At 61.2% G+C, this 56260-nt stretch carries 53 protein-coding genes, 3 pseudogenes and 1 riboswitch (2 of these 57 cut by a window edge); of the genes and pseudogenes, 43 read left to right on the plus strand and 13 right to left on the minus strand.

The window, feature by feature from the left end; genetic code table 11:
* From PSEEN_RS11880 to PSEEN_RS11900, 5 genes are all read left to right on the plus strand, one after another.
* Positions 1–331, plus strand: the 3' portion of a protein-coding gene (locus PSEEN_RS11880; protein WP_231845307.1) for a c-type cytochrome. It extends 290 nt beyond the left edge of the window; 331 of the gene's 621 nt are visible here — the last part of the coding sequence; its start codon lies off the left edge, out of view; the stop codon is at positions 329–331.
* Positions 332–481: 150 nt separating this feature from the next.
* The gene (locus PSEEN_RS11885) at positions 482–997 is read left to right on the plus strand and encodes a hypothetical protein (protein ID WP_011533757.1); all 516 of its coding nucleotides are present in this window, start codon (positions 482–484) and stop codon (positions 995–997) included.
* Positions 994–1698, plus strand: a complete 705-nt coding sequence (locus PSEEN_RS11890) for an NAD(P)H-dependent oxidoreductase (protein WP_011533758.1) — start codon at positions 994–996, stop codon at positions 1696–1698. Before PSEEN_RS11885 ends, PSEEN_RS11890 begins: the two co-directional genes overlap by 4 nt.
* A 144-nt stretch (positions 1699–1842) precedes the next feature.
* The gene (locus PSEEN_RS11895) at positions 1843–2625 is read left to right on the plus strand and encodes an enoyl-CoA hydratase/isomerase family protein (RefSeq protein ID WP_011533759.1); all 783 of its coding nucleotides are present in this window, start codon (positions 1843–1845) and stop codon (positions 2623–2625) included.
* Between the two features lie 192 nt (positions 2626–2817).
* Entirely contained in the window at positions 2818–3639 is an 822-nt protein-coding gene (locus PSEEN_RS11900) for a MipA/OmpV family protein (RefSeq protein WP_011533760.1), read from the plus strand.
* A gap of 3 nt (positions 3640–3642) precedes the next feature.
* On the opposite strand, the gene PSEEN_RS11905 is transcribed toward PSEEN_RS11900, so the two are convergent.
* Positions 3643–4104 (minus strand): VOC family protein, encoded by a 462-nt coding sequence (locus tag PSEEN_RS11905; RefSeq protein ID WP_011533761.1) that lies wholly within the window; start codon positions 4102–4104, stop codon positions 3643–3645.
* Between the two features lie 27 nt (positions 4105–4131).
* Positions 4132–4305, minus strand: coding sequence for a DUF2986 domain-containing protein (locus tag PSEEN_RS26125; protein ID WP_011533762.1), 174 nt, complete (start codon positions 4303–4305; stop codon positions 4132–4134).
* A 199-nt stretch (positions 4306–4504) separates the two neighbouring features.
* On the opposite strand from PSEEN_RS26125, the gene PSEEN_RS11910 reads away from it, so the two are divergent.
* Positions 4505–5275 (plus strand): ribonuclease T2 family protein, encoded by a 771-nt coding sequence (locus PSEEN_RS11910; RefSeq protein WP_011533763.1) that lies wholly within the window; start codon positions 4505–4507, stop codon positions 5273–5275.
* Positions 5276–5279: 4 nt separating this feature from the next.
* Here the strand turns inward: PSEEN_RS11910 and PSEEN_RS11915 are convergent, their stop codons facing one another.
* A complete protein-coding gene (locus PSEEN_RS11915; RefSeq protein ID WP_011533764.1) occupies positions 5280–6638 on the minus strand; it encodes a glutamine synthetase family protein in 1359 nt (452 codons plus the stop codon).
* A gap of 471 nt (positions 6639–7109) precedes the next feature.
* On the opposite strand from PSEEN_RS11915, the gene PSEEN_RS11920 reads away from it, so the two are divergent.
* The 3 genes and pseudogenes from PSEEN_RS11920 to PSEEN_RS11930 all read left to right on the plus strand — a co-directional run bounded on the left by PSEEN_RS11920 (position 7110) and on the right by PSEEN_RS11930 (position 10503).
* Positions 7110–7745: a lytic polysaccharide monooxygenase auxiliary activity family 9 protein gene (locus PSEEN_RS11920; RefSeq protein WP_011533765.1), complete on the plus strand. Its 636-nt coding sequence runs from the start codon at positions 7110–7112 to the stop codon at positions 7743–7745.
* 37 nt (positions 7746–7782) lie between these two features.
* Positions 7783–8775 (plus strand): annotated as a pseudogene (locus PSEEN_RS11925) (chitinase); the annotation flags it as partial.
* Positions 8776–9027: 252 nt separating this feature from the next.
* Positions 9028–10503 (plus strand): AlkA N-terminal domain-containing protein, encoded by a 1476-nt coding sequence (locus PSEEN_RS11930; protein WP_044488050.1) that lies wholly within the window; start codon positions 9028–9030, stop codon positions 10501–10503.
* A 48-nt stretch (positions 10504–10551) separates the two neighbouring features.
* Here PSEEN_RS11930 and PSEEN_RS11935 read toward each other — a convergent pair whose 3' ends face one another.
* Positions 10552–10947, minus strand: coding sequence for an ACT domain-containing protein (locus PSEEN_RS11935; RefSeq protein WP_011533768.1), 396 nt, complete (start codon positions 10945–10947; stop codon positions 10552–10554).
* A gap of 235 nt (positions 10948–11182) precedes the next feature.
* Here PSEEN_RS11935 and PSEEN_RS11940 point away from each other — a divergent pair, with 235 nt between their 5' ends.
* Complete coding sequence (locus PSEEN_RS11940; RefSeq protein ID WP_011533769.1) at positions 11183–11605, plus strand: VOC family protein; 423 nt, start codon at positions 11183–11185, stop codon at positions 11603–11605.
* Positions 11606–11923: 318 nt separating this feature from the next.
* Complete coding sequence (locus tag PSEEN_RS11945) at positions 11924–13321, plus strand: SGNH/GDSL hydrolase family protein (RefSeq protein ID WP_011533770.1); 1398 nt, start codon at positions 11924–11926, stop codon at positions 13319–13321.
* Between the two features lie 31 nt (positions 13322–13352).
* Here PSEEN_RS11945 and PSEEN_RS11950 read toward each other — a convergent pair whose 3' ends face one another.
* Positions 13353–14258 (minus strand): LysR family transcriptional regulator, encoded by a 906-nt coding sequence (locus tag PSEEN_RS11950; RefSeq protein WP_044488763.1) that lies wholly within the window; start codon positions 14256–14258, stop codon positions 13353–13355.
* A gap of 147 nt (positions 14259–14405) precedes the next feature.
* Between PSEEN_RS11950 and PSEEN_RS11955 the strand changes: the two genes are divergently transcribed.
* The 6 genes and pseudogenes from PSEEN_RS11955 to PSEEN_RS11980 form a co-directional block, all read left to right on the plus strand.
* The gene (locus tag PSEEN_RS11955; RefSeq protein ID WP_011533772.1) at positions 14406–14780 is read left to right on the plus strand and encodes a c-type cytochrome; all 375 of its coding nucleotides are present in this window, start codon (positions 14406–14408) and stop codon (positions 14778–14780) included.
* Between the two features lie 348 nt (positions 14781–15128).
* Entirely contained in the window at positions 15129–15386 is a 258-nt protein-coding gene (locus tag PSEEN_RS11960) for a hypothetical protein (RefSeq protein WP_044488052.1), read from the plus strand.
* Between the two features lie 144 nt (positions 15387–15530).
* Positions 15531–15818, plus strand: a complete 288-nt coding sequence (locus PSEEN_RS11965; RefSeq protein ID WP_011533774.1) for a DUF3077 domain-containing protein — start codon at positions 15531–15533, stop codon at positions 15816–15818.
* Between the two features lie 191 nt (positions 15819–16009).
* Positions 16010–16214: riboswitch (cobalamin riboswitch) on the plus strand.
* Between the two features lie 93 nt (positions 16215–16307).
* Complete coding sequence (locus tag PSEEN_RS27020; RefSeq protein WP_011533775.1) at positions 16308–17045, plus strand: (2Fe-2S) ferredoxin domain-containing protein; 738 nt, start codon at positions 16308–16310, stop codon at positions 17043–17045.
* Positions 17046–17342: 297 nt separating this feature from the next.
* Positions 17343–17621 (plus strand): annotated as a pseudogene (locus tag PSEEN_RS27025) (metalloregulator ArsR/SmtB family transcription factor).
* Positions 17622–17650: 29 nt separating this feature from the next.
* Positions 17651–18321: pseudogene (locus PSEEN_RS11980) on the plus strand (ArsB/NhaD family transporter); the annotation flags it as partial.
* A 77-nt stretch (positions 18322–18398) separates the two neighbouring features.
* Here PSEEN_RS11980 and PSEEN_RS11985 read toward each other — a convergent pair.
* Together PSEEN_RS11985 and PSEEN_RS11990 are read right to left on the minus strand one after the other, a co-directional pair.
* Positions 18399–19346, minus strand: a complete 948-nt coding sequence (locus tag PSEEN_RS11985) for an MBL fold metallo-hydrolase (RefSeq protein ID WP_011533777.1) — start codon at positions 19344–19346, stop codon at positions 18399–18401.
* The gene (locus PSEEN_RS11990) at positions 19343–21037 is read right to left on the minus strand and encodes a GMC family oxidoreductase (RefSeq protein WP_011533778.1); all 1695 of its coding nucleotides are present in this window, start codon (positions 21035–21037) and stop codon (positions 19343–19345) included. The genes PSEEN_RS11985 and PSEEN_RS11990 overlap by 4 nt, the downstream gene beginning before the upstream one ends.
* Before the next feature lie 186 nt (positions 21038–21223).
* Here PSEEN_RS11990 and PSEEN_RS11995 point away from each other — a divergent pair, with 186 nt between their 5' ends.
* The 8 genes from PSEEN_RS11995 (at position 21224) to PSEEN_RS12030 (ending at position 29612) form a co-directional block, all read left to right on the plus strand.
* Positions 21224–22150 carry a LysR family transcriptional regulator gene (locus tag PSEEN_RS11995; RefSeq protein ID WP_011533779.1) on the plus strand — a complete coding sequence of 309 codons (927 nt, stop codon included), beginning with the start codon at positions 21224–21226 and terminating at the stop codon, positions 22148–22150.
* A gap of 146 nt (positions 22151–22296) precedes the next feature.
* Positions 22297–23091, plus strand: a complete 795-nt coding sequence (locus PSEEN_RS12000) for a class II aldolase/adducin family protein (RefSeq protein ID WP_158020248.1) — start codon at positions 22297–22299, stop codon at positions 23089–23091.
* A gap of 21 nt (positions 23092–23112) precedes the next feature.
* A complete protein-coding gene (locus tag PSEEN_RS12005; RefSeq protein WP_011533781.1) occupies positions 23113–24564 on the plus strand; it encodes an aldehyde dehydrogenase family protein in 1452 nt (483 codons plus the stop codon).
* A 149-nt stretch (positions 24565–24713) separates the two neighbouring features.
* Complete coding sequence (locus PSEEN_RS12010; RefSeq protein WP_011533782.1) at positions 24714–25451, plus strand: SDR family oxidoreductase; 738 nt, start codon at positions 24714–24716, stop codon at positions 25449–25451.
* Between the two features lie 29 nt (positions 25452–25480).
* Positions 25481–26380, plus strand: a complete 900-nt coding sequence (locus PSEEN_RS12015) for an SDR family oxidoreductase (protein ID WP_011533783.1) — start codon at positions 25481–25483, stop codon at positions 26378–26380.
* Positions 26381–26430: 50 nt separating this feature from the next.
* The gene (locus PSEEN_RS12020; protein ID WP_011533784.1) at positions 26431–27204 is read left to right on the plus strand and encodes an SDR family oxidoreductase; all 774 of its coding nucleotides are present in this window, start codon (positions 26431–26433) and stop codon (positions 27202–27204) included.
* A 93-nt stretch (positions 27205–27297) separates the two neighbouring features.
* On the plus strand, positions 27298–29073 hold the full coding sequence (locus PSEEN_RS12025; protein WP_011533785.1) for a monovalent cation:proton antiporter-2 (CPA2) family protein: 1776 nt from the start codon (positions 27298–27300) through the stop codon (positions 29071–29073).
* Positions 29070–29612, plus strand: coding sequence for a DUF924 family protein (locus PSEEN_RS12030; RefSeq protein WP_011533786.1), 543 nt, complete (start codon positions 29070–29072; stop codon positions 29610–29612). Before PSEEN_RS12025 ends, PSEEN_RS12030 begins: the two co-directional genes overlap by 4 nt.
* A 424-nt stretch (positions 29613–30036) precedes the next feature.
* On the opposite strand, the gene PSEEN_RS26135 is transcribed toward PSEEN_RS12030, so the two are convergent.
* Positions 30037–30999, minus strand: coding sequence for a LysR substrate-binding domain-containing protein (locus tag PSEEN_RS26135; protein WP_011533787.1), 963 nt, complete (start codon positions 30997–30999; stop codon positions 30037–30039).
* Positions 31000–31141: 142 nt separating this feature from the next.
* Between PSEEN_RS26135 and gtdA the strand changes: the two genes are divergently transcribed.
* The 4 genes from gtdA (at position 31142) to PSEEN_RS12060 (ending at position 35173) form a co-directional block, all read left to right on the plus strand.
* Positions 31142–32197, plus strand: a complete 1056-nt coding sequence (gene gtdA, locus PSEEN_RS12045; protein WP_011533788.1) for a gentisate 1,2-dioxygenase — start codon at positions 31142–31144, stop codon at positions 32195–32197.
* Positions 32198–32214: 17 nt separating this feature from the next.
* Positions 32215–32913 carry a fumarylacetoacetate hydrolase family protein gene (locus PSEEN_RS12050; protein WP_011533789.1) on the plus strand — a complete coding sequence of 233 codons (699 nt, stop codon included), beginning with the start codon at positions 32215–32217 and terminating at the stop codon, positions 32911–32913.
* 367 nt (positions 32914–33280) lie between these two features.
* Positions 33281–33922 carry a maleylacetoacetate isomerase gene (maiA, locus tag PSEEN_RS12055; RefSeq protein WP_011533790.1) on the plus strand — a complete coding sequence of 214 codons (642 nt, stop codon included), beginning with the start codon at positions 33281–33283 and terminating at the stop codon, positions 33920–33922.
* Between the two features lie 36 nt (positions 33923–33958).
* On the plus strand, positions 33959–35173 hold the full coding sequence (locus PSEEN_RS12060; RefSeq protein ID WP_011533791.1) for a 3-hydroxybenzoate 6-monooxygenase: 1215 nt from the start codon (positions 33959–33961) through the stop codon (positions 35171–35173).
* A 253-nt stretch (positions 35174–35426) separates the two neighbouring features.
* Here the strand turns inward: PSEEN_RS12060 and PSEEN_RS12065 are convergent, their stop codons facing one another.
* Together PSEEN_RS12065 and PSEEN_RS12070 are read right to left on the minus strand one after the other, a co-directional pair.
* Positions 35427–35843 (minus strand): hypothetical protein, encoded by a 417-nt coding sequence (locus PSEEN_RS12065; protein WP_011533792.1) that lies wholly within the window; start codon positions 35841–35843, stop codon positions 35427–35429.
* Positions 35844–36293: 450 nt separating this feature from the next.
* Positions 36294–37208: a LysR family transcriptional regulator gene (locus PSEEN_RS12070; RefSeq protein WP_011533794.1), complete on the minus strand. Its 915-nt coding sequence runs from the start codon at positions 37206–37208 to the stop codon at positions 36294–36296.
* A gap of 102 nt (positions 37209–37310) precedes the next feature.
* Between PSEEN_RS12070 and PSEEN_RS12075 the strand changes: the two genes are divergently transcribed.
* The 6 genes from PSEEN_RS12075 to PSEEN_RS12100 all read left to right on the plus strand — a co-directional run bounded on the left by PSEEN_RS12075 (position 37311) and on the right by PSEEN_RS12100 (position 43113).
* The gene (locus PSEEN_RS12075; RefSeq protein ID WP_011533795.1) at positions 37311–38279 is read left to right on the plus strand and encodes an ABC transporter substrate-binding protein; all 969 of its coding nucleotides are present in this window, start codon (positions 37311–37313) and stop codon (positions 38277–38279) included.
* Between the two features lie 74 nt (positions 38280–38353).
* Positions 38354–39205 carry an ABC transporter permease gene (locus PSEEN_RS12080; protein ID WP_011533796.1) on the plus strand — a complete coding sequence of 284 codons (852 nt, stop codon included), beginning with the start codon at positions 38354–38356 and terminating at the stop codon, positions 39203–39205.
* On the plus strand, positions 39202–40035 hold the full coding sequence (locus tag PSEEN_RS12085) for a quaternary amine ABC transporter ATP-binding protein (RefSeq protein WP_011533797.1): 834 nt from the start codon (positions 39202–39204) through the stop codon (positions 40033–40035). Before PSEEN_RS12080 ends, PSEEN_RS12085 begins: the two co-directional genes overlap by 4 nt.
* A gap of 12 nt (positions 40036–40047) precedes the next feature.
* Complete coding sequence (gene hutH, locus PSEEN_RS12090; protein WP_011533798.1) at positions 40048–41571, plus strand: histidine ammonia-lyase; 1524 nt, start codon at positions 40048–40050, stop codon at positions 41569–41571.
* Between the two features lie 51 nt (positions 41572–41622).
* A complete protein-coding gene (locus PSEEN_RS12095; RefSeq protein ID WP_231845308.1) occupies positions 41623–42039 on the plus strand; it encodes a hypothetical protein in 417 nt (138 codons plus the stop codon).
* A gap of 135 nt (positions 42040–42174) precedes the next feature.
* On the plus strand, positions 42175–43113 hold the full coding sequence (locus tag PSEEN_RS12100; protein ID WP_011533800.1) for an arginase family protein: 939 nt from the start codon (positions 42175–42177) through the stop codon (positions 43111–43113).
* A 79-nt stretch (positions 43114–43192) separates the two neighbouring features.
* Here PSEEN_RS12100 and PSEEN_RS12105 read toward each other — a convergent pair whose 3' ends face one another.
* Complete coding sequence (locus PSEEN_RS12105; RefSeq protein WP_011533801.1) at positions 43193–44770, minus strand: alpha/beta hydrolase; 1578 nt, start codon at positions 44768–44770, stop codon at positions 43193–43195.
* Between the two features lie 333 nt (positions 44771–45103).
* Here PSEEN_RS12105 and PSEEN_RS12110 point away from each other — a divergent pair, with 333 nt between their 5' ends.
* On the plus strand, positions 45104–46825 hold the full coding sequence (locus PSEEN_RS12110; RefSeq protein WP_011533803.1) for a hypothetical protein: 1722 nt from the start codon (positions 45104–45106) through the stop codon (positions 46823–46825).
* Between the two features lie 60 nt (positions 46826–46885).
* On the opposite strand, the gene PSEEN_RS12115 is transcribed toward PSEEN_RS12110, so the two are convergent.
* Positions 46886–48094, minus strand: coding sequence for an MFS transporter (locus PSEEN_RS12115; RefSeq protein WP_044488059.1), 1209 nt, complete (start codon positions 48092–48094; stop codon positions 46886–46888).
* Between the two features lie 174 nt (positions 48095–48268).
* Positions 48269–48649 (minus strand): helix-turn-helix domain-containing protein, encoded by a 381-nt coding sequence (locus PSEEN_RS12120; protein ID WP_011533805.1) that lies wholly within the window; start codon positions 48647–48649, stop codon positions 48269–48271.
* Between the two features lie 651 nt (positions 48650–49300).
* On the opposite strand from PSEEN_RS12120, the gene PSEEN_RS12125 reads away from it, so the two are divergent.
* The 7 genes from PSEEN_RS12125 to PSEEN_RS12155 form a co-directional block, all read left to right on the plus strand.
* The gene (locus PSEEN_RS12125; RefSeq protein ID WP_011533807.1) at positions 49301–50410 is read left to right on the plus strand and encodes an S-(hydroxymethyl)glutathione dehydrogenase/class III alcohol dehydrogenase; all 1110 of its coding nucleotides are present in this window, start codon (positions 49301–49303) and stop codon (positions 50408–50410) included.
* 33 nt (positions 50411–50443) lie between these two features.
* Positions 50444–50842: a VOC family protein gene (locus PSEEN_RS12130; protein WP_011533808.1), complete on the plus strand. Its 399-nt coding sequence runs from the start codon at positions 50444–50446 to the stop codon at positions 50840–50842.
* A 297-nt stretch (positions 50843–51139) separates the two neighbouring features.
* Complete coding sequence (gene fghA, locus PSEEN_RS12135) at positions 51140–51973, plus strand: S-formylglutathione hydrolase (RefSeq protein ID WP_011533809.1); 834 nt, start codon at positions 51140–51142, stop codon at positions 51971–51973.
* A gap of 16 nt (positions 51974–51989) precedes the next feature.
* Positions 51990–53282, plus strand: a complete 1293-nt coding sequence (locus PSEEN_RS12140) for an NAD(P)/FAD-dependent oxidoreductase (protein ID WP_011533810.1) — start codon at positions 51990–51992, stop codon at positions 53280–53282.
* A 194-nt stretch (positions 53283–53476) separates the two neighbouring features.
* On the plus strand, positions 53477–53752 hold the full coding sequence (gene frmR, locus PSEEN_RS12145) for a formaldehyde-responsive transcriptional repressor FrmR (protein ID WP_011533811.1): 276 nt from the start codon (positions 53477–53479) through the stop codon (positions 53750–53752).
* Positions 53753–54122: 370 nt separating this feature from the next.
* Positions 54123–55451 (plus strand): DUF3422 family protein, encoded by a 1329-nt coding sequence (locus PSEEN_RS12150; RefSeq protein WP_044488061.1) that lies wholly within the window; start codon positions 54123–54125, stop codon positions 55449–55451.
* Positions 55452–55507: 56 nt separating this feature from the next.
* A protein-coding gene (locus PSEEN_RS12155; RefSeq protein WP_011533813.1) for an excinuclease ABC subunit UvrA crosses the window boundary here: on the plus strand, positions 55508–56260 show its 5' portion. 1899 nt of this gene lie beyond the right edge of the window; only the first 753 of its 2652 coding nucleotides appear in the window; the start codon lies at positions 55508–55510; its stop codon lies beyond the right edge, outside the window.

Below are 56260 nucleotides of genomic sequence, written 5' to 3' on the forward strand. Positions count from 1 at the left end.
GGAGCAGGAGCTGCTGGCGCGCTACTTCGCTGAACTTGACGGTGGCGCCGTTGCGCCGCCAGTGCCCGGCGCGCCGGGCCAGGCGCTCTACCAGGGCACCTGTGCCGCCTGCCACGGGCCGCAGGGGCAGGGGTTCGCGCATTTGAAGACACCGAATCTGCGGATGCTCGACCGGGCCTATCTCGACCGCCAGTTGGTGGCCTTCCGTGAAGGAACCCGGGGCAGCGAGCAGCACGGCAGCGAGCTGGCGATCTGGATGCGCGGCATTGCCCTGCAACTGCATGACGATGAACAGCGGCGGGTATTGCTCGACTATATCGCCACCCCATGACCTGCGAACCAACAACCTTTGTAGGAGCGGCTTCAGCCGCGATCACCCGCAAAGCGGGTGCCCGGCACCGCGGTGCCCGCATCGCGGCTGAAGCCGCTCCTACAAGAATGGATTTCCAATGCTTTGAATTTGAGGAGAAGTGACCCCTCCATGCCATCCCCCAAGTTTCTCAAGGGCTTTCGCCACGAACTGGCCAACCGCGCCTTCGCCCTGGCCGCCGTCCGGCGCATGGCCTCGCGCCTGCAAGGCGAGCAGGCGCACCTGTTCTGGAAAACCTACGCCGACCTCGAAACCTTCAACCAGCCGCGCTACCAGGCCGCAGCCGACCTCTGGGGGCTGGACACCACGCCTGGCGTGCTGACACGCCTCAAGTCCTGGCTGGTGGCCTCGGTGCCCCGGCCCCTGCAAGGCCTGCTGCTGCGCGTCGTCTATCGCGAGACCGTCAAGTACATGGCCTGGCTGCAGGGCCTGCGCAAGATCGGCCCCGGTGATGCGCAGCGCTTCCTGGACTACATGATCGACCAGGAGCAGCTGCAGCTGGACATGATGCGCCTGGCCCTCACGGGACGTTACCGCGATGTGGCGCGCCAGGCCGATGCGTTCTTGCTCAAGTACAACGGCGTCAAGCTGCTGGCATTTTCCCCTGAAACGATGGAGTCGAAATGAACGTCCTGATCGTCCACGCGCACAACGAACCGCAATCCTTCAACAGTGCCATGGCCCGGCTGGCGGTGGAGGTGCTGGAGGGCCAGCGCCATACCGTACAGGTTTCGGACCTGCACGCCATGGGCTTCAACCCGGTCGCCAGCGCCGAAGACTTCCAGCAGCGTGCCAACGACGATTACCTGGTCTATGCCCTGGAGCAGCGCCACGCCTTCAACAACGGCTCCCTGGCTGCCGACATCGTCGCCGAGCTGGACAAGATTCGCTGGGCCGACCTGATCATCCTCAACTTCCCGATCTACTGGTTCAGCATGCCAGCCATCCTCAAGGGCTGGATCGACCGGGTGTTCGTTTCGGGCTACTGCTATGGCGGTACGCGCATCTACGACCGTGGCGGGCTCAAGGGCAAGCGGGCGATGCTGAGTTTCTCCCTGGGCGGGCAGGCGCATATGTTCGGGCCGGATGCGGTGCATGGCGAACTCGACACGTTGCTGCGGCCAATCCAGCGCGGTGTGCTGGGTTATGTCGGGCTGGCGGTGCTGCCGCCGTTCGTGGCGTTTCATGTGCCCTATATCAGCGAAGAGGCGCGCCTGCAGTACCTGGCGCAATACCGCCGGCACCTGCTGACGCTCGATGAGCGGGCGCCGCTGGTGTTTCCGTCGCTGGATGATTTTGATGCCAATCTGCGGCCCAAGGGGGGCTGAGAGGGTTTCTCGCAAGGCTTTGTTCTGACGGCACCGTCCCATTCGCCGGCAAAGCCGGCTCCTACAGGTTAAGTGCCGATCCGCAGGCTGGCGCAGAGATCTTTGCTGAATTCACCGAATCGGCTTTTTTAAGGATGGTTGACCATGGCTGTTCATATCGAGCGTTGCGCAGGTATCGCTTACCTCACGCTGGATCACCCCGCACGCCGCAACAGTTTCGACCTGCCCATGGCCGCGGCCCTGCGTGACTGTGTCCGCAGCCTGGTGGCGGAGCCACCCAAGGTGGTGGTGTTGCGCAGCAGCGGCGAGCACTTCTCGGTGGGTGGAGACGTTCAGTATTTCCGCCAGTTGCGCGAAGGGCCGCAGGACGCCCGCACGGAAGACGTCGCGCACCTGGTCGGCGCAGTGAACGAGGCGGTACTGGGCCTTACCGCGCTGCCTTGCCCTGTGCTGGGCCTGCTCAACGGCGCCGTTGCCGGTTTCGGGCTATCCCTGGCGCTGAGCTGCGACCTGCTGATTGCCGCCGAGGACGCCAGCCTCGTATACGCCTATGGCGCCATCGGCATTACCCCGGATGGTGGCGGCAGTTGGCACCTGCCCCGCCACCTCGGGTTGCACCGGGCATTGGCCCTGGCGTTGCTCAACCGGCCACTGCCCGCTCGTGAGGCCCAGGCGCTGGGGTTGGTGGTCGACGTGGTGCCCCGCGAAGCCTTGCAGGCTTCGGGCATGGCGATGGCCAAGCGCCTGGCGGGCGGTGCCGCTGCCGCGCATGGCGGGGCCAAGCGCTTGTTGCGCGGTAGCCTGGATTGCGACCTGGCCACCGCGCTGGACAGGGAGCGTGCGTTGTTTGTGCACTTGAGCGGCAGCGACGACTTCGCTGAAGGGGTGGATGCCTTTTGTCAACGCCGCTCGGCGTCTTTTAGCTGAATGACGACCTGACCTCCTGTAGGAGCCAGCTTTGCTGGCGAACCAGGCGCGTACGGTGCCGTGCCATTCGCCAGCAAGGCTGGCTCCTACAGGAGGATTTCTTCCGTCTTGACAGGAACTTGATAAACCCTGAAAGGAACGTTGAATGTCCCTCGCTAGCATGTTCCCCATACACACTAACGAGTCATGGACATGTTCGAATCGAAATCCATCAGGAAAGTTCTCGGCGCTTCGTTCGCCTTCAATGCGATCCTGGCATCGACCCAGGCCAGCGCAAATGAAAAAAGTGCGCTGGACAGCATCTGGGGTGATGAAACCAAGGTGACCGCAGGCTTCGCCCTGCACACCGCGCCGCGCTATTTCGGCGCCAAGGGCAGCCAGGGCCATTTGCTGCCGTCGGTCACCGTGCAGCGCGGCATCTTCTTCGCCGACAGCCTGTCGGGGGTGGGCGTGCAGTACCAGTCCGACAATGGCTTCAGCGCCAGCGCCGCACTCGGCTACGACTTCGGTCGCGCCGACGGCGACAGCAAGTACCGCAATGGCTCGGACAGGCTCGAGGGCATGGGCGCGGTGGGCGGCGCGACGGTGGTCGACATCAACCTGTCGCAGCAGATCCTGCCGTGGCTGGCGGTCACCGCCGAGGCCGAATTGCGTACCGGTGGCTACAAGCGTGGCGACCGCTACCAGTTCGGCTTGCTGAGCACGCTGCACCAGAGCGACCGCGACACCGTCACCTTGAGCCTGAACGGCCATGCGGGGCAGGCGAAGTACAACCAGACCTACTTCGGCGTCACCGCCGAGCAAAGCGAGAAGACCGTGTTCGAGCGCTTCAAGGCGGACCAGGGCATCTACGCCTACTCCAGCGAACTGGCGTGGATGCACCAGTTCGACCAGCACTGGTCGACCATCGCCAGCGTGAATGTCATGCACTACACCGACCAGGTGCGCAAGAGCCCGGTCATTCGCCAGGACACGCCGGTGACCTCCACCTTCGGGGTGCAGTACGCGTTCTGATACCTACGGTGCGCGGAACGCTTCTTCAATGAAGGCCTCGAGTGCCTGGGCCTCGAGGATTTCGATCGAGAAGTGCCCGAAGCGTTTCGGTAGCCAGATGATCCGCGCACCGGCAGGAGACTGCAGGTGCTCGCGGGCCAGCGGGTTGCCGTTCTCGTCTTCGGGCTGCACGCCGTTGGTCACCAGTTGGTCATAGGCCTGCTCGATGTCCGGCGTGCTATAGCAGTGGCGGTAGATCATGCCTTCGCCATGCGTGTCCAGCAGGTCCTTCAGGTTGCCTGCCAATGGCTGGACCAGCATGAAGCGTTCCTCGCCGAGCAGGGCGATCGCGTAGCGTACGTGCAGGCCGCCGCGCTCCCACACCAATGTCCTGGAGATTCGAGCGCCCAGCACCTGGGCGTAGTAGGCGCAGGCGGCCTCAAGGTCGGTGACCAGCACATCGACATGGCTGAACTTCAGGTCCATCGCATTGCTCTCCAGTGGCGGCTGCGCTCAGGGCTGTGGCGGTGTATCGGGGGGCGGCTCGGCCTGTTGGCTGGCCTCGGCAGCCAGCTTCGCCCGGTCGGCCTTGGAAATGTAAGTGTTGCGGTTTTTCGGCGCGAGCTTGGCGCTGGCCTTCTTGGCGTGGGCTTTCAACAGCTGGTTGATTTTTTTGCGACGGTTCATGTTCTGTGATCGAAAAGAGGCGGGTGAGGACTGTACCCGAGGGCAGTGCCGCGCGCGATTATACTTCGCCTTGGCCGCTGGCTGGCCAGCTCGGGCCGACCAGCCACTGACGAATCGTCACATTCGAAGCACACCATCGCCTGGCTGGTACCCAGCACACCCGCGCATGGAGCGCATCGAACCAGACAAGGAGTTAATCATGGGAAGCCAATCATTGCGTTCGGCCTGGATGAAAGCACTGCTTTGGGGAGCACTGACAGCGTTCGCCAGCCAGGCCACCGCCGAGGAAGTCTGCGCATTGCCCGATACCGTGGAGCCCGCGCCGCCACGCCCGGTGGACTACGTCAACAAGGACCTGCCCACAGACTACCTGGCTCTGGTGCTGTCCTGGTCGCCGGAGCACTGCGAGGCCCAGCGCAACAAACCCAAGGCGCAACGTGAGAAACATGCCTTCCAGTGTTTCTCCGGCAACCGTTTCGAATGGGTGGTGCATGGCCTGTGGCCGCAGAACGGCTACGCCCGGTCCGACCGCGACCATCCACGTAACTGCCAGAGCGTCGGCTCGTTGCCGGCCGCGCTGGTCAAGCAGCACCTGTGCATGATGCCGGGCGCGGACCTGATGCAGAACGAATGGCAGGCCCACGGCACCTGCGGCTGGTCGTCCCCCGATCGCTATTTCGCCGATATCCAGCGGGTGTACGACACGCTGCGCCGCCCCACCACGCAAGAGATGCTGGGCACCGACCCTGGTCCGAACCAGCTGGTGGAGACCAAGGTGAGCACGATCAAGCAGGCCTTCCTGACGCGCAACCCGGCACTGCCCGCGCAGAGCCTGCGGGTTTCAGTGGGCTCGGGCAACCGCCTGAAGGAGCTCTGGGTCTGCCTGGACAAGCAGCTCGCGCCCATGCCGTGCCCGGCGGGCGGTACTCCCGACAACCAGCAGATCAAGGTCCGGTCGCCGTACCAGTGAGCGTTCAGACACTGAGTTGAAGAAACTCGCGCTCCCAGGCGCTGATCACTTGCCGGTAATGCCTGTGCTCGGTGCGTTTCACCGCGACGTAACCTTGCACGAAGCGCTCTCCGAGGTATTCCCGGAGTGCCTCGCAATGCTCCATTCGGGCCAGTGCCTCCTCGAGCGTTTGCGGTAGGCGCAGGCCGTTGTGGTCGTAGGCGCGGCCATGCACGGGAGCGCTTGGACTGACCTGTTCGAGCATGCCGAGATAGCCGCACAGCAGGCTGGCAGCCAACGCCAGGTAAGGGTTGGCGTCGGCGCCGGGCAGGCGGTTTTCCACGCGCATCGCCGTAGGTGCGGACGCAGGTACGCGCAGGCCGACGGTACGGTTCTCGGTACCCCATTCGACGTTCACCGGGGCGCAGCTGTCCGGCAGGAAACGGCGGAAGGAATTCACATTGGGCGCGAACAGCGGCAGCACGTTCGGCAGGTAACGCTGCAAGCCGCCGATGTAGTGCAGGATGCGTTCGCTCATGGCGCCGTCCGCCCCGGCGAACAGGTTGCCGCCGGTGGCCATGTCCAGCACGCTCTGGTGGATATGCATCGCGCTGCCGGGCTCATGGGCGATTGGCTTGGCCATGAAGGTCGCGCCGACACCGTGCCGGATCGCGGCCTCATGCAGGGAGCGCTTGAACACGATGAGCTGGTCAGCCAGGCGCAGTGGGTCACCGTGGCGGAAATTGATCTCCATCTGCGCGGGGCCCCCTTCGTGGATCAGGGTGTCCAGGTCCAGCCCTTGGGCTTCGCACCAGAGGTACAGATCCTCGAACAGGGGGGCGAATTCGTTGGCCGCATCGATGGAGTAACTCTGGCGACCGCGCTCGGCCCGGCCCGAGCGGCCGTCGGGGGCTTCCAGGGGCAGGTCGGGGTCGTGGCTGCGTCGGGTCAGGTAGAACTCGAGCTCCGGCGCGACCACCGGTTTCCAGCCCTTGTCGGCGTAGAGGCCGAGCACACGCTTGAGCACATTGCGCGGCGACAGTTCGATGGGCTTGCCGAAGCGGTCGAAGGTGTCGTGGATGACCATGGCGGTCGGCTCCGTCAGCCAGGGCAGAACGTAGATAGCCTGTGCGGCCGGGCGGCAGCACATGTCGACGCCGGCCTCATCCAGCAGTGCATAGAAGATCGGGTCGTCGACGAAGTCGCCGGTCACCGTCTGCAGCAATACGCTTTCGGGCAGCCGCATGCCGCCTTCCTCGAGGAACCTGGCGATGGAAGCGATCTTGCCGCGGGCGATGCCGGTGAAGTCGCTGATCATGCATTCGACTTCGGTGATGCCCTGTTGCTTGAGCTGACGTTCAAGGGGGTTGGCGGAAGTGTTCATACAAGTCTCGGCGGTTTCATGGTTCATCCGTGTGGCGCACAAGGTGATGGACGTCTTTCTGTAGGAGCCGGCTTTGCCGGCGAACACCGGCTGTGCCGGTGCCAGCCACCGCGTTGTCTGGTTCGCCGGCAAGCCGGCTCCTACAGGGGCGTCAACAGGGTATGGATTCGCGTATCAAGTTGCCGTCGAGTTTCCACCGAGCTCCGTAAATTCTTGATAAAGCGCTCTGGATAGGCACTCTCCGGGTATGGAACCAACGGATAAGCGCCGCCTGTGCCTGTAGGACTTCGGCTTCAGGTCGAGTAAGAGAATTATGGGTGTACTGGATATCCATCCAGTATTTGCGGGGTTTTCCTGTTCCCGCGTGCCCCAAAACGAAAAATGGCCCCGTGGACAGAAAATCCAGCTCGGTTAGTTTGAAGGCCTCTCCGCTGGAAACGGAGAGTTCTCAAACTAAATGGAGCTACAACGATGAACCAACCACAATCGCAATCCCCACTTCGCCACGGCCGCGTCATGTCCCCGGCCTCCCGCGGCGCCGTTGCCATCGACCTCGGCCTGCTCGGTGGCTGGCAGGTCAACGAGATGGAAGGCGGCAAGAACTTCCCGGCCCTGGTCGCCGGCCCGTTCCCCGCGCCGTTCGAGTCCGATAACCCCAGCGTCGCGCCACCCGCTGATGGCTACATCCTCAGCGGTGGCAAGGCCGATGCCCGTGACTGTGTCAACTTCACCGACGAGGAAATGAGCAAGAAGCTCAACCGCGCGTTCACCTGGCCGCTGCTGAACGTCGACCCAGGCCAGCTGTTCAAGGTGAACTGGGTGTACACCGCGCCTCACACCACCCGTGGCTACCGTTGGTTGATCACCAAGGACGGCTGGGACCCGAAACAGCGCATCACCCGTGCGCAGCTGGAAGCCAAGCCGTTCGCCGAGGACTTCTACCCGCAGGTGCCGTACTACAGCCACGCCGGTGAACTGAAGGCCAAGATCGATCACGAAGTGAAGCTGCCTTCGAACAAGAAGGGTCGTCACGTGATCGTGCTGATGTGGATCGTGGCCAACACCGGCAACGCCTTCTATCAGGCCTTCGACGTCGACTTCCAGTAAGCCGGCGGATATTCCACACGTTCTGAAGGATTAGAACATGTCTACGTTTGACTTCACCCAACTGAAAACGGCGGAGGATGCCGCCTCGAAGATGCCGAGCCTGGCCGGCAAGAAGATCCTCATGGGCTACTGGCACAACTGGCCGGCTGGCCCCGCCGATGGCTACCAGCGCGGGCAGTTCGCCAACATGAGCCTGGAGGATGTGCCACGGGACTACAACGTGGTGGCCGTGGCCTTCATGAAGGGCAGCGGTATTCCGACCTTCAAGCCCTACAACCTGTCCGACGCCGAGTTCCGTCGCCAGGTGGGCGTGTTGAACAGCCAGGGCAGGGTGGTGCTGATGTCCCTGGGCGGCGCCGATGCGCATATCGCGCTGAACCCGGGCCACGAACAGCCGCTGGCCAATGAAATCATCCGCCTCGTGGAAACCTACGGCTTCGATGGGCTGGACATCGACCTTGAACAGAGCGCGATTGACTTCGCTGCCAACAAGACCGTCCTGCCCGCCGCGCTGAAACTGGTCAAGGACCACTACGCCGCCGAAGGCAAGCACTTCATCATCAGCATGGCGCCGGAGTTCCCCTACCTGACCGCCGCTGGCCGCTACGTGCCCTACCTCAAGGCGCTGGAAGGCTACTACGACTTCATCGCGCCGCAGTTCTACAACCAGGGCGGCGATGGGCTCTGGGTCGAGGAGGCCAACAACGGTCGGGGCGCGTGGATCGCCCAGAACAACGACGCGATGAAAGAGGACTTCCTCTACTACATGACCGAAAGCCTGGTCAGTGGTACCCGCGGTTTCACCAAGATCCCGGCCGACAAGTTCGCCATCGGCCTGCCGGCCAACGTCGATGCCGCGGCCACCGGCTACGTGATCAACCCGACGGCGGTGTCCAACGCGTTCAAGCGGCTTTACGCCAAGGGCATTTCGATCAAGGGCCTGATGACCTGGTCGGTCAACTGGGACAGCGGGGTGAACAAGAACCACGTGCCCTACAACCAGGAGTTCAGCCGCCGCTACGGGCCGTTGACCAGCGGCAGCAATCCGGCTGGCGCCACGCAGGATGAGCTGCAAGCGCAGACGGCTGAGTAACACGCGATCAAGGCGACATCCGGCAGACGTGCCGGATGTGCCACGGATTTGATTGTCGAGGCCAATCAATCGCAATCCGATGCCGCAAGGCATCGGATTTTTGCCGTGATTGGCCAAACTCTCGAAGCGGCAGACCAGATGTCCGAAAATGGCGAGCCTCAGCCATGCTCAGGGCATAGGATGTCTCCCATGCCAAACACTATCGATATCCCTGAAAGCGACGCCTGCTACCTGGCCGTGAAGGCGCACGATGCCCGTTTCGACGGCGCCTTTTTCACGGCCGTGACCAGCACGGGCATCTATTGCCGGCCAGTGTGCCGGGTGAAGACGCCGCGGCGCGAGAATATCCGTTTCTACCGTCACGCCGCCCAGGCCGAGGCAGCGGGCTTCAGGCCCTGCTTGCGTTGTCGGCCGGAGCTGGCGCCGCGCGCGGTCGCCTGGAGCACCGAAGATGCTTCGCGCATCCTGGCGTTGCAGGCGGCGCGGTTGATGGACGAGCCGGAGGCCTTGAATGGCGTGGCAAGCTCGATGGTCACCCTCGCACGCCACCTGGGCGTGAGCGACCGCCACCTGCGGCGCATCTTCGAGACACACTTCGGTGTTTCGCCCCTCCAGTACCTCCAGACGCGACGGCTGCTGGCGGCCAAGCAGTTGATTGCCGACACACAACTGCCAATGACGCAGGTGGCGTTGTCCAGCGGGTTTGGCAGCGTGCGACGGTTCAACGATGCGTTCTCCCGTCACTACGGCCTGAACCCGAGCGTGTTGCGCCGCGCCAAGGGCTCGCCGGACGGGCAGGGCGTCAGCGTGCGCCTGGGCTGGCGCCCACCTTATGATGTGCAGGCCATGCTGGGCTTCCTGCGCCTGCGCGCCATACCGGGCGTGGAGTGCGTGGAGGGGCTGCAGTATTCGCGCACGTTGCGCATCGCCAGGGGGCCGCACGAGCACTGCGGTTGGCTGCGGGTGCGCTTCGACGAGGCGCATGCCCAGGTGCTGGTCACGATCAGCGAGTCGCTGGTGATCGTGCTACCGACGTTGATCAGCCGCGTGCGCGCCGCCTTCGACTTGGATGCCGATCCGCATGCCATTCACAGCGCGTTGCATGCTACCTTCCCGTCGAACGAAGGCGTGCGCGTTCCTGGGACGCTGGACGGTTTCGAGCTGGCGGTGCGCGCCGTGCTCGGGCAACAGATCACCGTGGTCGCCGCGCGCACGCTGGGCACACGCCTCAGCACCGCGTTCGGCGCACCCATCGAGGCCCCGGTGCCAGGCCTGGACCGCCTGTTCCCCACGCCGGCCGCCCTGGCGGCGGCCAGCGGCGATGTGCTCGGCCAACTGGGTATCACCCGCCAACGCCAGGCCGCGCTCAAGGCCTTGGCCGAGGCCATGGAGGAAGGGCGCCTGGTCTTGAGCCCCGGCGTGGATGTCACCGCGACCTGTGCCCAACTGCGGGCATTACCCGGGATCGGCGACTGGACGGCCCAGTACATCGCCCTGCGCGCACTGCGCTGGCCCGACGCCTTTCCGGCCGGCGACGTGGCGTTGCAAAAAGCACTGGGCGTGAGCAGTGCCAATGCCGCCACGCAAGCGGCCCAGGGTTGGCGACCCTGGCGTGGCTATGCGGTGTTGCGTGCCTGGTTGGGGTTGGCAGACACAGCACGATGACAGGCAAGGCGACCCACAAACGCGTGCGTCATGCGCAGGGTCGATCGCTTATTGGCGTGAGAGCGCGTTCAACACCGCCATGGCGTTCTGGGCGTCGTTGACGCCGACGAAGATATGGTCATGGTAATAGGCGGCCATCACATTGCAGCTGATACCGGCCTTGCCCAGCGCAGTGGCAAACGCCGCGGTCAGTCCCACGGCCTCCAGCGAGGAGTGGACGGTCAGGGTGATCCAGGCACACACGTAGCTGTAGGGCAGCTTCAGCGCATCGGCGCTGCTGCGCTGCAGAATCACGGTCCATCCTTCGCGTTCCTTGAAACTACCGACAACCTCCACGTCTGGCAGCGACATTGGGTCAATGCCGGTGACGAACACATATTCGCCGTCGTTGAGTTCGGGCTTCATGGACTGGAGCAGTTTTTCAAGCGAGGTTTCGCCGTTCATCGCGGGGATCCTGTGAGGGTGAGCGGGCAGTCTAGGGTGTTCACCAGGTGAGATTGAAATTAGCTTTGCAAGCCGGGTATTAGGGCGATTCATGAAGCATTGGCCAGCCCAGGACGCAATGTCATTCGGTTGGCGAATATCCCATGTACGGATTGTCGATTTTCATTCGAAACCTGGATGGACCAAGCTGGCCATCCACATCGGAATACATCACCGAAGCTCAGGAGGTGACAAGGTGACGGTTTTCACTATCCAGCAAATCGACCACATTGTGCTGCGCGTGCAGGACATGCAGCGCAGCGTGGAGTTCTATACCCAGGTACTGGGTTGCTCGATCAGCAAGCACAACGAAGAGCTGGCCATGATCCACCTGGCGGCTGGCGGTTCCATGATCGACCTGGTGGATATCGAAGGCCCGTTGGGCGCCAAGGGCGGTGGGGCACCCGGGAAGGAGCGACGCAACGTCGATCACTTCTGCCTGCGCGTGGAGCCGTTCGACGAGCAGGCGATTATTGCCCATCTGCAAGGGCACGGCATCTCGGTGGAAAAGGCCGCCAGCCGATACGGGGCAGAGGGGGTGGGGCTGTCGCTCTACTGCTTCGATCCTGATGGCAATCAAGTCGAGCTCAAGGGGCCGGCGGAAATCGCCAGTGCGTAACCAAACCGTCAGGATTATCCGGGGTTGATCCTCTGTAGGAGCGGCTTTAGCCGCGAAATGGGCACTGCGGTACCCGGCACCAGCGGCTCCAGCGAATGCCCTTCTTCGGTTTCATGCCTGTCGCCAACTTCTCAATCGAGGCGCGCGGCTACACTGACTTTGCAACGCTGGTAGGGAGGATCGCCTCAGTTCGACTGCCGATGGCAACAGCGTCGCCGACAACAGCCTTGATCGAAAGACTGGATTAAACAAAGGGAAGTCCGCGCAGTGTCCCTTATGAAGCACTACCTGCTTTAGCCACTGTGAGGACAGCGCGTCATGAACATCGCCAGACTCAACCCAAAGCTGATGGTCGTGGGTGACTCACTGCCCCAGGGCTGCAGAAGCCTGACCGTCAGGGCCTCGCTCTGTGCCCAGTCCTGGCCGGCGCGGCTTGCCGCTGCGCAAGGCTGGGACTTTGTTCCCCCTGATCACCCATGGGAAGTCTTGTTCGATCTCGAACAGGAAATCAGGCGACTGAACCCGATCCTCGTTGCACCGTCCGCGCTTTCCCTGGTCGGCTTGCCGGAACGCATCCTGGACAACCTGAACCTCTGGGTGGCGGCCACCCCCAAGTCCCTGCATCAATCCTTCGACAACCTCGCCATTGCCGGGAGCGAGGTTCACCATATGTACAGCGGTTCGTGGAACACGTTCTTCAGGCAAGTACAGGCGCACTTGAGGACAGATCTCGCGGCACAGCTCGACCATTTCTCCGATCTGCATATCGCGATCAACGGGCAGTATGTATTGAACCCACAGAAGGTCGCCGACTTCGATGACTTCGCTCCGCTGGACTGGGTCGAGCGGCGGCAACCGGAAATGTTGGTGGTGCACTCCGGGCACAATCATGGGCTTTTCAAGTTTGGCTTCCTGGGGAAAAACCAATCGATTACCCAGGGGGAGTACAACGGCAAGAACTACTTCCAGCAGTGGCAAGAGGTGGCTGAACGCATTGCCAGGCTTCCAGCGGCGGTCGAGCGCGTGGTGATCGTGCTGCTGCCCAAGGTCAGTGCGGTTGCCGCATTACAGCCTGTATCCGACCTGCGTGAAGATGGCTACCCCGAGGCCTACCGTGTCCGTTTGCTACCAACGTCGTTGAAGATTGACCGCAGTGTCGTTGTCCAGGCCGACGCACAAGTCCGTGAGGTCAACTCAACAATACGAGACCTGTTTATCGAGGCCGCGAACGCAACGCAAACGGCACACCGTCTGGTGTTTGTGGATACCTACCAGGCATTTGATGCAATCGACTATAAAAACCGGTTGAATGAGACGGCCCGTGTCAGGGTGAATGCCAGCCAGTTCATCGATAATCGTTATCTCGACGGCGAGTTGGACTTCGCGGCCCCGCAGGGTAAACGACTCAAGGCCGGTGGCTACCTGAGCATCGATGGCATGCATCCCAGTGGTGCGGGGTATGCCGATCTCGCCTGCCGGGTCATGGCCGAGCTCAACTTGCCCCATGACCGGGATGCAATCATGCAGCACGCGTTCGACCAGGATCGGTTGCTCAGCAACTACCCATTGGAACTGGATGCGCTCCTGAACTATGTCGATGTGCTCAGGCCCTTCAACGACGCCAATTGGTTCGCCACCGATTCGCCGGATCGGCTGAGAGACCATACGCATTTCAGCCAGGCCATCAAACAGCTGGCCAAGCTCTTCACGCAATAATCGGGGCTTGGCTCAGTGCGTTTTCCAACCGTCAGGTGCCTTGGCTGCAAGCCAGGATCGCGTCCCTGATCCAGCGGTTCGCCGGGTCTGCATCCTTGCGCGAGTGCCAGGCTTGCTGGTACGACAGCACCGGCAGGCCCAGCGGGGCATCGAAGGTGCGCAGCGTCGGGTAGCGGTCGAGGTCCCGCACCGCCCAACTCGCCACCGTCAGGATGAGGTCGGTGCCGGCGATGAGTTCGATGGCGGCGCTCCAGTGCGGCAGCGCCACGGCGATCCTGCGCCGTACCCCCATTCGCGCCAGCACGCGCTCGATTTCGTCATTGGCATCGGGGCGCAGGGCGAGCATGACGTGCGGGCGCTCCAGCCACTCCTCGAGCGACAGGCAGCCGCATGCCGGCAGGGCGCTTTCATCGGCCAGGCTGACGAAGTGTTCGGGGAACAACTCCTGCACCCGCACGCCTTGGGGGTATTCCGGGAAAATGCCCAGCGCCACGTCGAGCTCGCCATCCGCCAGTTGGGCCATCATGGTCTCCCGGCTGGCCTGGCTGACGGCCAGGTCCACCCCGGGTGCGACGCGGCGAACATGACGAACCAGCCTGGGCAGCACACGGCGCGCAGCGTAGTCGGAAAGTGACAAGCGAAAGCGCGCCTGGGATTGGCCCGGGTCGAAATCGGAAGCCCCCAGCAGATCATTGAGATGCCTCAGGGACTGCTCGAGCGGCCCCAGCAGGCTTTGCGCGCGGGCGGTCAGCACCAGCTGGCCGTCACGGCGGATCAGCAAGGGGTCGTCGAAGTGAACGCGAAGTTGGGCCAGGGCATGGCTGACGGCGGGCTGGCTCTTGTGCAGGCGCACCGACGCACGGGTCACGTGCCGTTCCAGCAACAGCGCGTGGAGGGTCAGCAGGAGGTTGAGGTCGATCCGTCGTAGTGCTTCCAGCATGTGCTCGATTCTGTCCGATGCGTCGGGGCAGGGTAGCAACATGTCGAAGGGGATGACAGCTGCGGCACTTATGGATGGCGCGGTCGGGTAGTGGCGTGTGATGCTGGTATCAAATGGACTTTGAGCCGTGGAGGCAGCTTGGGAATGAATGTTTCACGTATCGCGATGCTGGGGTTCTTGTCACTGCTGCAAACGCCGCTGTCCTTGGCGGAAAACACCAACGGGAAAAACCTCTTCGTGCAGCGGTGTGCCGTGTGCCATGGCGCGGATATCAAGGGGACGGGGCCGTTGGCCAAAAAGAGCAACCCGCCAACGCCGGACCTTACCAGCGCTGCATTCAAGAAGCGCTTGAACGACTATCCAGGCGTTATCGTGTCTTCGGTCATCCTTCGCCCAAATGGAAACCTGATTCCGAAAACGCTGCAGGAGAATGGGGTGAAGATTGCGCCGCATGCCTGGAGCGTCAAAGATTTTCGCGATCTGCATGAATACATGAGTGGCGTGATTTCGAGGAAATGAAAAGCTGGGGATGAAGTCCTACATGGGCTAATCAGACTTTCCCCATTTCACGTAGGGCGTTTCCCAAGCATGCTTTGAGCACTTTTGCGCTATCGAAGTGACGGCTAGTCTCGCCGGGTCGTTGCCAAATCAACGACCGGGCCTGCAAGCCCGTCCGCAAAAGATTCACTGCCAATACAGCAACCTGTAATCGTGTTGCTTGTTGTGTCATGGCGGCTGCGTATGGGAGGCCTTTGGGCCTGCCGGTTTTCTCTTTTGCGCCGGTCTTGCAGACCTGTACGTAGCTGCCACCCTATCCATTGCAAGGGTGGCGTGGTGGCTTTGATCCCATGCAAAAGAGGATTCACCATGCTCAAGATCGTGCCGGATCCACCGGCTCCAACCGAATCTCCCCATTTCCTCGAAGACACGCTGGTGAGTGCCACTGAGTACGTCATGTGCGCGCTGGCGGTCACTCATCAGTCCTTGACCCACCTGCCCAAGTCACCGGCCACGCTGGTGATGCTGACAGTCATGCACGAGCTCGATGCCACCCACACGCTGCTGGAGTCGGCATTGGCTCAGCTACAGATGAGCGCCCGGCCGCCGTCCTACACGCTGCACTGACAGCCCTTCGCTGGCCCCTGTAGGAGCGGCTTCAGCCGCGATGCAGACACCGCGGTACCTGGCACCAGCGTTGCTGGTGATCGCGGCTGAAGCCGCTCCTACAGGTAGCTCGGTCACCCCTTCAACGCTTCAGAGGAATCGCGAATGGACAACGAAATCCCAGCAGACCACGGCCAACTCGGTTGGACCGTCGGCACGTGCACGTTCATGGAAGGTGCTACCAAAGGCACCCGCTTGTTCCGCGTAGAACCCGGTAACTGCGCCAACCACGCCATGGAACAAGCCTCCGTGCTGCTCGACAGCGCCCGCCGCGCATCATTCATTGGTGTGATGGACAACGAACCGGTGCTGGTCTGGGCGTCGCACTACCTCAGTGATATGGCCAAGGCGTTGATGGACGATGCGCATATGGGGATATTGAAGAAAGTCTGAAATGGCAACCCAGCCACGGCGTTTCAAATAGGTGCGCAACCTCGGGGAATCGATGCCTTCGTCTGGTGATTAGCCCGGCTGTGCCGGGCATCGCCAGCAAGGCTGGCGCCTACGGTTCTTGGTGCAGCATTGGCCTCTGTGGGAGTGCCGGGCCCGGTTCATCACCTTGACGCGCACCGCACCGAATGTTCACATGCCGCCCAGTTTCAGGTGCCCCAAGTCGCCGCGCTTGGGGTGAAACGGGAAACCGGTACGCGCTTAGCGCCAGTCCGGTGCTGCCCCCGCAACGGTATGCGAGTGATGCCCTCAATCAGACCACTGTGGCCAGCCGGCCATGGGAAGGCGAGGGCATCCAGCCTCGCGAGCCCGGAGACCGGCCTGGAATCTTTTGGCGACAATCCTGCGGTGGGCAGGCATGGGCCGGTCTGGGCCCATGCTCGATGCCTGCCTGTGCGTGCTTCTGCGAAATTCACTTCGAGAGAGCATGTGATGACTTACCAGCGCGTCTTGTTTGTCGGGCCAGGCCTTGCGGGCGGTTCAGCGGCCGAGGCCTTCGGCGCGGAACTCTGCCAACTGCGGGGCGAAACCGCACGGGACGATGTCATTGACACCCTGGACGGGTTCGAGGGCTTGTGGGCGGTCTTGCGCAAGGCCTTCGCCGACGGGCTGGAGTGCGTGTTGGTGGTGGACCTGGAACCCACCTCCGACGGCGCCTACCTGGACTGGCTGCGCGATGAACTGGGGTGCATCGCGCGTGAACATGGGCATCAACCGCAGGTCTGGGTTACCGCGCAAGCGTTGGGGCGCCGTGGCCTGGATGCGCGAATGGCCTGTGCGAGCATCGAGGACCCCACACGGCACCTCGCCTGTGATCAGGTCAATGCAGTGGCCGCCGACCCCGACTGGTCGAGCATCCCGGATCATGCACGCCAGGTGTTCCTCTGCACCGGCCCGCGTTGCGTCCGGCGAGGCGCCTTGCCGTTGTGGAAGCAGCTGCGCCGCGAGTTGCTTCAGCGGCAACTGATCGAGGTGCCGGGTGGCGTGCTGCTGACGCGCACGGCTTGCCAGTTCCCCTGCAACCTGGGGCCGGTGCTGACGGTGTATCCCGACGCTTGCTGGTATCGGGTGCGCGACAATGAAGAGGTGCAACGCCTGGTCGAGGTGCACTTGTCGGGTGGCGAGGTCGCGACCGAGCTGCTGGTTCACGGGCGAGAGTTCAATAGGTAGGGAAGGGCTGTTCGCCTCCAACACAGATGGTTCTATGCCCGCTTTCGACCCTTTGCAGCCGTTCGAGGTGTCTACGAAACCGATGTCGATTCAGTTCGACATCTTTCGAGGCCGCAGGACTCATTCATAGGACACCTGAAAACGAACTCACTGACGTCCGTGGAAGCGAGTTACCTGTAGTGACTCCGAGTTCATGTCGCCAAGCCCCTTCACCATGTAGACCGCAGACGTCGGGCAGAGGCTGTTGAACTCCTCCGAACTGGAAATTGCCTTTGGGGCTTGGGATCTGTCTCCCGGATGACCCTGCTGACCGCCCGTGAAGGCGAACTCTGTGTCTGCGAACTTACCCACGGCCGGAGCTGAGCCAGCCGAAGATCTCCCGGCAGCGAGGCTGGATTCCTGATAGATCGCCGCAAGGGTCAATGGGTGTACTACCGACTGCATCCCGAACTGCCGCAATGAGTGGACGCGATGCTCAAGGGAGTAGTCGATGCCAACCAGGAATGGTTGAGCCCCGATGCGTTGCGCCTTGCCGAAATGGGCGGGCGGCCGCAGAACCCTGTTGCTTGTACTTGAGACTTCCCTTCGCTGATTGAGTTGTAGTCATGCTAATCGCATTTTTGATTTTCCTGGTGACGATCGTTCTCGCCATCTGGCAGCCCAAAGGCCTGGGCGTGGGCTGGAGCGCCGCACTGGGGGGGCGTCGTGGCGCTGCTGGCGGGTTTTTGTGAGCCTTTCCGATATCCCCGTGGTCTGGCAGATCGTCTGGAACGCTACCGCCATTTTCATCGGCGTCATCATCATCATCAGCCTGCTGCTGGATGAGGCGGGGTTCTTCGAGTGGTCGGCATTGCACGTGGCCCGCTGGGGCGATGGCAGCAGCCGCTATCTGTTCGCCTTTATCATCCTGCTGGGCGCCGGCGTCTCGGTGGTGTTTGCTAACGACGGTGCGGTACTAATCCTGACCCCGATCGTCATCGCCATACTGCTGGCCCTGCGCTTCTCCCCGGCAGCGACGCTGGCATTCGTCATGGCGGCGGGCTTCATCGCCGATACCGCGAGCTTGCCGCTAGTGGTGTCCAACCTGGTGAACATGGTTTCCGCCGACTACTTTGGCATTGGATTCAGCGAGTACGCCTCGGTCATGGTGCCGGTGAGCCTGGCCAGCATCGCCGCCACCCTGTGAATGCTGCTGTGGTTCTTCCCCAAGCACCTGCCGCGTACTTATGAATTCGACCAACTGAAGGCACGAAGCGCTTCCAGAAGTCGCTCAACGGTAAGTGGTCGACCAGGTGCCGCGAGAGACGCAGCAGATATGCAGCTCCGTCTCTCGGTTGAGCACGGATGTGCCGGTTAGTGGGTCAAGAACCTGATGCCGAAAGTGCCGGCGTCATCGACGATATGACCGGCATGAGGGGCCTCGAAATGGCCGGGCAAGAGAAGTGCGCCATGCTGTTCGCAGAACGAGAGCAGGTCGTGACGGCTACGCGCGGCCAGCGCAGGGTCTTCGCAAACTTTGCTGCTCCACTGCCAGAATGGAATTTGGATCGGCGAGTGCAGCATGTCGCCGCTAAACACACCACGTGCGCCCCGGGAGGAAAGTTCGATCCGCACATGCCCGGGCGAATGACCCGGTGCATGGCGGATGAGAAAGGTATCATCCAGTTCATAGGTGTCGGCGAACATCACACTCTGACCTGCCTCGATCACCGGCAGAACACTGTCGTTGTACATGGGCGCAAACCAGGCGGGGCCGGCGGCACCTTCGCCGCGAATGGCGCGCAGCAAGTGGTCGTGCTCGACCTGTGAGATCACATAGCGGGCATTTGGAAAGGTCGGTACCCAGACGCCGTTGACCAGTTGGGTGTTCCAACCGACATGATCGGCATGTAGGTGGCTGCACATAACGTAATCGATGTCCTGAGGCTGGATGCCCAGTGTTCGCATCCTGTCCAGGTAACGTGTGCAAAGACGATGCATTTCCGGCAGGCCGGGGCGCTCTTTGTGGTTGCCGATGCAACTGTCTATAAGCACAGTATGGCGGCCGGTGCGTACGATCCAGCTGTGCACCGGCATCGGAATGCGACCGCTTTCCGGATCGTAATGGGTTGGAGCTAACCAGTGCTCATGGGCTGCCACGCGCTGGCGGTCGAAGTCCGGCAGCCAGCTTTGCGCGGTTTCGCCCAGCAGCGAAGTGTCGTACAAGCGAATCACCTCGACCTCGCCCAAGCCGATACGGAAGACGTTGCGGTCATGCTGGATGATGTGTGCGCCATGGGGACGCTTACAGTTGTGGGTCATTGCAAGCTCCTGGCAGATTGACGCGAGGTAAGTGGGGAACTGGCCGGCTGCTGTTCGCGTAGTGAGGCCTTGCCCGCAATAAAATCGGCAGCGCGCTCGGCCATCATCATGATCAGCGCGTTGGTAGGGCCCCGGATGATACGCGGAATGGCAGAGCCATCGACCACTCGCAATGCCCTCACGCCTCGCACACGCATCTGATTGTCGAGCACCGCTTGCGGATCTTCATCAGGCCCCATCCGGCAGGTACCGACCGGGTGATGCAGGGTGATGGCTTGGCTGCGGATGAAGGAGTCGACCTCGGTGTCGCTTTGGAGCCCGAGACCGGGCGCGAGCTCTTCGGCGATGAAGGCTTCAAGACCTGGTTGTGCGCCGATCTCGCGCATGCGCCTGAACATCTGGCGTACAGCGATGCGGTCGTTCTCGCTGGTTAGGAAATGCTGCTGAATGCAAGCTGGTTGCTCGGGGTCGGCCGACTGCAGTGTGACCTGGCCGCGGCTTTCAGGAGTCAGGTAAACCCCTTTGATGGCGAAGGCATCGCAATAAGCCTGCTTGAACGGCTCAAGATAGGGCGCTGCGTTCATCGGTCCGGCTGCCAGGATCAGTTGTACGTCGGGATGCGCGAGGTCTGCTTGGCTGCGAATAAGCCCCACCGCCGCAGCGGGTATTCGACTGGAGAAGCCGTTGCCGCCAAGCAGTGTACGCAGGACATCTAGGACAATTCTGTCGGCGCGCATCATGCGGTGTAACGGGCCGGGAGTGCGCCGCCGCCAGCGGAGATCGAAGACAATATGGTCGTGCAGGTTGCTGCCCACACCCGGCAGGTCCACCAAGCTTTCGATACCATGCGCCTGCATTTGTTCAGCAGGGCCGATGCCCGACAGCATCAGCAATTGTGGCGAGTTGATTACCCCGCCGCAGAGGATGACCTCTCTGCGGGCCTCTGCACGATGTAGCTCGCCGTTGCGGGCATATTCGACCGCGACGGCACGCGGCGTGGCTTGGTCGTTGTCGAATAGAATGCGTCTGGCTAGTGCGCCGGTCACTAGGGTGACATTGCCACGGGCCAAGGCCGGGCGCAGGTAAGCGACTGCCGCGCTGCAGCGGAGTCCATTGCGAATGGTGGCCTGCATCGGTCCGAAACCTTCATTTGAGGCTCCATTGTAGTCGGGGTTTTCGGGATAGCCGCATGCCCGTGTCGCTGCTAGGAATCCATCGATCAAGGGGTCCTGATAGTCGAGCCGGCCAACCGTCAGCGGACCGCAGCCCCCGCGCAAGGCGCTTTCGCCCCCTTCCCAGCTTTCGCTGCGCTTGAAATAGGGCAGCACATCATCATAAGTCCAGCCCTCCAGGCCCAGCTCATTAGCCCAGCCGTCATAGTCCTCCCGCGCTCCCCGAGCATAAGCCATGCCATTGATCGATGAGGATCCACCGACTACCTTGCCCCGGGCACATTCGATCCGGCGGCCTTGCATGCTGGCTTCTGGCTCGGTGAAGTACCCCCAGTCGAACAGCCGGTTCTTGAGGATCACGCCCCAGGTCAGCGGTACCTTGATGTAGGGGGAGCGGTCCTGGCCACCTGCCTCGAGCACCAGGATGCTCACCTGCGAATCTTCGCCTAGGCGATAAGCGAGGGCGCATCCGGCGGAGCCGGCGCCGACGATCACGTAGTCGTAACTGGAGAATTTCATTTCAGCACCTCGCAATAGGTGACTGTACGTTCCCATGGCCGGGAGAGGGTGGGAGTCAGAGAAACCATTTTGTCTCCTGTTAGGCAGGCTTGTTGTTGGTTACGGAGATCATGAGTAATGCAAATCATACCTTCAAATACGTATTACACTTTGTTCGGATAGCCATTCGGATATAGGAGTGCAGCCGTGCGTGGTTTTGATTCGTATCTCACATTCCAGAAGCTTGAGGTGTTTTGCACCGTTGTCGAGTTGGGCAGCGTAACCCGAGCCGCGGACCGGTTATGCATAGCCCAGCCGGTGGTCACTGCCCATGTACGCAGCATGGAGGCTCGGCTGGGCTATGCCCTGGTTAGGCGTTCGGGCCGCAACATCGCGTTGACCGAGGCGGGCGAGCGCATTTATCGGTGGGCGGCGGAGGTTATTACGCGTACCCGCGAGGTGGAGCGCGAGTTGGCGGGACTGGAAAGTGGCGAAATGGGCAATGCTGTGGTGGCTACGTCAATGTCGGTGGGGTCCTATGCGTTGCCGCCGCTGCTACTGGACTTCCACCGGCTGCATCCCGACGGGCTGGTGACGGTAGATATCTCTAATCCGCAGGGTGCTGTCGATGCCACGCGTATGGGGGCATGCGATTTCGCGGTAATTCTCTTAGCTGTTGGACAGGATCTTGATGGCTTGACGACTTTGCCCTTGTGGGAAGACGACCTAGTGCTGGTGTGCTCGCCCAGCAGCCCATGGGCAAACTTGCCGCTGGCCGATCTCGACGTGCACCAGATGCCTTTCGTCAGCACGCCGCGCAATATGCCGCGTAGAGAATTGGAGGAGTCATTGCTGCGTCGACAGGGGTTTGAGCAGCGGCGAGTAGTCATCGAGCTAGGCCATCCGGAGGCCATGAAGCATGCGGTGCGACAGGACGTCGGCGTGAGCTTCATGTTCGCCTCGGCGGTGCGCGCCGAAATTGCCCGTGGCGAGCTGCAGGTGCTGGCACGCCCCGATCTATCCATGAAGGTACCGATCTATCTGGTGCACCGCGAGGACAAGCGCTTCTCAGCTTTCCAGACTCAATTGGTCCAGTTCATTCTCAGCCGTGCGGTGCCGGGCTCCACGTCCTGATCTCATAGTCATCTGGCTATGGTTGGTTGTGGCAATAGCTAATGGATATATGGTAAGGCCGCTCCTAATCTACGAGTGTGTATGGCGAGCCAGCCAGGTCATGAAGGCTCGCACTGAAGCCTAACCACTCAGGGAACATGCCTACCATGCTTAACCATTCTTGCCAGACCCATGGCAGCGCAGCGTTTGCTAACGATTCTGGGCATATCGGCATCACACCGGATCCCGCGCTGATCGAAGACCTGGTTCGTGCCAACCATATTCTGTTCGATCAGGGCATTGTCGATGCCTTCGGTCATGTCAGCGTCCGTCACGACAAAGATCCCGAACGATTCCTGCTGGCGCGCAACATGGCCCCAGGTACCGTGCGCCCCGAAGATATCGTCCAGTTCACCATGGACGGAGCGCCGGTTGATGCCGGCGGACGAGCGGTCTATCTCGAGCGTTTTATCCATGCAGAGATTTATCGGCTGCGCCCTGACGTGCAGGCGATTGTCCATAGCCATTCACCTACCGTCCTGCCGTTTAGTGTCTCGCGTGCTGTTGCGCTGCGACCGGTATGCCACATGAGCGGCTTCCTGGGGGCGGGTGCACCGGTTTTCGAGATCCGCGAGAGCGGCGGCGATGCAACCGATCTGCTGGTGCGTAACAACGCCCTTGGCGCGGCGCTGGCCCGCAGCCTGGGCGACGCGTCATTCGTGCTGATGCGTGGGCATGGCTCTACGGTGGTGGCACCGACCCTTAAGCAGGCCGTGTACCGGGCCGTATATGCCGAGGTCAACGCACGCATGCAGATGGAGGCGCTGAACCTGGGTGATGTGGTCTACCTAAGTGAAGAGGAGGCGGCCACCGCCTGCGCCAACATCGAGACCCAGGTCGACCGGCCATGGGAATTGTGGAAAAAGCGTGTGCAACGCCTGCACGCTTCCGATGTCCATTGAGCGACTGGAGAGGATGGGAGCATGCAAGACTCATTGATCACTGGGCGCCTGCTGATCGACGGCGAGCTGGTCGAGAGCGAAGGAGCAGGCTGGGTGGAATCGATAAATCCCGCCAACGAACAGGTCATTGGCCGCGCGCCCGCCGGTACTCGACGGGATGTTGAGCGGGCGGTGGATGCTGCCCGCCGTGCGTGGCCGGCCTGGGCCGAGCGTACCGGTGAGGAGCGCGGCGAGCTGCTGCGCACCTTCGGCGAGCGTATCCAGGCGCGTGCCGAGGAGCTGTCTCGGATCGAGGTGCTGGATTCGGGCAATACCTACTCTCCTACCCTGGCCAGTATGCACGAGACCGTGCGTAGCCTGCGTTACTATGCGGGTCTGATACACGGGCTGCACGGCGAAACGATTCCCGCCACTGGCAGACATCTGCACATGACGGTGCATGAGCCATATGGCGTGGTTGGCCGTATCGCCGCGTTCAACCACCCGGCAATGTTCTCTGCTGCGCGCACCGCCTCGGCACTGGTGACCGGGAACACGGTTGTGGTCAAGCCCCCGGAAACCTCGCCGTTGTCAGTGCTGCTGCTGGGAGAAATCGCGCGGGAAGTGTTGCCGCCCGGCGTATTCAACATCGTCAACGGCACTGGCCAAGAGGTTGGCGATGCATTGGTGCGTCACCCCGAGGTCAAGCGCATTGCGCTTATCGGCTCGGTACCGACTGGCATGGCGATCCAGCGCAGCGCCGCGCAGGTCGGGATCAAGCACGTGACCCTGGAGCTGGGCGGCAAGAACCCAATGATAGTGTTCCCCGACGCTGATCTCGATGCCGCAGCCGACAGTGCGGTACGCGGAATGAACTTCTCCTGGCAGGGGCAATCTTGCGGCTCCAATTCGCGGCTGCTGGTCCACGAATCGATTTACGAAGCCCTGCTGCAGCGCGTCGTCGAGAAGGTGGCGGCGATAAAAGTGGGCGACCCCATGGCCTTGGATACTGGCATGGGGCCGATCAACTCAGCCAAGAGCTATGCCCATGTGATGAGCTTCCTTGACCCGGCGCAGACGAAGGGGGCTCGCCTGATGACCGGCGGCCGCCGCCCGACAGGCGCGGCCTTCGCCAAGGGCTTCTGGGTCGAACCGACTGTTTATGCCGACGTTCTCCCCGGTATGCGGCTATGGCGCGAGGAAGTCTTTGGGCCGGTGCTATCGGTCAGCAAATGGCGCGGCTTTGAGCAAGTTATCGACATGGCCAACGACACCGAGTATGGACTGTCCGCCGCCATCTGGACCCGGGATATCCAACAGGCATTCGATACTGCCCGCCGGGTGCGGGCTGGTAGCGTCTTCATCAACGGCAGCAACACCCATTTTCTCGGCGTGCCCTGGGGCGGTTTCAAGAACAGCGGCGTGGACAGGGAAGAGGGCATTGAGGAGCTGTACAGCTACGTGGAGAAGAAGGTCATCAACGTCATGCTGTAAACGTTTGATGTACTGACAGGCCCGGCGCAGCGAGGCGCGGGCGTCACGGTTGTCGAGGGACCAACTGTAACGGAAATGGCGCTGGCCCATGAGGGCGCGGTTCGCCCTCTGGTGCCTGCACGACACTGACCCAGCAAGAGGTTTCTTTCATGAGCGAAACAAACAAAGTCGCGTTGATCACTGGATCATCGCGCGGGATCGGTGCGGCCCTGGCCCAGCGCCTGGCTGGCGAAGGTTTCCGGGTAGTTGTGAACTACGCCGGCAGCGCCGGCCCGGCCGCGGCAGTGGTCGCCTCCATTGAGGCTGCCGGTGGTCAGGCTCTGGCCATTCAGGCTGATGTGGCAGATCCAGTGGCGGTTGGAGTGATGTTTGAAGAAGTTGAGAGAGCGTTCCAGGGCATCGACGTAGTCGTCAACTGTGCCGGCGTAATGCAGCTGGCCAGCGTTGCCGACAGCGACGACCAACTGTTCGATCGCACGGTGGCCATCAACTTCAAGGGCACTTTCAATGTCTGCCGTGAAGCCGCGCGACGTCTGCGCGACGGTGGCCGGATTATCAACTTCTCATCCAGCGTGATCGGGATGCGTAGCCCTACCTACGGCGTCTATATCGCCACCAAGGCGGCCGTGGAGGGGTTGACTCAGGTGCTCGCCCAGGAAATGCGCGGGCGCGGCATTACTGTCAATGCGGTGGCGCCAGGGCCTGTGGCCACTGCGCTGTTTCTTGACGGTAAGAGCCCGGAACTGATCGAACGCATGTCCCGAGTCGCGCCGCTGGAGCGCCTCGGTGAACCCGGGGATATCGCTGAAGTGGTCGCATTCCTCGCAAGTACACAAGGGGGCTGGGTTAACGGACAGGTCGTGCGAACCAATGGCGGCCTATGCTGAGCGGCAACACTGAATAGAAGGAGCCTTTCATGAAACAGATCGTTCTGGTAACCGGCGCATCGAGCGGCTTCGGTCTGCTCAGCGCCCAGCGACTGGCTCAAGCGGGCCATACCGTTTACGCTTCGATGCGGGAAACCCAGGGGCGCAATGCGCCGCGGGTGACCGAAATCGCGGCCTATGCACAAACGCATGGCGTAGATTTGCGCACCGTCGAGCTCGACGTGCAATCGCAAGCGTCTGTGCAGGCCGGCATAGACAAGGTCGTGTCGGACAATGGCCGGCTCGATGTAATCGTCCACAACGCGGGGCATATGGTGTTCGGCCCCGCCGAAGCCTTTACCCCCGAACAGTACGCGCAACTTTACGACATCAATGTGCTGTCGACCCAGCGCGTGAATCGCGCGGCATTGCCTTATATGCGTAAGCAGGGGCGCGGGCTGCTGGTATGGGTGTCGTCGTCCTCGGCTCGTGGCGGTACGCCGCCGTTCCTGGCGCCATACTTCGCCGCTAAGGCAGCGATGGATTCCCTCGCCGTTTCCTATGCTTGCGAGGTTTCACGCTGGGGCATCGAGACCTCGATCGTGGTGCCCGGCGCGTTTACCAAAGGCACCAATCATTTCGCCCATGCCGGCAGTCCTGCCGACGCGGCGGTTAAGGCGGCCTACGACACGGGGCCCTATGCCGACGTGGCGGTCAAGTCCCTGGAGGGTCTGGCAGCACAGGAGCCGGAAGACGCCGACGCTTCGTCCGTCGCGGTGGCCATCAACGAGATCGTCGATGCGCCCTTCGGAAAACGGCCGTACCGGGTGTACGTCGACCCAGCGCAGGATGGTGCAGAGGAAGTATTTCGGGTTGGTGATCGGATCCGTCGCGAGATGTTCCGCACGATTGGTCTTCAGGATCTGCTCAAGCCTCGCATCAACGTATGACCTTCGATCACCCTGCCCCCTAAGTTAAGCTTCGCAACAGGAGAGATACCATGACCGACCACAGCATCAATGGCAAGATCGTCATCATCGCCGGCGGCGCCAAGAATCTCGGTGGCCTCATCGCACGCGATCTTGCTGCGCACGGCGCGAAGGCCGTCGCCATCCACTACAACAGTGATTCAACAAAGGCTGAGGCCGATGCTACGATCGCTGCGATCAAGGCTGCGGGTGCCCAGGCGGTGGCGTTCCAGGCCGACCTAACCCGTGCCGGGGCCATGGAAAAGCTGTTCGCCGATGTGGTTGACGCCGTCGGCCGTCCCGACATTGCCATTAACACGGTGGGTAAGGTACTCAAGAAACCAATCGTTGACATTAGCGAAGCTGAGTACGACCAGATGAGCGATGTCAACGCCAAGTCGGCATTCTTCTTCCTCAAGGAGGCCGGCAAGCACCTCAATGATAACGGCAAGATCTGCATGCTGGTTACCGCCTTGCTGGGGGCCTATACCCCATACTACGCCGCGTATGCGGGCACCAAGGCTCCAGTGGAGCATTTCGTGCGGGCAGCGTCCAAGGAGTTGGGTGAGCGGGGGATTTCGGTCACCGCGATCGGCCCAGGTCCGATGGACACACCGTTCTTCTATCCAGAGGAGGGTGCCGATGCAGTGGCGTACCACAAGACGGCCGCCGCGCTGTCGAATTATTCGCGCACGGGCTTGACCGACATCGAGGACATCGTTCCATACATTCGCTTCATGGTGTCCGAAGGGTGGTGGATGACCGGGCAGACAATTCTTGTAAACGGCGGTTATACCACCAAGTGAGCTAACGGAGGCCGCTTCCCCATGGGGGAAGCGGTCTTGTCCTGCGATCAGCGTGCCCACCAGTGCGGTACGCTACTGTTGGGGTGGAGTATTATGACCGGCGAATCCGTTTCACAGACTGCCGAAACGGCGGTCCATCAGGGGTTCGGCCTGCTACCCGTGGTCGTGCTGTTGGGAGCTGCGGTGATCGCCGTACCGCTGTTCAAACGTCTGGGGCTGGGTTCAGTACTGGGCTATCTGGCGGCCGGGGTAGTTATCGGGCCATTCGGCCTGGGCTTTTTCGACGACACCCACTCGATCCTACAGGTCGCGGAACTGGGGGTGGTGATGTTCCTCTTCATCATCGGCCTGGAGATGCAACCGTCGCGCCTACTGTCGATTCGCGGGGATATCTTTGGGCTTGGCTTGGCGCAGGTTCTGGTCTGTATCGGGCTGCTCACCTGCGTCGGGCTGCTGCTCGGCTACCCGACTGCGCAAAGCTTCGTCGCCGGCACAGGCTTCGTGCTTACCTCCACCGCGATCGTCATGCAGATGCTGCAGGAGCGTCGACTGTTGGGGCAGCCCAAGGGGCGGCGGATCGTTGCTGTCCTGCTGCTCGAAGACCTAGCCATCGTTCCGCTCCTGGCGCTGGTCGCCTTTCTCGCGCCGGGGGGCGAGCAGATCAGCCAGGGCGGTCGCTGGATCGAAGTCACCACTGGGGTAGGTGCCATTGTCGGCCTGTTGGTGGCGGGGCGCTACCTGCTCGATCCGCTGTTCCGCGTGCTGGGTAAGGCGAAGGCTCGTGAAGTAATGACAGCGGCAGCCCTGTTCGTCGTGCTAGGGGCGGCATTGCTCATGCAGTGGGGCGGGTTATCCATGGCCATGGGCGCGTTCTTGGCCGGGGTATTGCTGTCTGAATCGTCTTTTCGCCACCAGTTGGAGGCCGATGTCGAGCCATTTCGCGGCATTCTTTTGGGGTTGTTCTTCCTTGGCGTGGGCATGTCGCTTGATGCCGGCATCGTGGCGGGCAACTGGCGGCTGATTGCGGTGTCCGTGCTGGCCTACATGGTGTTGAAGATGCTTGGCATCTTCTTGGTTGCCCGACTGATGGGGGCCGGCAACCGCGAGGCTCTGGAGCGGGCGGTATTGATGGCCCAGGGCGGAGAATTCGCTTTCGTGCTGTACGCCGCCGCCATGGCGGTGGGGCTGATCGATCGGCACGGCAATGCCATCCTGACGGCGACCATCATCCTGTCCATGGCGCTTACTCCGATCCTAGTGATGGCCCATGACCGCTTGATGCCCAAGGTTTCTCCGTCGCTGGAAGGCGTCGAGCCTCCGGACAACCTCACTGCCAGCGTGCTGCTGATCGGTTTTGGGCGGTTTGGGCAAATTGTCAGCCAGCCACTGCTTAGTCATGGCTGTTCGATCTCGATTATTGAGACTGACCCAGATGCCATCCGCGATGCCGGTGATTTTGGCTTCAAGGTGCACTACGGTGATGGAGCTCGCCTGGATATTCTCCAGGTTGCGGGAGCGGCGAATGCACGGCTGATCATCGTCGCCGTTGATGATCGCGAGGCCAGCCTGAAGATTGCCGAACTGGTTCATACCAGCTTCTCGCAGGTCCCGTTGCTGGCACGTTCGTTCGACCGGGAGCATGCCATCGAACTGCTTAATGCAGGCGCTACCTGGCAAGTCCGGGAAACTTTCGAGTCGGCGCTAACACTGAGCGAGCACGCCCTGGAGCTGATGGAAACGCCGGAGCAAATGCGCCGTCAGATTATGGACGACGTGCGGCGTCGTGACGCCGAGCGCTTCGCCCTGGAAACGGCGCAAGGAATCTACGCTGGGCGCAGCCTGATCCATGGCAACCGGAGTGCACCATGAATTCCCCAGGTACCGAGTTGATAGACTTCTGGCGACGGGCTGGAGACCAAGGTCTATGGTTCGCTAAGCAGGCCTCGTTTGATCGAGCCTTCCGACGACGTTTCCTCAATCTGCACCTGGCCGTTGTGGACCGGCATTACGATGACTGGATCGAAACGCCACTTGGCGCGCTGGGATTGCTATTGCTGACTGACCAGTTCCCCCGCAATGCTTTTCGCGGTTCCGCACGGATGTATGCCACTGATCCACTGGCTCGACATTTTGCTCTCCAGGCCCTGGAGGCTGGACACATGCCTCACGTTGACGCGCCGTTGCGCGTGTTCTTCTGCCTACCATTCGCCCATTCCGAGGATCTAGCCGACCAAGCGCTGTCGATACAGTTGAACAAGCAACTCGGTCAACCCTGGCTGGCGCATGCCGAAGGACATCGCGACATCATTCGCCGTTTCGGGCGATTTCCTCATAGGAACGCGATTCTAGGCAGGATCTCGACCCAAGAAGAAGAGCGTTTTCTTCAGAGAGGCGGTTTTGGCGGTTGACTGCGATCTGTCGACCTGCCTGAGCGTGAGCTTATAAGTTGCTGACAAGTGTCAGCCATGGACATGATTTCCTGATGAGTGGGTGACGAGGTCCATGCTGCTTTTAGGCTGTTGGAGGCGCAGTGTTAAGCTGCAAGCGGACCACAACACCTCCTAATGGCGCCCTTGGCAGCGCCCCACTTGGCCGAAGGCACCAGTGATCCTGTCGGTAACTGGGAATAGCTTCGACTGGACAATTGATTGAGTCGGCCACCTGTACTATTGACGGCGCCATACCAACGAGGTCGCCATGATTGAGTATGCGTAAACCAAGAGACTGTAATTAAATACACCGGGTAAATCGGAAATGACTGTTGGATCAAGGGATAATCAGGCCGGCCATTGCCATGCAGCGATAGTCATCGGCCAGATCGACACGAGCCCTTCAACTTGGATCATGGCCGATTTCGCTCGCGGCTGGTGCTGCCCGACGGATCGGATACTGCGCTGCCTCGCGCAGGCTATCGAGAAGATCCAGGACGGCGCTATCAGGATGAGCTTCGTCACGCCAGCACATACCTATTGCGCCCTCTACATCCAGCTCGAAGTCCAGGCGTCGCACCAAGCCTCGAGTATGGAAATGCTCAGCAACTCGACCGGACACAGCGGATAGCATGTCGCTGTTTTGCATCAGCCAAAGGTTGGCCATCAGCGAAGATGATTCCACTCTGCAAGGCAGCGGCTTGAGACCAGCATTAGTTAGAGCTGCATCCAGGCGGTTGCGTATCGGCGACCCCGGTGGCCACAGCAGCCACTCATATTCGTAGAGATCGTGCCAAGCCAAATCATGGCGCTGCAACAGCGGATGTCCTTGTCTTCCTACCACTTGCATAGGTTCACGGAAGAGCATCTCACTGTTGAGATCATGACTGGGATGGTAGTTGTCGATCCGTCCTACCACCACATCCAGATGTCCAAGTCTCAAACGCTCGAGCAGCACGTCCATGGTGCTTTCCTGAAGCGAAATCTGTGCCTTGGGATGTCGCTTGAGGAAGTACAGGATGGCATCAGGCACAAGACTGGGGGCCGCCGCTGGAGATGTGCCGATTGCGACGCTGTGAGTGTTGCCTTCACGCAGCGCATCCAGATTCGATTGCGCCCGCTCCATTTCGCTAAGGATGCGTCGCGCATGGTTCACCAGCATGGCGCCTTCGGTGGTTGGGCGTAGCCCACGAGCGAGCCGTTCGAACAAGAGTGTTCCCGCATCCTCCTCAAGATCCTTCAAGAACTTTGAGAGTCCCGGCTGGGTGGTGAACGCCCGACGCGCCGTATCGCTGAGGTTTCCTGTTTCTGCAAGGGTGACTAACAGCTGGAGGTGGCGTGGGCGTAAGCGTCGAGTCCAATGCATGCTGGATCCCCATCAATATTTTTGTATGGATGCATATGAAAATATCATTTTTTTTGTATATGGAGTGAGCGTTTAATCGCATCGTCATAGGGGATTAATTGATGCCGTTAGCCCCAAATCACAGCCCACCATAGGTGAAGCGATGAATAACAAAGACAACATCGGCTCGGCCCGCGCCGACTTTTATCAACGCATTGGCACTCAGGCCTTGTTCCCCCTATGGGAACAATTGCATAACCTGGTGCCGGCGCAGCCCACCACTTCGTGCGTGCCCGCACTCTGGCGCTTTAGTGAAGTGCGCCCGTACCTCATGGAAGCCGGCCAGTTGATCAGCGCCGAAGAAGCTGTGCGCCGGGTGCTGGTGTTGGAGAACCCGGGCATCCGTGGCCAGGCGTCGATTACCCCGAGCCTATACGCCGGCCTGCAGTTGATCCTGCCAGGCGAGATCGCTCCAAGCCATCGTCACAGCCAGTCGGCCATGCGTTTCGTGATCGAAGGCAAGGGCGCCTACACGGCGGTGGATGGTGAGCGCACTACGATGCACCCCGGCGACTTCATCATTACCCCGTCCATGACCTGGCACGACCACGGAAACCCCAGTGAAGCAGAGGGTGGTGAGCCGGTGATCTGGCTCGATGGTCTAGACATTCCCACCGTACGTTTCTATGGCGCCGGTTTTGCCGAAAACTACCCCGAAGTGGTGCAGCCCGTCAGCCGGCCAGAGGGTAATAGTCTGGCCCGCTATGGCGCCAACATGCTACCGCTGCGTCACGAAGTGCAGGGCACCACGTCACCGATTTTCAGCTACCCCTATGCAAGTACCCGCGAAGCGCTGGCCACCCTCAAGCAGCAAGGCGAAGTGGATGCCTGGGACGGCGTGAAACTGCGCTATGTCAACCCAGCCACTGGCGGCTGGGCCATGCCCACCATCGGCACCTGCATGCAGTTGCTGCCGCGCGGCTTCGTCGGCAAGACGGCTCGTTGCACCGACGCCACCGTGTACTCGGTGGTCGAGGGCCGTGGCCGCGCCATTATTGGCTCGCAGACCTTCCACTTCGAACCCAAGGATACTTTCGTGGTGCCGAGCTGGGCGCCGTTGAGTCTGCTGGCCGACGACGAGTGTGTGCTGTTCAGTTATTCCGATCGGCCGGTTCAGGAGGCTCTCGGCCTGCTGCGTGAGACCCGCGAAGACCATTGATCCAAGGAACCCCTGCCATGACCTACCTGTTCGAACCTGCCGCCGTCACTAGCCTGTCGATTGTCGGCAGCGCCAAGCGCTTTCCGGTACGCCGTGTGTACTGCGTGGGCCGCAACTACGCGGCTCACGCCCGTGAAATGGGCTTCGACCCCGACCGCGAGCCGCCCTTCTTCTTCTGCAAGCCAGCTGATGCCGTGGTGCCGGTGGCAGATGGCCAAACTCTGGAGCTGCCCTACCCGGAAGAAACCAGCAACTTCCACTACGAAATCGAGCTTGTCGCGGCCATCGGCAAGGGCGGCCGCGACATCCCGTTGGAGCAGGCTAACGATCACGTGTTCGGCTACGCCGTGGGTCTGGACATGACCCGCCGCGACCTGCAGATGAAAATGCGTGAAATGGGCCGGCCGTGGGAAATCGGCAAGGCCTTCGACGCCTCCGCGCCGATCGCTGCGTTGTACCCGGCCAGCCAGGTCGGCCACCCGGCCCAGGGGGCCATCTGGCTGAAAGTCGAAGGCCAGGACCACCAGCGCAGTGACATCGACCAACTGATCTGGTCGGTGCCGGAAATCATTGCCTATCTGTCACGCTTCTTTGAGCTGCAGCCGGGTGACCTGATCATGACCGGCACTCCGGAAGGCGTCGGTCCGGTTGTGGCCGGCGAGCTGATGGTGGGCGGCGTCAATGGACTGGGCGAGCTGCACGTCCTTGTCGTCTGATTGCCTCGGGGTCGGCATGGTCGACCCTTTCCTCCTTTACCCTGGGCGCGGTCATGGGGGATGGGCTGTAGCTTCAGTGGCTTCGCAGTTTGAGGCAACGCCCTGGCTGCCGCCCATTACCTCGCCAGCAGCCGTGCCACAGGCGTCAGCTGTGCACACGGATTAGGTCGAATCGGTTCGATCTGCGGCACCTTCGCTGGCACATTCCTGATGGGGGCCGGACTGCCCTTCGAGATGTGTTCGCAGTGTTGATGCTGCCCGCCGTCGTAGCGGCGGTGGCGATCCTTTTCAATTCAATAGCGTGCAGGCGGGAGCTCAGCTGCGCGCAAAAGCACCGATTCCACTCTGAAGAACCAGGATGACTGCCATGCAGCTTTACAGCTTTTTCAACAGTTCCACCTCTTACCGCGTGCGCATTGCCTTGGCGCTCAAGGGGCTCGAGGTGGATTACCACGGCGTCAACTTGCGCGCTGGCGCACAGCGGCAGGCGCAGTACCGTGAACTCAGCCCAATAGGCGGTGTGCCGGTATTGGTTAGTGACGATGGCATCAGCCTGACTCAGTCGCTGGCGATTATCGACTACCTCGATGCGCTGTACCCGCAGGTACCGCTGGTGCCTAAAGAATGGCTGGTTCGCGCGCGGGTACTGGAAGTCGCACAACTCATCGCCTGCGATATCCACCCACTGAACAACGTGCGTGTTTTGGGTTATCTGCAAAGCGTGCTGAAAGCCGGCGCTGAGGAAAAGGACCGCTGGTACGCACACTGGGTTGCTGAAGGCCTGTCCGCCCTCGACGCCCTGTTGCAGCGCCACGGTAGCGGCCCGTATTGCTTCGGTGAGGAGCCGACCCTGGCTGACTGCTGCCTGGTGCCCCAGGTGGCCAACGCCGAGCGGATGGGGTGCGACTTGAGAGCCTATCCCCGGGTGATGGCCGTCTACAGCCATTGCCAAACCCAGCCTGCCTTCCAGCGCGCAGCCCCTGGCCAGCAACCTGATTTCATTCATTAAGCAGTAAAGGCTTAGGTCTGAACGGAGATCCGAATCATGACTGAAAAAAAACAACAAAAAATCATTATCGTCGGCGGTGGCATTGGTGGACTGGCTGCAGCCCAAGCCCTCACCGCCCAGGGTATAGAGGTTCTCTTACTTGAGCAGGCCGACCATATTGGTGAGATTGGCGCCGGAATCCAGCTTGGCCCCAATGCCTATGCTGCGTTGGATGCCTTGGGCGTCGGACACGCAGCGCGAAACCGCTCGGTCTTTACCGACCAGCTGATCATGATGGACGCCATCGATGCCAAAGAGGTAGGACGCATCGAAGTAGGTGCGCGTTTCCGCCAACGCTTCGGTAACCCCTACGGTGTGATCCATCGCGCCGATATTCACTTGTCGATTTTGGAAGCAGTCCAGCAGAACCCACTGATCCGCTTCCAGACCTCGACTCGCATCGTCAGCATGGAGATGGACGATCATGGCGTGATTCTGACTGACTGCAAGGGCAACCGGTACCAAGCCGATGCTGTAGTAGGATGTGATGGCGTGAAATCAGTAATCCGCGAGCGTACGGTGGGCGACCAGGCTCGGGTCACCGGTCATGTGGTTTATCGCGCAGTGGTGGATGTCGAAAACATGCCCAAAGATCTTCGGGTCAACGCCCCAATGCTGTGGGCGGGGCCACGTTGCCACCTGGTTCACTACCCGCTGCGCGGTGGCAAACAGTACAACTTGGTGGTGACTTTCCACAGCCGCAATGAAGAACAGTGGGGCGTCACTGACGGTAGCAAGGAAGAAGTGCTCTCATACTTCGAGGGTATACACGAGCGCCCGCATCAAATGCTTGACCGACCAACCTCATGGCGCCGCTGGGCCACTGCCGACCGTGATCCTGTGGAGCAGTGGGGTGAAGGGTGTGCGACCCTCCTTGGCGATGCTGCTCATCCGATGACCCAGTACCTAGCCCAAGGGGCGTGCATGGCGCTGGAAGATGCAGTAGTGCTGGGTCAGGCGGTCAAGGCTTGCGAGCATGACCTGCAGGCTGCATTCCGGCTGTACGAGTCGATCCGTATTCCACGTACGGCGCGGGTTTTGTGGTCTGCGCGAGAAATGGGGCGTCTGTACCATGCAAAAGGGGTCGAGCGTTTGGTGCGTAACCAGCTCTGGGCTGGTCGAAGCCAGGACCAATTCTATGATGCTGTTCAGTGGCTGTATGGATGGAACATAGAAAACTGTCTTGAGCATCAGCTTGCAGCGCAAGCTTAGGTTCCGACGCCTCAAAGTCGGTATGCGTTGAGCAAAGCACATTACAGGAATCTAACTGCGAGAAGCGATACAGTAACGCTTGGGGTAGCCACGAGCTGAAGTTGTGATCTTCACCAGGGATGAAAGCAACATATGGATGACCTCATTTCGGCCGTTAAACAGGCGCGTACGGCAGCTTTGGGTTGCAATAAGTCATGCTCGAATGACCGCTTGCGACCCAAAGCGGCCCCAGTGCCTTTCGTCATACTTGACTCTATGTTCTAGCCTTTCGTGACGTCATAAGCGTTTGGCACATAGTCGCCACTTCTGGGATAGCCACAGCCAGCGTGGACAATACCTGATGCATTTCCTGGGCATCTGGAAATGGATATACATCCAGGCTCATGGCAATCCTAAGCTTGCGCGGATCTTGCTGTTCTCTGAGCCACGTCTCGACCTCACGCGTCATTGCCGCACCGTTATCGTTTGTTTGCCAAGCCAACAAATTGAAAAGTTCGGCCACCAGCTCTTCGGGCACTGTTCGGGGTATTTCTGCGAAGAGGCGATTGGCTAGGTCAAGCTCGCCAAATACGCTTACCACGTCATGCACCGCGTCAAACGCCTGGGTGTATTCGGCTACGTTGCGCTCGATATTAATGATGTCGAGCGCTTGTTTTAGCGATGGGTGCATCTAGTCATTCCATGGTGTTGCAGGAGTGTTTGACTATGCGGCCATACAGACCCAAGGCATCGTCAGCGCGTTGAGCCTCGGTGTCACAACATCTCACACCTTAGAGGCAAGCGTTCAGGACGAAAAGAATTATCTTTTTACCTTTTTCAAGCGACCGATTCTGGCCGTTAGGAGCCTATCCTGACGGGCCGCTATGGGTCGAAAGCAGACACTCCTCAGGTGCCAGTCGAGCGCACTTGCCTAGCGCGACCCACTGTCGATCTGGTGCTGCTTGCCAGCCACATGGCGCTCCCCCCCAGGCCCCACGGATGAACATTTCCAAAGAGGTATCTGCGGGTTCATTGCGCCGCTCACCACTGAGTAAGCACTTGCATGGCCGCCAGATCGAGCTCGCCGGGCGTCTCATCTACCCGCCAGCAGTCGTCATGTGACATTCACCCCACCCGTCGTTCATTCGGACGCAAACGACGGTCGCTCCGCGAACCATGCCACCGCCAGCTCCTTGAACGCCTCGGCCGAAGGCGTCAGCGGATAGCGCTGATCATGCGCCAGCACGATGCTGTGGGTTGGCAGTTTCTCCTGAGTCGGCCGACATACCAGCGCTTGACCATCGTAACTACGGTCACCAAATGGCCGGGTATAGATCAGCGCCACGCCAAAGCCATTGGCGACGAGGCTGCGCTGCAACTCAAAGGTGCGCACACGGTGCACAACGGCGGGGGAAAGGTCGTAAAAGCTGAACAGATCCAACACATGCTGCCAACTGTGGACCTGATCGGTGACGACCAGGGTGTATTCGGAGAGCGCCTTGAGGCTGACACGCGACTCTTTGGCCAACGGGTGATCGGCCGACAGCAGCACCTGGGCGGTCAGCTGGCACAGCTGGGTGCAATGCGTGTTCGGCGGTAAACCCAGGTCGTAGGTGATGGCCAGTTCTATCGCGCCCTCACTGAGCCGCTTGCCAACATAATCGAAGCTGCCATCGCGCATATCGACCGTGACCCTGGGGCAGGACTCCTGCATCCGTCGCACGATTTGCGGCAGGCAATAGGGCGCCAGGTCTTCAAAGCAGCCGACCACCAGCTCGCCGACACATTCGCCGGCATTGGCATGGATCTCGGCAAAGGTCTGAGCCTCTGCCAGTACGCGACGGGCCTGGACCATGACGGTACGACCGAATGGGGTCAGCGATATGCCGAGGCCACGTTGGCGTATGAAGATCGATTGGCCCAGCACCTCCTCCAGTTCGGTGATGGCCGCCGAGATGGAAGGTTGTGAAACATGAAGCTCCATGGCGGCAGTGGTCAGGTTTCCGTGCTTGGCCGCTGCGAGCGCGTAGCGAAGCTGCCTGAGTGTGAACTTCATAGGTTTTTCCGTGGTGATGCATCAGGACTTATTATTTTATCCTTTTTTAAGGTTGTGAAATATTTCTCCTGCGCAGTGATCATCTTGTTTGGGAGCTTCACAATGACAATTACAAAGGCTCTGCTGACCACGACACTTTCTCTAGGGCTCTTGGCGTCCGCTGGCGCCAGCCAGGCGGCCGGTTGGTGCGAGTCCGGCAAGCCGGTGAAGTTTGCCGGATTGAACTGGGAAAGCGGGATGCTGCTCACCGAGGTGATGCAGTTCGTGCTGAAAAATGGCTATGGCTGTGACACCGACAGCCTGCCGGGTAACTCCATCTCCATGGAAAACGCCCTGGGCAGCAACGATATCCAGGTTTTCGCCGAGGAGTGGGTAGGGCGCAGCGAGGTCTGGAACAAGGCTGAGGCCGCCGGCAAGGTGGTCGGCGTCGGCTCGCCGGTGGTTGGCGCGGTCGAAGGCTGGTATGTGCCGCGTTATGTGATCGAAGGCGATGCCAAGCGCAAACTCGAAGCCAAGGCACCGAACCTCAAGAGCATCGCCGACCTGGGGCAATACGCCCAGGTGTTCAAGGACCCGGAAGAACCGGACAAGGGGCGTTTCTACAACTGCCCGGCCGGCTGGACCTGCGAGCTGGACAACAGCGAAATGCTCAAGCGCTATGGCCTGGAAAACACTTACACCAACTTCCGCCCGGGCACCGGCCCGGCACTGGATGCCGCCGTGCTGTCGAGTTACAAGCGTGGCGAGCCGATCCTCTTCTACTACTGGTCGCCAACCCCGCTGATGGGCCAGGCCGACCTGGTCAAGCTGGATGAGAAGCCAGGCGTGGATAAATCCGTGACCATCAAGGTGGGTGTGTCGAAGACGTTCCACGAGCAGGCGCCGGAGCTGGTGGCTGTGCTGGAAAAGGTCAACCTGCCGATCGATCTGCTGAACCAGAACCTGGCGCGCATGAGCAGGGATCGTATCGAGTCGGCGGAACTGGCCAAGTTGTTCCTCAAGGAGCACCCCGAAGTTTGGCACCGCTGGGTCAGCGAAGACGCAGCCAAAAAGGTCGATGCGGCACTCTGAGGGTGTGGGCGGGTCCGGCGCCTGCCGGACAGGCCACATAGCAGTCCGCTTCATGCATTGCTCGAGAGAACTCCATGTTTCCCAAAAACTTCACGTTTTCCATTGCCGACTGGGTCAATGGCTGGGTCGACGCGCTGGTCACCAACTACGGTGACGTGTTCCGGCATATTTCCGACACGCTGCTGTGGGCCATCGTCAACCTCGAAGGCTTGCTGCGCGCAACACCCTGGTGGCTGATGCTGGCCATCGTCGGCGGTATTGCCTGGCACGCCACCCGCAGAGCCGTACCCACGGCGGTGATCGTCGGCCTGCTCTTTCTGGTCGGTGCGGTCGGGCTCTGGGACAAGCTGATGCAGACCCTGGCGCTGATGCTGGTAGCCACGCTGATCTCGGTCCTGGTCGGCATCCCGCTGGGTATCCTGTCGGCGCGCAACGATCGCCTGCGGGCGGTGTTGATGCCGCTGCTCGACATCATGCAGACCATGCCCAGCTTCGTGTACCTGATCCCGGTATTGATGCTGTTCGGCCTGGGCAAGGTGCCGGCAATCTTTGCCACCGTCATCTATGCCGCCCCGCCGCTGATTCGCCTGACCGACCTGGGCATTCGCCAGGTGGATGGCGAGGTCATGGAGGCGATCAACGCGTTCGGTGCCAATCGCCTGCAACAACTGTTCGGCGTGCAATTGCCACTGGCGTTGCCGAGCATCATGGCCGGTATCAACCAGACCACCATGATGGCCCTGTCGATGGTGGTCATCGCGTCGATGATCGGTGCCCGTGGCTTGGGTGAAGACGTCCTGGTCGGCATCCAGACCCTCAATGTGGGGCGCGGCCTCGAAGCGGGCCTGGCCATTGTGATCCTGGCGGTTGTGATCGACCGCATTACCCAGGCCTATGGCCGGCCACGGCATGGGGTGGGCAAATGAGCAGCAAGCAGACGATGAACAAGATCGAAGTCAAACATGTGTTCAAGATCTTCGGCGCACGTACCGACGATGCCCTGAAACTGATCCGCCAGAACAACAGCAAAGAGCAGGTCCTGGCCGAAACCGGCTGCGTGGTCGGGGTCAACGACCTCTCGTTGTCCATCGGCAGCGGTGAGATCTTCGTGATCATGGGCCTCTCGGGCTCGGGCAAGTCGACCCTGGTGCGTCACTTCAACCGCCTGATCGACCCTACCAGCGGCCAGATCCTGGTCGATGGCGAGGACATTCTGCAGTACGACATGCAAGCCCTGCGCGAATTCCGCCGGCGCAAGATCAGCATGGTGTTCCAGAGCTTCGGCCTGTTGCCGCACCGCACCGTGCTGGACAACGTCGGCTACGGCCTGAGAGTCCGTGGCGAGAGCAAAACCCTGTGCACGGAGCGTGCGCTGCATTGGATCAACACCGTGGGCCTCAAGGGTTACGAGCGATCGTACCCGCACCAGTTGTCGGGCGGCATGCGCCAGCGCGTGGGCCTGGCGCGTGCCTTGGCTGCCGACACCGACATCATCCTGATGGACGAAGCCTTCAGTGCGCTTGACCCGCTGATTCGCGCCGAAATGCAGGACCAGTTGCTGGAACTGCAAAAGACCCTGCACAAGACCATCGTCTTCATCACCCATGACCTGGACGAAGCGGTGCGCATCGGCAACCGAATTGCCATTCTCAAGGACGGTCGCCTGATCCAGGTCGGCACGCCGAAGGAAATCCTCTACCAGCCTGCGGACGAATACGTCGATCGTTTCGTGCAGCGTCGCGTAGCTTCGCTTTAAGGAACCGCGTGTATGTCGTTTGCCGAAAAAATCATCATCGCCGAGGCGCCCGTTCGCTGGCAGGACGTGGTGGCTGTGGCCCGGCATGGCGCGAAGCTTGAGCTGGCCCCATCGGCCTGGGCGCGGATCGAGAACGCCCAGGCGATTGTCCAGCGCATCGTTTCCAGCGGTGACCGCGCCTATGGCGTCAACACCGGGCTTGGCGCCTTGTGCAATGTCTCGTTGCAGGACGAACAACTCAGCCAGCTTTCGCACAACACCTTGCTCAGCCATGCCTGCGGCGTGGGTGCCGCGCTGTCGGACGAACAGACCCGGGCGATCATGTGCGCGGCGATCATCAACTTCTGCCAGGGCCGTTCCGGCCTTCAGCGCAAGGTGGTCGAGGCGCTGCTGACCCTGCTCAACCAGCACATCACGCCGCAGGTTCCAAAACAGGGGTCGGTGGGGTATCTGACCCACATGGCCCATATCAGCATCAGCTTGCTGGGCGTCGGCCAGGTCAGCTATCGCGGCCAGATCGTGCCGGCGCAGCAAGCCTTGGCCGAGGTCGGCCTGGCGCCGATCAAACTGGGGGCCAAGGATGGTCTGTGCCTGGTCAACGGCACCCCTTGCATGACCGGCCTGAGCTGCCTGTCTCTGGATGACGCCACCCGTTTGAGCCAATGGGCGGACGTGATCGGCGCCATGAGCTTCGAGGCCCTGCGCGGCCAACTCGATGCCTTCGACCCTGAAATCATCGCGCTCAAACCCCACCCCGGCATGCAGCGTGTGGGCAGCAATTTGCGTCGCCTGCTGGACGGTAGTGAAATCATTGCCAGCAGCCAGGGCATTCGCACCCAGGACGCCTTGAGCATTCGCTCGATCCCGCAGGTTCATGGCGCCGCGCGCGATCAGTTGGAACACGCGGCAAGGCAGATCGAAACCGAACTCAACTCCACGACCGACAACCCGATGCTGCTGGGTACACCCGACGCATATCGGGTGGTTTCCCAAGCGAATCCGCACGGCCAGTCCGTGGCCATGGCGGCCGATTTGCTAGCCATCGCGGTGGCCGAGATCGGGGCGATTGCCGAGCGTCGACTCGATCGCCTGATAAACCCGTTGGTCAGTGGTTTGCCGGCCTTTCTGGTCAGTCAACCGGGTGTGAACTCGGGGATGATGATTGTCCAGTACGTGGCCGCTTCACTCTGTGCCGAAAACCGTCAGCTGGCCCAGCCGGCCGTCATCGACAACTACGTTACCTCCGGCCTGCAGGAGGATCATCTGAGCATGGGCACCAATGCCGGGTTGAAGCTGCACCGCGCCCTGGAGAACTGTACGCAGATCCTCGCCATCGAGTACCTGTTGGCGGCCCAGGCATTCGAGTTCCTCAAGGAGCAGCGCTTTGGTGCAGGCACCCACGTTGCCTGGCGGCTGTTGCGCGAACGGGTCCCGGCCTATGCCCAGGACCGTTGGCTGGCCCCGGATATCGCCAGCAGTGCATCGATCCTGAAGGACCCTGGCCTGCTTGGCGCTGCCTTCCCCGAGCTGCTGTGACGGGTGCGGCCCTATTCCGAAGGCCGCGTTGGGTTGCCGCCGGCCTGACAAATGCTCTACCGTGCTGCTCATTTAATTGAAAACAAGGGCGTTTCCCGCCCTCAAAGCACATCGGGCGAACGCATGGAGCTATTTCGCATTTACAGTGGTTCAACGTTGGTGGGGTGGTCAGCGCTTGAGGACGGCGACCCTCCGATGGGCGTCGTCTCTGGCGAGTTCAAGCCAGCCGATGGCTACCCTGCCATCCAGGCTGAGTGCCAATCCAGCTGCGGTGACCAATCTTCCCTGGGGCTTTCCGTCAGAACGGCTGTGGGTGTCATGATCCCATGCGCTGGCATCAATATTTCGGATTATTCTCAGGAACTGGCGGATGGCTGTATGGAAGTCAGCATTCTGGGGATACCTTATCCCGTCTACGAAACGTTGTTTCCCAGCCTGGTGCAGATGTACGCCCGTCAGTTTGACTGAGTGAGTGCTGAAGAACAGAGCCCGCTTGAAGTATCGCTTCCGCTCAGCCCCAGCTGCCTTCTACGCAAAGCAGACAGTCGTGGCGGGTAGCTTTCCGATCGACCATTAGTCAGCGCTCAGGGAAGTAGCCGCCAAATGCCGAAGGCAAACCTCACTCACCTGCAAGTCATCGCCGCCCCCTCCAACCTGGGGCTCAGCCCCCTGCGACCGAACCATGAACCCGGCACATGGCGTGCCCCGGCCGCATTGGTGGCTGCCGGCCTGCTCGAGGCGGTCAACGCACGGACCTTCAATGCCTTGCCGCGCCCCACCTATTCACCCGCGGCGCAACCTGGAACACGCTTGCGCAATGGCCACGCCCTGCGTGCGTTCAACCTCGCACTGGCGGACCTGGTCGCGCAGGCCCATCGACAGGGCGATTTACCGCTCGTGATCGGCGGCGATTGCTCGGTGCTGCTGGGGGCGCTTGCAGGCGCGCGACAGGCGGGGCCGCTTTCACTGATTCATATCGATGGGCACAGCGATTTTCGTCATCCCGGCAACTACAACCCCGAGCAGACGCTGGGTGCCGTGGCAGGCATGGACCTTGCCCTGGCGACCGGCCGTGGCGAAGCGCTGGCGACGCATTGGCCGGGCATAACGGCCCCGCTAGTTGCCGATGCCCATGTCGTGCAGTTGGGTGAGCGTGAAAACCGCGACGAGGATTTCGCTTGGCCCGATATCAACCACACCGCGATCAACCGGATCGATGTTTTCGAGGCGCTGGCGATCGGCCCCGATGCCGTTGTGCGGCGTATAGGCGACGTGCTTGATCAAGCGCCTGGCCAAGGGTTCTGGATTCATCTCGATGTCGATGTGCTGGATCAAGCCACCATGCCCGCTGTCGATTCCCCTGGTACCCCAGGGCTCGCGCCGGACGATCTGGTGAAGATCATGACACCCTTCGTGGTCGATCGACGCTGCCACGGCATGACGGTGACCGTCTTTGATCCTGACCTGGACCCTGACGGTCGATACGCCGCCATGATCGTCGGGATCCTGGCGCGACTTCCGTTTCCGAGCGGTCCCGATTGAGGTCTACAGCCACTCGCTGCCGCTGACGCTCGTCAGCGGCAGGCTTCGGTCGACAATTCGGCGTGCTAATGCGTAGCGCTTACTGGGCGGCCAACGGCGTCTCGGCCTGAGACTCGGCGCTCGGTGCATATTGCTCGATCAGGCGCCACAACAATCTACCCATGGGAAGGCGGTAGATATCACTATGAGCGCCCCCGCCCGAACCCGGTGAGTTGAATTGGGTAATACCGTCGGATGCGTCGATGTAACTGACCTTGCCCCGGCTCAACGTCGATGCCGTGCAATGGTTGTCACCTACCTTGCACAGGCTGAACTGGCCATCCGGGGAGGCGGAGGTATCGCTGGCTTTCAAGCAGTCGAACGTGGCGGACTTGGCCGGGGCTGCCGGTCCACAGACCAGGTTCCAGGATTTGATCGAACCGGAGGGGTCGTACCAGAACACCGGGCCACCGGCAGCGCCGTCATGCTCCGAGGCGGTGAGCGCGATATGGGTATTATGGAGTTTTGCGAAATCCCGATAGGGCGCGCCTTCCTTGCCATCGCCAACGGTGAAACGGTTGATACTGACCGCTCCCTGGAGGCCCACGGCCAGGTTTACAGGGCTTTGCGGATAGGCCTGCTGTGGTGTCAGCGCGGGCGAGCTGAACAGCGCACGCATCATGGCGCGTGCACCGAAGCTGTGGCCGATGGTGACAACTTTGGCCTTGCTCTTGGACGCCGCGAGCGCGTTGGGCACAGTCACGTTGACGAGCATGTTCAACCACGTCAGGCCGATCTCGTCGGCGTCATTGGCCTTGTTGCCATAGCTGAAGAAATTGGTGAACGAGTTGGACCAGAACGATGGCCAAGTCACACCGATGACAAGTGGGCGAAAGCGAGTGGTGTCGAGGACGTCCGTCTTGGGACGGGTGGCGATGGCCTCTTCGCCTGATGGCTTGTAGACCTGGAGGCTCTGCAGGGCCTTGGCCTGATCATGCGTTTGCTTTTGCGCCTGGCCAACTTCATAAGCAGCGGCCATCAGGTTGCCCGTGATGTCGTTGATATTGCGTATGGCCTCGTCCTGGGCGGTGTTCCAGCCCATGACTACGACGATGACATGGGTGTAGCGAGAGCCGTCAAGGTCTTCGGTCAAATTTTTTTCGAGTAACGCCAGCGCTTGCTTGCTCTCTCGGTACAAACTCTCGAGTTTTGGTTGGGTCTGCTCTGCTTTGGGCGGGGTTTTGCAGGTATTCCAGTCACTGACTTTTGTCAGGTTGTAGTCTTTGCGGATGCCAGCCAGCGCGTCACTTACATAAGCGTTGTAAACAAAGCAATGGGACTTGGCCACGTAGCCTGTGGCCTGATCAAATAGCGCGCCATTCTTAATTATGTGCGAGACGTACATTGCTTTGGTGTTCCATCGCTGGAAGTTTTCGATTTGGTGGGACGTATTGGTGCGGGTATCTTCCTCCTCCTTGAAATAAGCAGCGTCGGCGTGAAACAGCTCCTTGCTCTCTTTGATGCCCTTGGGCCCACCGATGATCGGCTGCGGGCTCTTTTCTAGCGCGACCACGTAACCGGGGTAGTGGAGGGCTGTTCCGGAGGGGAAATAGAGCATGCTGTGGAATTTCACTGCATTGACGCTATCTACCTCCAGTTTTTTCTCGTAGGGCGTCATGACGCGATCCGTCGAGGTGCAGGCGATCATGGTCATGGACATCAGAAGCGCGGACAGTGTCGTCAAACCTGCTTGCGGGAGCCTGAGCATGGAGTCCTCCGTGGAGCGGTGTATTCCATATGGTCGGGGTGATATCAAAATGACTCTAGCCGCTTTCGCGCATTCCGCATTCACCGTTTCCAATGGTTTCAAGACCGCTGAGCGGCGAGTCGCGCCATGAACTTGACACTCGAACGTTCGAGACTTTACTGAAGAGGTCAGGTCATTCATTTCTCAGCAGTTTGCGATGGGGGCGCAAGCGGACCGGCGACTCACCGGTCAAGGATCCCCCACATGCCCAACGCCAACGATGTGAAGTGGTTCAAGAACCAGTTTCAGCGCCAGATGTCGCCTGCGTTAGCCAATACGCCCCTGACGGTGGATTTCATGGCCGCGATCGCGTGTCAGGAAACGGGTGAAGTCTGGCCGGTACTGCGCAACAAAGGCCTGCCGGTACCCGAGATCCTGGAACTCTGTGTCGGCGACACCCTGGATGTGAACAAGCTGGATGCAAAGAAGGGGCGCCAGGCCTTCCCCAAGAACAAGGCGGCACTGCTGGCTGCTCCCAACGGCCAGGCCATGTTCGACATTGCCCATCAGGCCCTGGTGGACATGGCCAAACATATTGACGGCTACGCCAAAGTCGCCAGCAACCCGGACAAGCTTTGCCATGGGTTCGGGATATTCCAACGTGATTTACAGTTCTTCAAGACCGACCCCGATTACTTCCTGCAACGGCGCTACGTCAACTTCGACGATGCGTTGCAACTGAGCGTTGCCGAATTGAAGCGCGGCCTCAAGCAACTCGGTCTGAGCAAGCGACCGTCCCTCAGTGACATGGAACTTGCGGCCGTCGGCATTGCTTACAACACCGGCGGCTTCAATCCCCGCAAAGGGCTGCGCCAGGGCTTTTTCGACGGTAAGCGGTTCTATGGCGAGAACCTCTTCGACTTCATCCGCCTGGCTCACACCGTTGCCGTGGAGGGCCAGCCGCCACTGTTGCCTCAGCCTGCGCCGGGACTCTCATTGGTGCCCCCTCCCAGCGAACTGACGGCACAAGGCGAATTCTTCCGGGTCGACACGCGCGAGAGCCCGTTGCGCATGCGCAGCGAACCGCGCAAAAGCGACCCGCCGCAAGCCAACGTGATCGCCAACCTGCCGGACGGCCAGCCAGTGCGAGCCGTCACCGGCAAAGTGCGCAATGGTTTTGTGGAGGTGGAGACGTCGCTCAACGGTGCCTTGCTGCGCGGTTTCGTTGCGCAGAAATTCCTGGTCGCAGATTCGACAGTACAGGACATTCCGGTTGTCAGCCCGTCTGCGTTACCCCCTGCCAGCGGTATCGTCGCCGTTTCCATGCCACGCAAGCCGGGTGTGATGACGCGTCGGATCGATTTCGCCGGTGCCCACTCACTCAACGAAGCGAACATGCCACAGCGGCTTGGTGATTCGGCCGACAGTTTGCGCGCTGAACTGGCGGCCATCGTTGACTGGCTGGCGGTGGAAAAACCAGCGCACAAGCGCTACCAGCCCAGGGACGGCTTGACCTTCTGCAATATCTATTGCCATGACTACTGCATGCTGGCAGGTGCCTACCTGCCGCGGGCGTGGTGGACGGAGAAAGCGCTGATCACGTTGTCGCAGGGCAAGCCGGTCGAGCCACTGATCGGCACGACCCTGCGCGAAATGCGGGCCAACGATTTGTTCCGCTGGCTGCGCGATTTTGGCCCCGACTTCGGCTGGCGCCAGACGGGCACCCTGAGCAAATTGCAGCAGGCCGCCAACCAGGGCGGCGTGGCGCTGATCGTCGCGCGGCGCAAGGCGGAAGGGAAGTCCGGGCACATCGTTGCCGTCGTCCCTGAAACGGCGCAGAAGAGCGCGAGGCGTGATGCCAATGGCGAGGTGGTGGCGCCATTGCAGAGCCAGGCTGGGGCAAGGAATTTCCGCATGGAGACGGGAACGGCCAACTGGTGGAACGGCGAGCAGTTTGCCGAGAGTGCGTTCTGGATTCATGGGTGATTCGACGCCGTCGAATGGTTTGGCGAGCGGCCAGTCGGCACTGGCTGCTCGCTTCCTCGCTCAACTGTCCTGCGCCGACGAGGCTGGCGCGACTGCGACTTCCCGCCTGAACCACCACAGGCTGGCGCCTGCGAACAATACCCCCAATACGCCGTAAAGGCTCCAGCTCAGCGTGAACCCGACGCTGGCGATCAACGAGGCGCCCAACCCCACCGAGACCATTCTGGCGGTCGCCAGCAGGATGGGGATCAGGGAAAAGAGACGGGCCTGGGTCTGCAATGGGGCCTCCTGGGAGATCAACGCGGTGATATGGGTGATGCCGAGAATCTCGCCCATCGTCCAGAACAGAGTGAACGACAGGATCAACGCTGTTTGCTCGAACAGCGCATAGGCACCGAAGCCGATGCCGTAGCACAGGGCAGCCAGCGCCAGGTTGGTGAGCGCGCCGAAGCGCGCGGTCAATGCGATCAGTGGCTGTGTCAGCAAGACCACCAGCAAGGCATTGACGAGCCCCACTGCGGCAAAGGTGCTAGCCGCCTGCTCGACGGCGATCGCGTCGAGCCACAGCGGCAGTTGGTACTCACGCTGCGCATCCAGTACCGCCGTGGCGAAGAACATCGCGCCGGCGATGATCACGAGCCGTGGCACGTCGAGCAGGTTGCGCAAGCCCGCACCCCTTGCCGCAGAGGGCTGGACCTGCCGCTCGGGCAGCGTCAGCAAAAGGCTCGAGACGAAACACAAGGTGCTGATCCCTGTGGCGAAGACCATCAGGTAACGGCTATCGAGGCCCAGCAGGTACCCACCAATGACAAACAGCAGCGCGCCCCCCAGGTTGTGGGCCAGGTGCAGGTAGCCAAAGGACGCGATGCGGTTGCCGTCATCCGCCGCCAGTGATGTCAGCACGCTGAACACGGGCGTGACCAGGCCTGCGCAGAGCATGAACATCAGCACCATGGCGATGGATGCAGTCGGAGTGTCGAGCATCATCGCGAGCAGCAGAAAGACTGAAGCGCACAATGATGTGCCCAGCAACAGCAGGCGAATGGAGCAGCGACTGGCCAGGGTCCCGCCCAACAAGTTCCCCGCCAGGTAGAACGCCGAGATCAGCGTGATCACAAGCGCCACCGCCGAGCTGTCGAGCGCGTAGTGCCGGTTGAAGAACAGGGCTGCGAAAGGCCCCAGCGCATTGGCCATGACGAACAGCAGGCGCAGCACGATGATGTTGCGCATCGCCGTCGTTGGTCCTGTGCCTTTCAAATGCCTGTCCATTCCATGCTTCATGGCGCCTGTGTCCCTGTCCTTGGCGGTTCAGGTCGGAACATACCTTGGCTGGAGAAAATGCACTACAGGCTTCCTTGTGCAACGCTCGGGCCTCACGTAGGGCACATGCATTGGACGGCAGCGAAATCACCTTTATGGCCCGCACAAAGCGTGCCTGGGCTGTCAGGGGTGCTCATGCCGCCATCGGGCCGGCGTTACCCCCACTTCCTTGCGAAAGGCACTGGTGAAGTGAGGCTGGCTGTTGAAGCCAAGATCCAGGGCCACTTCGATAATGGGGTTGTTCGTGTGCCGGAGCATGTCCTGGGCACGCAGTATCTTGCGGTGCAGGATATAGGCGTGGGGGGTATATCCGGTGCATTGCTTGAAGGTGGCGGCAAAACGACAGCGGCTGGCACCGAAGACGTTGCTCAGCTCGGTCAGGGGCAGGGCGGTATGCAGGTTCTCGTTGATGTACCTCAGTGTCCGCTGGAGGCAGGACCTTTCAGGGTGATGCCGTGCGCCACCGTCTCGGGTGTCCAGCGGGTGTTCAATGACTGTAGCCATATCAAGTTCCCCCCATGTTCAGCAGGGTTTGCAGGCAGTCACGCTCAGTGGCGCAACGAGCGTGTGAACGAATCAATATAGGCGAAAACCAAAGCGATGGCCTTTCGGTGCCTGGGGGCGAGGGCAGGGCGCCCAGGCACCTGCCTGCCACTCGATCCCGTCGGGCGGCGCTCAGTGTGCTCGGTCAGTCCATGACAGATTTTGTAAAACTGCGTTCGAGGTTGCGACCACACTGACGAGCGGTAAAACGTCGGGCAAGGGTCGATTGTCGTTCGGCAAGCCTCGGAGTGCGCTATCGAGCGCCTGGCGCACCCAGGAGGGTAGGTCGGGGACGCGGAGAAAAATCAGCTTGTTGTTTTATACTATAGGGGGGTATAGTATTTTCACATTCACGGCACAGACAGCAATGTCTCGATGTCTTGAAGAGCAGGAAAACAGCACTTCGCCGCTTGGGCGGGCGCAGTGCGATCCACGGCCTGATGGTGGCCGTTGCGGATAACCATCCTCGGGAGGAGTTTCCTGAAAGAGGGGCGAGCAGCGACTCGCGCAATCAGTCCATCAACGAAACCATCTCCATCGTTCGGTCGATTCACCTAGTGCCACCCCCGAAAGGGTTGGCGACGGGGACCATCCAGAAAGGGAAGTGACATCATGAAATCACGTGCAGCAGTCGCCTTCGGGCCAGGAAAACCACTGGAAATCGTCGAGATCGACGTCGAGCCGCCGCGCAAGGGCGAGGTACTCGTCAAGATCACCCACACCGGCGTTTGCCATACCGATGCGTTCACCCTGTCGGGTGACGATCCTGAAGGCCTCTTCCCGGTCGTGCTGGGGCATGAGGGTGCGGGTATCGTCATGGAGGTCGGCGAAGGCGTGACCAGCGTGAAACCCGGCGATCACGTTATCCCGCTCTACACCGCCGAATGTGGCGAGTGCCTGTTCTGCAAGTCCGGCAAGACCAACCTGTGCGTGGCGGTGCGCGCCACCCAGGGCAAAGGCCTGATGCCCGACGGCACCACCCGCTTCTCGTACAACGGCCAGCCGCTGTTCCACTACATGGGCTGTTCCACCTTCAGCGAGTACACCGTGGTCGCCGAAGTCTCGCTGGCCAAGATCAACCCGGACGCCAATCCGGAGCACGTCTGCCTGCTGGGTTGTGGCGTGACCACCGGTATCGGCGCGGTGCACAACACGGCCAAGGTACAACCAGGTGATTCGGTGGCGGTGTTCGGCCTCGGCGGTATTGGCCTCGCGGCGATCCAGGGCGCGCGCCAAGCCAAGGCGGGTCGCATCATCGCCATCGACACCAACCCGGCCAAGTTCGAGCTGGCCCGCCAGTTCGGGGCCACCGAGTGCATCAACCCCAAGGACCATGCGAAGCCGATTCACGAAGTGCTGATCGAAATGACCGGCTGGGGTGTCGACCACACCTTCGAGTGCATCGGCAATGTCAATGTCATGCGCTCGGCGCTGGAAGCCGCCCATCGTGGCTGGGGCCAGTCGATCGTCATCGGCGTCGCCGGCGCCGGCAAGGAAATCTCCACCCGTCCGTTCCAGCTGGTCACGGGCCGGACTTGGAAGGGCTCCGCCTTCGGCGGCGTCAAGGGGCGCACCCAGCTTCCAGGCATGGTGGAAGACGCGATGAAAGGCGAGATCGACCTGGCGCCGTTCGTCACCCACACCATGGGGCTCGATGAAATCAACGAAGCGTTCGACCTGATGCATGAAGGCAAGTCGATTCGCACTGTCATTCACTACTGATCTTCAAACACCACACATCAAGGAAACACTTCAATGGCTACTCCAGTAATTTCCGGTAACGACATCTTCTCCCACGTCTTCCTCGGCGCCGCCGATATGCAGAAGTCGGTCGCATTCTACGATGCCGCCCTGGGTGCCCTCGGCATCAAGAACCTGGGGCCTTTCGGTAACGACTGGGTGCTGTACGGTCGCGACAAACCTGCGTTCATCATCGCCCGTCCAGGCAATGGCGCGGCACCCACCAGCAACGGTGTGACGGTAGGCTTCGCGGCCGCCACCCCAGCCGAAGTGGCTGCGTTCCATGCCGCGGGCCTCGCCGCGGGTGGTACCGATGAAGGCCAACCAGGTCCACGTGGTCACCTGCCGGGTGCTCATGCGGCCTACCTGCGCGACCCTGCCGGCAACAAGGTGTGCGTCTACGCCTTTGTCTGAAACCAAGGAGGCGTGAGGTCGTCTTGAAAGGGCTGCAGCCCGTCTGAGCGACCCCTCTCTGCACCCAAGCCGCGACCGTTCCGGCATGCCGACCGGTCAGCGGCACTCGGCGCCCGGTTCGACCGAGCCGGGCTCCGGGCCCTGTGTTGTTTCGCTTGCCGCAACGAAGGCGATCCGACACGGGGCCGACCATGACGAGCGCGCTGGATGTGGCGCTCATGCCCCGATCCTGAACCAGACGATCCGTCGTTTCGAACAACGACTGGGTACGCCTTTGTCGAAATGTGGAGACGCTCCATGGAACGTATCGAGCATCACGCCAGCTTCGAGGGTTGGCAGGACGTTTATCAACACGAATCAACCATGCTCGGTTGCACGATGAGGTTTGGCATTTACCTGCCGCCCCAGGCCGAGCACAAGAAACTACCGGTGCTGTACTGGCTTTCCGGCCTGACCTGCACGGAACAGAATTTCATCACCAAGGGCGCGGTACAGCGTTACGCCGCGGAGCACGGGATCATTGTCGTTGCTCCCGATACCAGCCCCCGCGGCGAGCACGTCGCCGACGATGCCGCCTATGACCTTGGCCAAGGGGCGGGCTTCTACGTGGACGCCACGGCTTTGCCCTGGAGCAACCACTACCGGATGTACTCCTATGTGGTCGATGAGTTGCCGGCCTTGGTAGAGCGCCACTTCCCGGCGACGCAGCGACGTGGCATCAGCGGGCATTCGATGGGCGGCCACGGCGCGCTGGTGATCGCACTGCGCAACCCAGGTCGCTATCAAAGTGTCTCGGCGTTCTCGCCGATCGTGGCGCCCACGCAGGTGCCCTGGGGGCAGAAGGCATTTGCGGCCTACCTGGGCGAACACAACCCGCAGGCCTGGAAGGCTTATGACACGGTCGAGCTGATTCGCACGGCGAAAGAGCGCTTGCCGTTGCTGGTCGACCAGGGGTTGAACGACGAGTTTCTCGAGCATCAGCTGCGCCCCGAACGGTTGCGTACCGCTTGTGCGCAAGCGGGTCATCCATTGACGCTCAATCTGCGAACGGGGCATGACCACAGCTACTACTTTGTTTCCACTTATTTGAGCGAGCACATGGCCCACCATGCGGCCGCACTGAATCGCTGAACAATGGGAGACCCTGATGATGAAAAAGACCTCTGACAAGCGGCATCATGTTGTCGTCGTAGGCGCCGGCTTCGGTGGGCTGGACGTCGTCAATGGATTGTCGGGCGCCGACGTTGATGTAACGATCATCGACCGCCGCAACTACCACCTGTTCCAGCCCTTGCTTTACCAAGTGGCGGGGGCCTCTCTCTCGACGTCCGAGATCGCCTGGCCGATCCGCTACCTGTTCCGCAATCGCCAGGATGTGCAGACGCTCATGGCGCACGTGCAAGGCGTCGACGTCAAGGCGCGGCAGGTCATCCTCGATAACGGTTCGACCGTTGGCTATGACACGCTCGTCCTCGCCACAGGCGCCACCCATGCCTACTTCGGGCACGATGAGTGGGAGCAGCACGCGCCTGGCTTGAAGACCCTGGAGGATGCCGCCACCCTTCGCGGCAGGATCCTCAGCGCCTTCGAGGAGGCCGAGCGCAGCAGCAACCCGGCGGAACGTGCCGCCCTGCAGACATTCGTGATCATTGGCGGTGGCCCGACGGGCGTCGAGCTGGCGGGCACTATCGCTGAACTGGCCAAGGGTACGTTGGCGCGTGATTTCCGCGCCATCGATCCGCGTGCCACGCGAGTTGTGTTGATCGAGGCGGGAACACGCTTGTTGCCGGTGTTTCCCGAGAAGCTGTCGGACTATACCCGCCGGGCGCTTGAGAAGCTCGGGGTCGAGGTGGCGCTGGGGGCTCCGGTAACGGACTGCTCCGCCGAGGGGGTCGTGGTCGCTGGCAAGCCACTCCAGGCCAGGACCATCATCTGGGCCGCCGGGGTACAAGCTTCACCGGCAGCCCGGTGGTTGGGCGCCGAATCGGATCGTGCGGGGAGGGTGCTCGTCAGGCCGGATCTCAGTGTGCCGGGGCGCCCCGAGATCTTTGTCATCGGTGACACCGCGGCCTCGGCGATGGCCGACGGAAAGTATGTGCCAGGTATCGCGCCCGCGGCCAAGCAGCAAGGCAAGTACGTGGCCAACCTGGTCAAGCGGCACTTGAAGGGCAAGCCCGTCGACGAGCCCTTCAAGTACAAGCACCAGGGCAACCTTGCCACCATCGGCCGCAGCCTTGCCGTGATCGACATGGGGCGGATTACGCTGCGCGGCGCCATCGCCTGGTGGATCTGGAAGCTTGCGCACATCTATTTCCTGATTGGCGTGCGCAATCGACTGAGCGTTGCGCTTAGCTGGGTATGGAACCATAGCGTCGGTTATCGCGGTTCACGCCTGATCATGCGTTCCGCCGACCCGACCAGGCAGCCTCCGAACCGATAGTGCCTGTGACAGGGCCGTGGATTGGCGTGTCGTTTTCAATACGGGCGACTTCGGAATCGGAGGATGCGCTTCAAGGGGGAATTGGACTAGCATGAGTGGCCCTCGTTCAAGCGAGGATTTCCACCCATTAGCATGCTTTTTATACTACACGGCAGTATAGTATGACGGCTGCTCGTAACCCTTGAAGGTGTTCGATGCCCCACAACCCACGCGAGAAAAAACAGGCGCTTACCCGTGTACGACGTATCAAAGGCCAGGTAGGCGCCCTTGAACAAGCACTGGACGATGGTGCCGAATGCGCTGCGATTCTTCAGCAACTGGCGGCTGTCCGTGGTGCCGTCAACGGCTTGATGGCGGCGATCCTGGAGAGCTACCTGCGTGAAGAATTCCCGCAGACGGAGGCCAGGAGCGATTCGCAGAAGCAGACGATCGACGACACGATTTCCATCGTGCGCTCCTATCTACGCTAGTCGTCGTACCTGGGCAGGTTCGACGGGCTCGTGAGATTCAGCGTTGCCGGCGGCGCTGATAGCGTGTTGGGGCATCAAAGGGGCGCACCCAACTGCCTGGCGGGGTGGAGGACGCAGCGAAGGGGGAGGCCGACCCAACACCTTTCGCATCCATTTCCCTGAGCTTGAAGCGTTCGTTCCAATGAACGCAGGCGAGCCTATTCGCTCAGTGACCAATGACTGAGCGGCAAGAACCTAATGCCCGGTGTGGGGTTCCCTGCGCCGTGCCTACCCTTTGACGTGAGCGCTTGTCGCTGTTCTCGCACCGATCCGCCCGAAGGCGTCGAACGCGAAGCGCGGCATGCCTGGACAGACGAGAAACGAGGCCGCTATGAAACCGCCGCCCCTGAACGATACGACAGCCGCCGTTACCCGCGTGTACGGTATGCCGGCCCATGCCGGTCGAAACCTGGCCGTGGACGAAGTGCATGCGCGCCCACACCTGCTGGTGCAGGCACCGCGAACCTTGCTGCAGTTGGCGTTCATGACTGAAGGCGACCCCGCCAGGGACCAGGAGGCAATGACCGAGCTGTCTCGGCGCCTGGGCGTTGCGCAGCCCGACAATGTGGCTGCGCTGCACGGCCTGACGTGGGACGAAGGTGATCTGCACTGTGAAAAGCACACGGAGTTCTCGACCTACCTCTGGAGCGCTTCGCTGGACCCCGAGACCGGAGAACCCTGTGGCGAAAACCCCTTCAAGCATGGCTTCGTCCCGCCCGGCCCGGTGATTGCCGGTATCCGCTTGAATCTGCTGCCCTGGACCTCGGTAACCGAGCAGGCGCTCGAGCGTTTCGACCCCGTCAGCCTGTGTTACTCGGTGGTGGAGAACGGCGCGGCCGCCATCGTGACCGACTTTCGGCAGGATGCGGATGGCCTGACGAACATCCTGGTGCTCGACCGTGGCCTGACCCAGGCGCGGGCAGGGGCGCTCGTCCAGCGCCTGCTGGAGATCGAGACCTATCGAACCCTGGCCTTGCTGGCCCTGCCACTGACACGGTCGATGACGGTGGACCTCAGGCGTATGGAGTCGCAGCTCGCGGCCATCACCAATGAGATGCGCAGCGGCAAGGGGGCTCGGCGGGACAATGACCTCCTGCTGGCCGAACTCACGACGCTGGGTGCCGACCTGGAGGCCGGTGCCGCGGCGAACCTCTATCGCTTCGGTGCCAGCCGGGCCTACTACCAGATCGTCGAGGAGCGGCTGGAAGCATTGTCGGAGACGTCGGTATCGGGGTATTGCACCTGGCGCGATTTCCTCAATCGCCGTATCGCGCCGGCCATGCGCACGTGTCAATCGGTCAAGGAGCGCCAGGCAAAGCTGTCCGACAAGCTGACCCGGGCAATCGCATTGTTGCGGTCCTGGATCGACGTTGAGCTGGAACGCCAGAACAGCGACCTGCTGGCTTCGATGAACAATCGCGCCAAGTTGCAGCTGCGCCTTCAGCAAACCGTCGAAGGCCTGTCCGTGGCCGCCATCTCCTATTACGTGGTCAGTCTGCTGGCTTACCTGCTCAAAGGCATTCCCGGCGTTCACGACAAGGTGGCACCTGAGTTGGTCATTGCAGGCCTGGTGCCTTTGGTGATCCTGTCGATCTGGTGGACGGTGCGGCGGATCAGGCATGCGCACGGCGACCCGGCAGCGGAAGATGCCACGCCCTGATGCCATGACTCGAACCTTGAGCACGTTGCCATCCACCAACTGCAGGACTCGTACACATGCCAGACCCAACATACGGTGAATCCTCGTGCGGCGCCGCGGCCAGTGGCCTGGTGGAGGTGCGCGGCGCTCGGGAAAACAATCTCAAGGACGTGGATGTCGCCATCCCACGCAATGCGCTGGTGGTGTTTTCAGGCGTTTCCGGCTCGGGCAAGTCCTCGCTGGCGTTCGGTACGATCTACGCCGAGGCGCAGCGGCGCTACTTCGAATCGGTCGCACCCTATGCCAGGCGCCTGATCGACCAGGTGGGCGTTCCCGACGTCGATGCCATCGACGGCCTGCCGCCAGCGGTGGCGTTGCAGCAGCAGCGCGGGGCGAGCAACGCGCGTTCTTCCGTGGGGAGCGTGACCACGCTCTCCAGCCTGGTACGCATGATGTACTCGCGCGCCGGGGCCTACCCGGCTGATCAGGCGATGCTGTACGCCGAGGACTTCTCGCCGAACACGCCGCAAGGGGCCTGCCCGGCGTGCCATGGGCTGGGCCATGTGTACGAGGTGACGGAGGCCAGCATGGTGCCGGACCCCTCGTTGAGCATCCGCGAGCGCGCTATCGCCGCCTGGCCACCTGCCTGGCATGGCCAGAACCTGCGCGACATCCTGGTCACCCTGGGCTACGACGTCGATCGTCCCTGGAAGGACCTGCCGAAGCAGGACCGGGAGTGGATCCTGTTCACCGAGCAAACCCCTACGGTGCCGGTATACGCGGGCCTTACGCCCGCCGAGACCCGCGAGGCGCTCAAGGATAAGCGCGAG

This window comes from Pseudomonas entomophila L48 (assembly GCF_000026105.1).
Taxonomy (GTDB): domain Bacteria; phylum Pseudomonadota; class Gammaproteobacteria; order Pseudomonadales; family Pseudomonadaceae; genus Aquipseudomonas; species Aquipseudomonas entomophila.

Excerpts from the sequence above, each read along its gene's own strand:
- PSEEN_RS12085 (WP_011533797.1), top strand. The coding sequence starts at position 39,202 with ATGAGCAGCAAGCAGACGATGAACAAGATCGAAGTCAAACATGTGTTC.
- PSEEN_RS12120 (WP_011533805.1), bottom strand. The coding sequence starts at position 48,649 with ATGGCTACAGTCATTGAACACCCGCTGGACACCCGAGACGGTGGCGCA.
- PSEEN_RS11920 (WP_011533765.1), top strand. The coding sequence starts at position 7,110 with ATGAACCAACCACAATCGCAATCCCCACTTCGCCACGGCCGCGTCATG.
- PSEEN_RS12030 (WP_011533786.1), top strand. The coding sequence starts at position 29,070 with ATGAATTCCCCAGGTACCGAGTTGATAGACTTCTGGCGACGGGCTGGA.
- PSEEN_RS12125 (WP_011533807.1), top strand. The coding sequence starts at position 49,301 with ATGAAATCACGTGCAGCAGTCGCCTTCGGGCCAGGAAAACCACTGGAA.
- PSEEN_RS12000 (WP_158020248.1), top strand. The coding sequence starts at position 22,297 with ATGCTTAACCATTCTTGCCAGACCCATGGCAGCGCAGCGTTTGCTAAC.
- maiA (WP_011533790.1), top strand. The coding sequence starts at position 33,281 with ATGCAGCTTTACAGCTTTTTCAACAGTTCCACCTCTTACCGCGTGCGC.
- PSEEN_RS12130 (WP_011533808.1), top strand. The coding sequence starts at position 50,444 with ATGGCTACTCCAGTAATTTCCGGTAACGACATCTTCTCCCACGTCTTC.
- PSEEN_RS12020 (WP_011533784.1), top strand. The coding sequence starts at position 26,431 with ATGACCGACCACAGCATCAATGGCAAGATCGTCATCATCGCCGGCGGC.
- PSEEN_RS11945 (WP_011533770.1), top strand. The coding sequence starts at position 11,924 with ATGAACATCGCCAGACTCAACCCAAAGCTGATGGTCGTGGGTGACTCA.
- PSEEN_RS11985 (WP_011533777.1), bottom strand. The coding sequence starts at position 19,346 with ATGACCCACAACTGTAAGCGTCCCCATGGCGCACACATCATCCAGCAT.
- PSEEN_RS12010 (WP_011533782.1), top strand. The coding sequence starts at position 24,714 with ATGAGCGAAACAAACAAAGTCGCGTTGATCACTGGATCATCGCGCGGG.
- PSEEN_RS12070 (WP_011533794.1), bottom strand. The coding sequence starts at position 37,208 with ATGAAGTTCACACTCAGGCAGCTTCGCTACGCGCTCGCAGCGGCCAAG.
- PSEEN_RS11910 (WP_011533763.1), top strand. The coding sequence starts at position 4,505 with ATGGGAAGCCAATCATTGCGTTCGGCCTGGATGAAAGCACTGCTTTGG.
- PSEEN_RS11930 (WP_044488050.1), top strand. The coding sequence starts at position 9,028 with ATGCCAAACACTATCGATATCCCTGAAAGCGACGCCTGCTACCTGGCC.
- PSEEN_RS11955 (WP_011533772.1), top strand. The coding sequence starts at position 14,406 with ATGAATGTTTCACGTATCGCGATGCTGGGGTTCTTGTCACTGCTGCAA.
- PSEEN_RS12060 (WP_011533791.1), top strand. The coding sequence starts at position 33,959 with ATGACTGAAAAAAAACAACAAAAAATCATTATCGTCGGCGGTGGCATT.
- PSEEN_RS11935 (WP_011533768.1), bottom strand. The coding sequence starts at position 10,947 with ATGAACGGCGAAACCTCGCTTGAAAAACTGCTCCAGTCCATGAAGCCC.
- PSEEN_RS12080 (WP_011533796.1), top strand. The coding sequence starts at position 38,354 with ATGTTTCCCAAAAACTTCACGTTTTCCATTGCCGACTGGGTCAATGGC.
- PSEEN_RS11895 (WP_011533759.1), top strand. The coding sequence starts at position 1,843 with ATGGCTGTTCATATCGAGCGTTGCGCAGGTATCGCTTACCTCACGCTG.
- PSEEN_RS11890 (WP_011533758.1), top strand. The coding sequence starts at position 994 with ATGAACGTCCTGATCGTCCACGCGCACAACGAACCGCAATCCTTCAAC.
- PSEEN_RS11885 (WP_011533757.1), top strand. The coding sequence starts at position 482 with ATGCCATCCCCCAAGTTTCTCAAGGGCTTTCGCCACGAACTGGCCAAC.
- PSEEN_RS12075 (WP_011533795.1), top strand. The coding sequence starts at position 37,311 with ATGACAATTACAAAGGCTCTGCTGACCACGACACTTTCTCTAGGGCTC.
- PSEEN_RS12150 (WP_044488061.1), top strand. The coding sequence starts at position 54,123 with ATGAAACCGCCGCCCCTGAACGATACGACAGCCGCCGTTACCCGCGTG.
- PSEEN_RS12005 (WP_011533781.1), top strand. The coding sequence starts at position 23,113 with ATGCAAGACTCATTGATCACTGGGCGCCTGCTGATCGACGGCGAGCTG.
- PSEEN_RS12100 (WP_011533800.1), top strand. The coding sequence starts at position 42,175 with ATGCCGAAGGCAAACCTCACTCACCTGCAAGTCATCGCCGCCCCCTCC.
- PSEEN_RS12110 (WP_011533803.1), top strand. The coding sequence starts at position 45,104 with ATGCCCAACGCCAACGATGTGAAGTGGTTCAAGAACCAGTTTCAGCGC.
- PSEEN_RS12095 (WP_231845308.1), top strand. The coding sequence starts at position 41,623 with ATGCTCTACCGTGCTGCTCATTTAATTGAAAACAAGGGCGTTTCCCGC.
- PSEEN_RS12050 (WP_011533789.1), top strand. The coding sequence starts at position 32,215 with ATGACCTACCTGTTCGAACCTGCCGCCGTCACTAGCCTGTCGATTGTC.
- PSEEN_RS11900 (WP_011533760.1), top strand. The coding sequence starts at position 2,818 with ATGTTCGAATCGAAATCCATCAGGAAAGTTCTCGGCGCTTCGTTCGCC.
- PSEEN_RS26125 (WP_011533762.1), bottom strand. The coding sequence starts at position 4,305 with ATGAACCGTCGCAAAAAAATCAACCAGCTGTTGAAAGCCCACGCCAAG.
- gtdA (WP_011533788.1), top strand. The coding sequence starts at position 31,142 with ATGAATAACAAAGACAACATCGGCTCGGCCCGCGCCGACTTTTATCAA.
- frmR (WP_011533811.1), top strand. The coding sequence starts at position 53,477 with ATGCCCCACAACCCACGCGAGAAAAAACAGGCGCTTACCCGTGTACGA.
- PSEEN_RS11915 (WP_011533764.1), bottom strand. The coding sequence starts at position 6,638 with ATGAACACTTCCGCCAACCCCCTTGAACGTCAGCTCAAGCAACAGGGC.
- PSEEN_RS11905 (WP_011533761.1), bottom strand. The coding sequence starts at position 4,104 with ATGGACCTGAAGTTCAGCCATGTCGATGTGCTGGTCACCGACCTTGAG.
- PSEEN_RS12115 (WP_044488059.1), bottom strand. The coding sequence starts at position 48,094 with ATGGACAGGCATTTGAAAGGCACAGGACCAACGACGGCGATGCGCAAC.
- PSEEN_RS12025 (WP_011533785.1), top strand. The coding sequence starts at position 27,298 with ATGACCGGCGAATCCGTTTCACAGACTGCCGAAACGGCGGTCCATCAG.
- PSEEN_RS12105 (WP_011533801.1), bottom strand. The coding sequence starts at position 44,770 with ATGACGCCCTACGAGAAAAAACTGGAGGTAGATAGCGTCAATGCAGTG.
- fghA (WP_011533809.1), top strand. The coding sequence starts at position 51,140 with ATGGAACGTATCGAGCATCACGCCAGCTTCGAGGGTTGGCAGGACGTT.
- PSEEN_RS27020 (WP_011533775.1), top strand. The coding sequence starts at position 16,308 with ATGACTTACCAGCGCGTCTTGTTTGTCGGGCCAGGCCTTGCGGGCGGT.
- PSEEN_RS12015 (WP_011533783.1), top strand. The coding sequence starts at position 25,481 with ATGAAACAGATCGTTCTGGTAACCGGCGCATCGAGCGGCTTCGGTCTG.
- PSEEN_RS26135 (WP_011533787.1), bottom strand. The coding sequence starts at position 30,999 with ATGCATTGGACTCGACGCTTACGCCCACGCCACCTCCAGCTGTTAGTC.
- PSEEN_RS12065 (WP_011533792.1), bottom strand. The coding sequence starts at position 35,843 with ATGCACCCATCGCTAAAACAAGCGCTCGACATCATTAATATCGAGCGC.
- hutH (WP_011533798.1), top strand. The coding sequence starts at position 40,048 with ATGTCGTTTGCCGAAAAAATCATCATCGCCGAGGCGCCCGTTCGCTGG.
- PSEEN_RS11990 (WP_011533778.1), bottom strand. The coding sequence starts at position 21,037 with ATGAAATTCTCCAGTTACGACTACGTGATCGTCGGCGCCGGCTCCGCC.
- PSEEN_RS11965 (WP_011533774.1), top strand. The coding sequence starts at position 15,531 with ATGGACAACGAAATCCCAGCAGACCACGGCCAACTCGGTTGGACCGTC.
- PSEEN_RS12140 (WP_011533810.1), top strand. The coding sequence starts at position 51,990 with ATGATGAAAAAGACCTCTGACAAGCGGCATCATGTTGTCGTCGTAGGC.
- PSEEN_RS11960 (WP_044488052.1), top strand. The coding sequence starts at position 15,129 with ATGCTCAAGATCGTGCCGGATCCACCGGCTCCAACCGAATCTCCCCAT.